This window comes from Tritonibacter multivorans, from assembly GCF_001458415.1.
Taxonomy (GTDB): domain Bacteria; phylum Pseudomonadota; class Alphaproteobacteria; order Rhodobacterales; family Rhodobacteraceae; genus Epibacterium; species Epibacterium multivorans.
On sequence record NZ_CYSD01000042.1, the window covers coordinates 219,334 to 276,183 of the forward strand.

Consider the following 56,850-nt stretch of genomic DNA (forward strand, 5'->3'; position numbering starts at 1 on the left):
CGGGCCGTTCGCTGGACAGATCGGCAAAGCTCCAGACGCCGGTTTTAAACGGGTCATCCGGCGTCACGGACCGGCCCCGCACCCGGCACCAGAACAATTGCGCATCCGCACGTCGCATGATCCGTTCATCATGATAGAGCCCGTCCGGCGCTTCGCTGAGTTTCAGAACCTCGCCAATCCGGTTGTAGTCTTCGCTGCTGGGGTAGAAATCGGCAATCGGCCGGTTCAGCAGATCAGCCACCTCGGCGCCAAAGGTGGCGGCAAACTGGCGGTTGCAGCGGCGAATGATCCGGTGATCCAGAACGGCAAGTCCCAGCGGCGCATGGTCAAAGGCGAGATCGGCAATTGTGTCAGCGTCAGAAGTCATGGTGTCAGATAACCGCGAAGCATGGCCGGAGAAAAGAGAAAGTGAAAAGAAAAAACCGGCCACCCCATGTGTTCAGTGGGGGACCGGTCAGGCGGCCGAAAATTGGCCAAGGCGTCGACCTTGGGGCATTCTCCGGCGGGGAGAGTTCGGATCAGATCGCCAGATATTCGGCGCGCAGCTCTTCGTTTTCCAGAACCTCGGCGGCGGTGCCGTCAAAGACAATGCCACCGGTGTCGAGGATCACCGCTCGGTCAGCAAGCTCCAGCGCGCGCACGGCATTCTGTTCGACCAGAATGGTGGTCATGCCCTGTTCCTTGATGTGGATGAGGGTCTTTTCGATCTCGTCCACGATCACCGGCGCGAGGCCCTCGTAAGGTTCGTCCAGAAGCAGCACTTTGATGTCCCGCGCCAACGCCCGCGCAATCGCCAGCATCTGCTGTTCCCCGCCCGACAGGGTGACGCCTTCCTGTTTGCGGCGTTCGCCCAGACGCGGGAACAGATCATAAAGGCGGTCAATTGACCAGCCAATGGGCGGCGCGATTTGCGCCAGTTGCAGGTTCTCCTCGACCGTGAGGCCGGGGATAATGCGGCGGTCTTCGGGGACCAGGCCAAGGCCCGCAGCGGCGGCCTCGTGGGATTCCATCAGGTGAAGCGGCTGGTGATCCAGCCAAATTTCACCCTGTGTCACCATGGGCGAGCCGGTGCGCGCAATCGACCGCAGGGTCGAGGTTTTGCCAGCCCCATTGCGGCCCAGAAGGGCGAGGATCTCGCCTTCGTGGACGTTAAAGTTGATGCCCTGCACGATATAGCTTTCGCCGTAATAGGCGTGCATGTCCCAGACCGACAGAAAGGCTGGCGCCGTGGTAGCCTGATTGGCGTTCTTGGAGAAATCCGGTTTGACGTTCATGATTTTTTCCTTTCTCACTCAACTGGTCCGAAAACCGGTGTCCACTTTTCGGTCCGGTTTCGGGTTGAGTGACGTGCCTCCTTACGCCGTTTCGCCCAGATACGCTTCGCGCACCTTCGGGTTGCCACGGATGTTTTCGGGATCGTCTTCGACCAGCGGTGTGCCCTGCGCCAGAACGGTGATCCGATTGGCAAGGGAGAACACCACATGCATGTCGTGTTCGATGATCGCGATGGTGATATCGCGCTGGTCCGAGATTTCCTTCAGCAGGTCGATGGTGTTGTTGGTATCGGCCCGCGCCATGCCGGCGGTGGGTTCATCCAGCAGCAGAAGACGCGGTTCCTGCGACAGGCACATGCCAATTTCAAGGCGGCGTTTATCCCCGCGCGACATCGCAGCTGCATGCATGTGCCGCTTGTCGGCCATGTTCATCTCTTCCAGCATATGCTCGGCTTTCTCCAGAACGTCCTTTTGGGACATCACATCGGAAAACGCATTCATTTCAAACGCGCCATCGCGTTTGGCAAAGCAGGGGATCATCATGTTTTCCAGAACGCTCAGATCGCCAAAGATTTCAGGCGTTTGAAACACGCGGGAAATGCCCATTTGGTTGATCTCGTAAGGCGCGCGGCCCAGCACGGATTGGCCGTCAAACATGACAGAGCCCGTGTCCGGGATCAGCTTGCCCACCAGACAGTTCAGGAGGGTGGATTTACCGGCCCCATTTGGGCCGATAATGGCGTGAACCGAGTTCTCTTTCACCGAGAGGTTCACATCACCAAGCGCCTGCAGACCGCCAAAGCGTTTGCCGACGTTTTTGACTTCGAGAATACCCATCGTAAGCGCTCCTTATTCTGCGGGGGTTGTCTTGGTGGTGGATTTTTTGGCGCCACGGTTGCGGAACCAGCCGTTCACACGTTGTCCGCCTTCGACCAGACCACCGGGCAGGTAGATCACCACCAGCATGAACAGGATGCCCAGCGTCAGGTGCCAGCCCTTACCGATGAACGGGTAGAGCACATTGACCAGAAGATCTTCGAGCCCATCCGGCAGGAAGGCGAACCATTCGTGCAGGATGGTGGAGTTGATCTTGGAGAAGATGTTCTCGAAGTATTTGATGAAGCCTGCGCCCAGAACTGGACCAATCAGGGTGCCAACACCGCCAAGGATGGTCATCAGAACAACCTCACCCGAAGCCGTCCACTGCATCCGCTCCGCACCGGCAAGCGGGTCCATGGAGGCCATCAGGCCACCGGCAAGACCTGCATACATGCCAGAGATCACAAAGGCCGCCAGCGTATAGGGTTTGGAGTTCAGCCCGGTGTAGTTCATCCGCTGCTGGTTGGATTTCACCGCGCGCAGCATCATCCCGAACGGGGACCGGAAGATGCGGATCGCAACATAGAAAGACACCAGCATGATCAGCGCACAGAAGTAGTAGCCGACATTGAAGGTAAAGGACCATGCGCCCAGGGCCAGCTCTGCGCTGCTGCGCATCTCAAGTCCAAAAATGCTCGGCACCGGAATATTGCCGCCTGCGGTCTGGGAGACGCCCAGAATACGCGGATCATCCAGCGCCAGCTGCAGGCCGGTCTCGCCCCCGGTGATCGGGGTCAGAACCGAATAGGCCAGCGCGAACATCATCTGCGCAAAGGCCAGCGTCAGGATCGAGAAGTAGATGCCCGAGCGCCGCAGGCTGACAAAGCCAATAACCAGCGAGAACAGGCCCGCAACGATGACCGACAGGATGATCGCCGGCACCACATTCATGCTCAGCAGTTTGAACATCCAGACCGCCGCATAAGATCCCACACCAAGGAAGGCCGCGTGACCAAAGGACAGGTAGCCGGTGAGGCCGAACAGGATGTTAAATCCAATGGCAAAGACGCCAAAGATCACAAATCGCTGCATCAGGTCCGGATAGCCCGCATTGAACTGCGCCATGGCGCTGTCGGCAGGGAAAGGGTTCAGGATGAAGGGGGCGAACATCGTCAGCACGGCCACAATCACAAGCAGGCTGAGATCGGTTTTTTCGAGTTTGAACATTGTCTTAGTCCTCCATCACGCCTTTGCGACCCATCAGGCCACGGGGACGGGTGAGAAGAATTACGATCGCCACCAGATAGATGATGACCTGGTTGATGCCGGGGATGATGTCGATCACCTCGCGCATGGAGGCAAAGCTTTCGAGGATACCAAGCAGGAAGCCTGCCAGCACCGCGCCCGGAAGCGACCCCATGCCGCCGACGACCACCACAACAAAGGACAAGACAAGGAAATCCATACCCATGTGGTAATTCGGCGAGTTGATCGGCGTGTACATCACACCCGCAAGGCCCGCGACCGCAGCGGCGACCCCAAACATAATGGTGAAGCGGCGGTCGATGTTGATGCCCAGAAGCCCCACGGTCTCGCGGTCCGCCATGCCGGCGCGAACCACCATGCCAAAGGTGGTGAACTGCAGGAAGGCAAAGACGCCACCAATGATCACAGCTGCAAAGCCGAAGTAGATGATCCGCCAGTAGGGGTAGATGATCAGGTTCGGGTCAAAGCCAAGCGCTGCGCCGAAATCAAAAGACCCCTTGAACGCATCGGGCGCGGGGGTCGGGATCGGGTTTGCACCATAGAAATACTTGATCACTTCCTGCAGCACGATCGCCAGACCAAAGGTCACAAGGATCTGATCCGCATGCGGGCGCTTGTAGAAGTGTTTGATCAGGCCACGCTCCATAATGACGCCAACAGCGATCATGATCGGAATGGCAAACAGCAGCGACAGCGGCACCGCCCAGTCGATGATGGCATCGCCTGTGGCCACGCCAAAGATGTCATGCACGTAAGGCACCTCGACCTTCAGCGGATTGCCAAGGAAATCTTTCTGCGTGTCGTCGATGATCGTATGGCTCAGCGTCAGAATGCGGCTGAGGGTGACGGCACAGAAGGCGCCGATCATGAACAATGCGCCGTGGGCAAAGTTCACGACGCCCAGCGTGCCGAAGATGAGTGTCAGACCCAGCGCAATCAGCGCATAGGCCGAGCCCTTGTCGAGCCCGTTCAGGATTTGAAGAATTATTGCGTCCATGGTCCCACCCTTTGGAAGTCCGAGTGCAAGTGCGTGTACGCAAACAACAAAGCACCAAGCCCGTCGCGAGCAGGGCCGCGGGCGTCATGGCATTTTTGCTGTGTTGCGGGTGCAGGGACGGCGGACCTTTGGGAGTTGCTCCGCCGCCGAAAGGACCGGTCGCGAACGACCGGTCACACGCGCTTAGGCCCCGTTGTTGCAGGTGCCGAGAGCACCGCCGGAGAATTGCGGGTGATCCGGTGCATAGGTCACCTGATCCGCCGGCGTTACTTCGACGATTTCCAGAAGGTCGAACTCGGACGTCGGGTTCTCTTTCCCCTTCACGACCAGCACGTCTTTGAAGCACTGGTGGTCGTCGGCGCGATACAGCGTCTTGCCATTGCCCAGGCCGTCGAACTCGAACCCTTCGAGCGCTTCGGCAACCGCGCAAGGCGCAAACGAACCTGCGCGCTGAACGGCATCCGCATAAAGCAGGGTCTGCACATAGCAGGTGTGCGCGGCCTGAGACGGCGGGAAGCCGTATTTGGTTCCGAACGAACGGACAAACGCCTTGGAGCCTTCGTCCTGCAGCGACCAGTGCCAGTTGGTGGAGCCAAAGATGCCCTTCACGTTTGCACCCGCACCTTTCGCCATCAGGCGAGAGTAAAGCGGAACAATGATCTGGAAGTCTTTGCCGTTCACCTGCTTGTCGCGCAGGCCGAACTGAACCGCATTGGTCAGCGAGTTCACCATGTTGCCGCCGTAGTGGTTCAGAACCAGCGTATCGGCGCCGGACTGCAGAACCGGAGCGATGTAAGACGAGAAGTCCGTTTGAGTGAGTGGGGTCTTCACCGCTGCAACTGTTTCCCAACCCATGGCCTCGGTCGAGGATTTCACCGCTTCTTCCGTGGTGTAGCCCCAGTTGTAGTCCGCGGTCAGGTGATAGGCTTTGCGGTCGGTGCCATAGGCATTGGCCAGAACCGGCGCCAGCGCCGCACCGGACATGTAAGAGTTAAAGAAGTGGCGGAAGCCATTGGCCCGCTTATCTTTACCGGTGGTGTCATTAGAGTGGGTCAGACCCGCCATAAAGATCACACCAGCTTCTTGGCAGAGCGCCTGAACGGCCACAGCCACACCAGAGGACGAACCACCGGTGATCATGATCGCGCCGTCTTTTTCGATCATCGATTTTGCAGAGGCGCGCGCCGCGTCAGATTTGGTCTGGGTGTCGCCGGTCACATATTCGACCTTCTTGCCCAGGATGCCGTTGCCCTGAAGCTCTTTGGAGCTGAAGGTGGGCATCATACCGCCGTCGCCGCCACCGTTCAGGTGCTCGACCGCCAGCTGATAGGCGCGCAGTTCGTCCGCACCCTCGTCCGCATAGGGACCAGTTTGCGGCACGTTGAAGCCCAGCGTTACCGTGCCGCCCGTGGGCTCATTGGTAAACGCATGGGCGCTTTGTGCTGTAAAAATCGTCGGCACCGCAAGACCGGCACCTGCAACAGCACCTGTCTTGAGCATACCACGACGGGTCACGTCAGTCTTAGACATGTAGTTCCTCCCTAGAATGTAAGATGACGCGTGGCTCCTCACTTCCACGCTACATCTGCAACTATGTGCAAAACTACTATGGGAGGCACTGGTAAAGTCGCGCAATAAATCCCTTGTTTTAAATCGTTTTCCAGTAAAGAAATGAACAGGGAGGCCCGTTTTCTGTAAATTTACTTATGCTGCAACGCGGAAAGTGATTGAATTAACGGGCAGGGAGGACGCGCACTGGGAGGGTGCCAATGCCAGCACAGGGGCTAGCCAAAGGCGCAACCGCGGCCGGATCGAAGTCCGGGGCGCAGGATGTGGGCCAAAGTTTGACCGGAAGCCGCATCCGCGAGCGCCGTTTGATGGCCGGCCTGCGCCAGGCTGACCTTGCACAGCAGGTAGGCATTTCTGCGTCCTATCTCAACCTTATTGAACACAATCGCCGCAGAATTGGCGGCAAACTGCTGGTAAATTTGGCACAGGCGCTTGGCGTCGAACCTTCGCTTTTGACCGAAGGGGCCGAAGCCACGCTTTTGGCGGCCCTGCGGGAGGCGGCGGCGGATGCCAACAGCTCCTCTGCGGAAATCGACAAGCTCGAGGAATTTGCGGGCCGCTTTCCGGGCTGGGCCGAGGTCGTGTCAGCAGCCCATCGCCGGATTGCCACGTTGGAGCAGACCGTGCGGACCTTGTCGGACCGTCTGACCCATGACGCCCACCTTGCGGCGTCCCTGCACGAGGTGCTGTCCACGGCCGCCTCGATCCGCTCAACTGCGTCGATCCTTGCGGAAACCGGCGAACTGGAGGCCGAATGGCGCGACCGGTTTCACCAAAACCTGAACGAGGACTCCCTGCGGCTGGCTGAAAGCAGCCGCGCTTTGGTGAGCTTTCTGGACGAAGGCGACACCAGTGCGGAACGGCGTGGCGTGCCGCAGGAAGAAGTCGAAGCGTTCTTTGCCGAACATGATTTCCATTTTGCTGAACTCGAGGCCGGGCGCGCCCACGCCGAAGAACTGATTGGGGAAAGCCCTCAGCTGGAAAGCGATGCGGCGCGGAAAATGGCATTGCGGGCGCTTGATCAATATCTGGAAGACGCGCGTCTGCTGCCCATGACCGCCATGGACGTGGCGCTGGCAGGACAGGCAGAGCTGAACCCGGCGGCCCTGGCGCAGGAGTTTAATGTGGCCCTGCCGGTCATGCTGCGCCGTTTGGGGGTCCTGTCCGAAGAGGTGCTGGGGCGGCCCTCGGGTCTGGTGATCTGTGATGCGTCGGGCTCGATCCTGTTTCGCAAACCCGTGCGCGGGTTCAATTTGCCACGTTTTGGGGCATCTTGTCCGCTTTGGCCGCTGTTTACGGCGCTTACGCGCCCGCATCGCCCGATCCGCCGTCGTGTTATGCAGCAAAGTGGTTCGGCCCGGCCGTGTAATACCTTTGCCGTCAGCTGGGCAGAGGGCCCGGTGGATTTTCAGACGGATCCAATGCTGCAGGCGGTGATGCTGATCCTGCCCGAACAGGATCAGGAAGGCAGTGCCCCGGCGACAGAGGTGCCGCAAAGCCTGGGGTCCAGCTGTCGGATCTGCGCGCGACCTGCTTGTCCTGCGCGACGGGAGCCCTCGATCCTGCGGGATGCGCCTGAAACATTTTGACACGGGCGCATCGGCCCCGGTCACGGGTTTGGATAATTTTATGTCGTCCGGGTGACAGCTTGGGTGACATTTCCAATTTCCTGGTGCATGATCGCGCCCTGCACCGGGAGGAGCTCTGCGGCTGTTTTGCAGGAACAAAACGCAGCCATAGGGCCGGTGCAAGGAGAGGAAGGGAGAATGGCAGGAATGTCTGCGGCTATGGGCCACGTTCTGCTGGTGGAAGACGAGATCAATATTGCTGAGGCAATTCGCTTCCTGCTGACCCGCGAGGGCTGGCAGGTGGATGTGCATGCCAATGGCAGTGATGCAGTGGCAAAAATCACCGAATGCGCCCCCGATCTGGTCATTCTGGATCTGATGCTGCCCGGAAAAAGCGGGCTAGAGATCATCAAGGAGCTGCGCCAGCAAGACAGCTTTTCGGATTTGCCAGTGCTGATGCTGACCGCGCGCGGGGCGATCAAGGATCGTGAAATGGCTGAGAAGGCCGGGGTCACACGGTTTATGACCAAACCTTTTGCCAATTCCGAAGTTCTGACCGCAGTGCGTGATCTGCGGGCGCAAGCGTTGCAGCGGCAGGGCGCATCGGACGCAGAAGCAGGCAGCGTTGCCGCTGTGGCTGCCAAGCAGGGCTGACCCCGGTGCCGATCCGCAATGACGGGGCAGGGCAGCGCGACGAACGTCTGGCCCTTTTTGTTGAAAAAGCCACCTATCGCCGTCGGCGGTTGATGGATATCGCCCGTCTGGCCCCCATTATGGGGGCGCTTCTTTTTGCGGTACCGCTGCTGTGGCCAGCCGACACCTCCGAACCCGGAGAGGCCGTGCGCACCTCGGCAGCGATGATTTATGTGTTTTGCGTGTGGACCGTCTTGGTCGGCTTCGGGGCGGCTTTTTCGCTCGCGGTGCGGCTCTGGGCGGTGCATTGGACCCATCGCTCTGATGCTGAGGCGCTGGTCGGTCCGGTCGGACAGACCTCGCCCCTGATGGGGGCTGAGCAGAGGCCAAAGCAGTCTCCAGAGCAGACCACGTCCGGAGGCCCTCTGGAATGACGTTGCTGAACCTTCTTGGGCTGGTGTGCCTGAGCTATGTGGCGCTTTTGTTTCTTGTTGCCTTCTGGGCGGATCGTCTGGCCGAACGGGGGCGCGGCAAACGCTTTATGTCCTCGGCGATGATCTACACGCTGTCGCTGTCCATCTATTGCACCGCCTGGACCTTTTATGGCGCAGTTGGATATGCGGCGCGGTCGGGGCTGGAATATGTCACGATCTACCTTGGGCCGACGCTGGTCATGATCGCCTGGTGGTGGGGGCTGCGCAAACTGGTCCGGGTTGGTCGCAGCCAGCGGATTTCCTCTATCGCGGACCTTTTGTCTTCGCGCTATGGCAAGTCCAATACGTTGGCAATCTGCGTCACGCTGCTCGCGGTGATTGGTGTGACACCTTATATTGCCCTGCAACTTCAGTCGATCACCCTATCGTTGTCCGTCTTTGCCGAGGCCGATGGCCTGCAGGGCTATGATCAGTCCGGCACCGTGTTCTGGATTGCGGCGGGTCTTGCCGCTTTTGCCATCCTGTTCGGCACCCGCAACCTCAACGCCAATGAACGCCACCACGGGGTGGTGATGGCGGTTGCGCTGGAGGCGGTGGTCAAGATCGTTGCGCTGATCGCGGTGGGGATCTTTGTCGTCTGGGGACTGGCGGGCGGCGTGTCGGATGTCTTGGATCGTATTGACGCCTCGGACCTTGGCCGCTGGCAGGTGGACGGGTCGCGTTGGGCGACGATCACCTTTCTGTCGGCGGCGGCCTTTGTCTGCCTGCCGCGCATGTTTCAGGTCATGGTGGTCGAAAACGAAGACGAACGCCACCTTCAGGTCGCGGCCTGGGCCTTCCCACTGTATTTGCTGCTGATTTCGGTCTTTGTTGTGCCAATCGCGGCGCTCGGGCTCGAGATGCTGCCGGAAGGCACCAACCCCGACCTCTTTGTCCTCAGCCTGCCGATGGCCGCGGGGCAAGAGGGGCTGGCGGTGTTGTCGTTCCTCGGTGGCTTCTCCTCGGCCACTTCTATGGTGATTGTTGCGGCCATGTCGCTGTCGACCATGGTGTCGAACCATATTGTGATGCCGATTTGGCTGTCGGCGCAGACCGGGGAAGAAGGCGCATCCGTTTCAGGCGATGTGCGCAATATTGTCCTGATGTCCCGGCGTCTGGCCATCGCTGCGATCATGGCGTTGGGATATGCCTATTATCAGGCCTCGGGCGGGGGGGATGCGCTGGCGGCGATCGGGATTATTTCCTTTTCCGGCATTGCCCAGATCCTGCCCGCGCTGGTTGGCGGCCTGTTCTGGCGCGGGGCCACGCGTCTGGGCGCTTTGGCCGGGTTGCTGACCGGGTTTGGCATCTGGATTTACACGCTGTTTCTGCCCGAACTCGGCGGGGCCTTTTTGCCGCCCAACTGGCTGGAGGTCGGGCCCTTTGGGCTGGCGTGGCTGCATCCGCAGGCCTTGTTTGGCATCACCGGGCTGGATCCGATTGTCCATTCGGTCCTGTGGTCGCTGAGCCTGAACACAGCGGCGTTCTGCTTTGTGTCAACGCTGACCTTTCCGACGCCGCTCGAACGGTTGCAAGGGGCGCAGTTTGTTGATGTCTTTGACCATTCCGCCGGTCCCGGTGGCTGGCTGGGGTCCGTTGCACAGGCCGAAGACCTGATGATCATGTCCCAGCGGATCCTTGGCCCCGAAGAGGCGCAGGCGTTTTTTCAGCGGGAATTGGCGCGACAGGGCGGGCCTGGCCCCTTGCCAGAACCCACGCCCCGATTCCTTGAGGCGCTGGAGAAGGAACTTTCGGCCTCGATCGGCTCTGCGGCGGCCCATGCGATGATCGGCCAGATTGTGGGGGGCGCCTCGGTGTCGGTGGATGACCTGCTGGCGGTGGCGGATGAATCCGCACAGATGCTGGAATACTCCGCTCGACTTGAGGCACAATCACAGGAGCTGCAGCTCACCGCGCGCAAACTGCGCGAAACCAATGAACAATTGACCCAGCTGAGCCGTCAGAAGGATGAATTCCTGAGCCAGGTCAGCCACGAGCTGCGCACGCCGATGACCTCGGTGCGGGCGTTTTCCGAAATCCTGCGCGACACACCCGATCTGGCCACCGCAGACCAGCAGCGGTACGCCACCGTCATTCACGACGAGGCCCAGCGGCTGACACGGCTGCTGAATGATCTCTTGGATCTGAGTGTGCTTGAAAACGGTCAGGTGTCCCTGAACCTGTCCGAAGGAAAGTTGGGCGAGGTACTGGATCATTCGGTGACTGCGGCGCTGGCAGGGGCGGACACGCAGGTGGAAATTCGTCGCGAACACAGCCGGGAAGCGCTGGTGCTCCACACCGATCTGGATCGTTTGGCGCAGGTGTTCATAAACCTCATCGCAAACGCGCAAAAATACTGCGTCGCCGACCACCCGGTTCTCAGAATTGTGGTTGAAGAGCTGGGGGATCTGGTTTGTATCGATTTCGTGGACAATGGCGAAGGCGTGCCCAGTGACAAGCGAAAAGTAATTTTCGAGAAATTCTCGAGGGTTACGCCCGAACGCGCCGGCGGTGCAGGGTTGGGGCTGGCCATCTGTCGCGAGATCATGTTGCGCCTTGGCGGCGATGTTACCTATGTTCCGGGAAACACTGGCGCGCGGTTTCGCGTGACTTTGCCGCTGCAAAACTCCTGAAGACTTAAATTAGCTGCAATGCGGCTAAATCCGTAAAGGTCTTGGTAACCGTCACTGAGATAAAACCGGTGCAAACGGGTGTGGAAGGCTCAGGTTCATAATCTATGACTGACAAGGATCAATCGCAGCAAGACATGAAGCCAGTCGGAGGACTGGCCCGTAAGCTTGCGGCGACAAAAGAAGACAAAGGTAGGGTCGGCGGGTCCCTTACATTGAAGGCGCTGCGCCGCGCGGTCGCGCGCGCGGCAGAAGACCTGTGCGAATTGCCGATGGCGGTCATTGCCGCCCGTCAGAACAACCGTAAACCCGAAGATTTGACAGCGCTTCTGTCTGACAAACACCTGCTGGTTTTGCTTGACTGCCCAAAGGGGCGCATTGGCGCCGCGACGCTGGATGCGGCCGCCGTGACGGCGTTGATCCAGAAGCAGACCATGGGAGCCGTGATGGGCATGGCGGGCGACGAACGCGCCTATACCCCGACCGATGCTGCGATGGTGGCAGAGTTTCTGGAAAAGCTCTTTGGCAAAGTTGTTGAGATCCTCGAGGAACAGCGCGACCGCGACATGTTCGAAGGCTACCGTTTTGGTGCGCAGATCGAAGATGTTCGGACCCTTGTTCTGGGGATGGAGGCGGATGACTACCGGGTTATCAACCTCAATATCGACCTCGACTGCGGCAAGATGCAGGGTGAGGTTCGGATCCTTCTGCCGGAACCTTCGGCCGAAGAAAATGCCGAAAGCCAGCAAATCCGCGGCCCCCGTATTGGCGCAGGCGTTGGCAGCATGCGCGCCGAACTCAGCGCGGTGCTGTGCAAGGCGAAATTGCCGCTGCGCGAGTTTACGTCGCTGAGGGTTGGCGATCTGATGCCATTGGACCAGGCTTACCTGTATGAAACCGATCTGCTCGCCATTAATGGCACTGTGGTTGCCAAGGGGCGCATGGGGCAGATGAACGGTTCCAAGGCCGTTCGGATCAACGTTGGCTCCGTTAAACTGCCGGGGCAGGGCGATGGCACGTTCTCTGATCAGGTTGGCGGCGGTGCTGCGCCTTCGGAGGCCGGAATGGGGCTGTCTATTGCGGCGCAAGGTTTGCAAGAGCCTGGCGGTCTGGGCGGTGATCTTGGCGGCGGCTTAGGCGGTGATTTTGGCGGCGGCTTGGGGGGCGACTTGGGCGGAGGTCTCGGTGGCGATCTGGGTGGCGATCTGGGTGGTGGCCTTGGCGGTGATCTAGGCGGCGATTTGGGCGGTGGCCTGCCAGATGACCTGCCGCTCACTCTGGATGAACCCGGCGGCCTGCCAATGGGCGATCTTGGGGGCGATCTTGGTGGTGACCTTGGCGGCGACTTCAATGCGGAAAACACCGCCGTTGAAATCTCGGATCTTGCAGGGCTTGGCGGCGATCTGCCGGATCTGCCTGAAACGGGCACCTAACCCGCTGAAATACAAACAGCCTTAAACAGAAAAAGCGCCCCATAGGGCGCTTTACTTGGTCGATGTGTCATGCCCGAAATCACAGGGCCTTAGGACGCGGCGATCGCGTCCAACGTGGGGCGCAGACCGCTCAGGTCATAGCCTGCCTCTGTGGTTGCCGTCATAATCGTGTCGACATCCAGATCGCTGGCCTGACCCAGCGCCCAGACAACCGAACAGCGCGTGCCCGAGGCACAATAAGCCAGCACCGGCCCCTCGCAGCCCTCGTATAGCTCGCGCTGGAGGGCGACGTTTTCTGCGTTCATGGTCTGATGCGTCAGTGGCAGCACCTTAAACGTCAGCCCCGCAGCTGTGACCGCAGCCCCGATTGCATCGGCCTGATGGCTCGGCGGCACTTCGGCGTCCGGGCGATTACAGATGACGGTTTTGAAACCAGCCGCAGCAATAGCGGCAACATCCTCGGCAGAGATCTGCGGCGAGACCGAATAGCGGGGGGTGATCGTGCGAATGTCCATGCAAGTTCCTTACGACTTTGCCGGGCCCCGGTCCAGATCGAAGCGCATCTGTGACACGGCTTCCCTGGCGATTCCCAATCCGCTCTCAGAATCACCGAAACCCGTGCGAGCATACAATCGTCCGGCCTCGTTGAGACGCGCTTGCACTGTGTCTGCTTAAAAAACGATCTCTGGGTTTCGGGCCGCCGACCTGCTGCAGTGCCGCGAAGACGTGAAGCCCCCTTTCAAGACGTCGCTCGCGCAGGCGGCCATGGGGGCTCAGGTCCCAATTTGGGGGTGCGGCTTTCCTTGGGTTTGTCAGGTCGGTAATGATGAGATCCCATCAAAAACGGTGGCCTTGTCTTATCTTATTGCATTGACAGTACTTCTTGCAGTGGGATCTGGCGCGCGGCGCCAGTTGGCATGTCACACTGGCCGGAAAGGCACGGAAGACGGCTTTGGAAGGGCGGCGCGTAGGGGGCGGGTGTCTTCACGCAAGAGTTGCGGGATGCGCGCGTAAGGTTACAAGGGGAGACAACCTATAATAGAATTGATACGCTGCTGCGCAGAATTTGACGGGGTTTCTTCGCTGCGATGCGAGATCAGATTATGGTTAAAGATTATTCAAAAATATAACTTTTTTGCGACAAAGCGCCTCAAAATTGAGGTGTCGCTTGATGCAACTCCGGATTGCGGTATTCTTCAATTGTGCCGGGGTGCGCGCCAACTGTTTTCGAGCGATCGGCACTTTTGGGAGGAGATTAACGATGACTATGGACGAATTGATGTCGCGGGCCACCGCACTGGAAGAAAGCATTCGAGCAGCCAATCCGGCGCACCGGCTCGAGCTGCTGCCAGAGTTCAGTGGTTTGCTTGCGGGCATTCGCAAAGCCGGTGGATCCATCCCCGGCAGCTTGCGCGGGCTCGAACATGTTTTGAATGAAGAATTGGCGGAAAGTCGTTTCGACAATATGCCGGTCTGATCCCCATTCGAACATTGGATCACCCAGACAGGATCGCAGGACGTCGAGCAGGGGCCTCCTGCAATCCGATCTGAACAAAAAACGCCCGGGCCAGCGCCGGGCGTTTTTGCGTCTTCCGAAGGGAACGTGCGATCAGGCCAGAACCAGGCCAACCATGACCAGCATCAATCCCAGCACCGACAGCGCCAGCGCGCCCAGGTTCATGGGCAACACCCCTTGCAACACCGCGCGCAGGGCCTCGTCATCCAGGTTCTGGCGTTTTGCACGCACCACGCGCAGGACACAGAACACAAGCCCCACCATACCGGCCAAGGTCAGGGCGCCACCGGCCCAGATCAGATACTCCATCGTGCTCTTACCTTCTCAGTCGCAAAATCTCACATGCGGGTAGCGCAACATCTGTGCCCACGCAACTGCTGTTGGTGGGGCGAAATTGCCGCTTTGCTGCCGATCACGGCCATCACCGCTTGCGGGACGGCGCGCGCGCTTGTATTTCCCTCGTGATCGAACAGGGCCAATCCGGGCACACACCGGAGCCTTGAGGCCACTAGCGGATGGAGCCGACCCATGGACATGACCGAAGAAGAAAAGATTGAAAACTACCGCGTCACCGCGGGTGAACTGCGCCAGTTCATTGAACGTTTCGAGCGTCTGGACGAGGAAAAGAAAAACCTCGCTGAACAGCAAAAAGAAGTCATGGCCGAAGCTAAGGCACGTGGTTACGACACCAAAGTGATGCGCAAAGTGGTCGCGTTGCGCAAGCGCGACGCCAATGACATCGCCGAAGAAGAAGCGGTTCTGGAGATGTACAAGGAAGCGCTTGGCATGCAGTAAATCTGCTGTGGCCTTTGGGCTGCCAAGGATAAGAATTTCGACGGGGCAGGACAGCACAGTCCGGCCCCGTTTTCTTTTGCGTTCGGTTTGGAATCACTGAATTCCCGACGGATTGGCGCTGGTTTGGGGGGGATTGCGCGGTGAATGGCCGAAGCCCGAGGATCCGCTTATGATTTCAGCAACTGTCTTTAGTCTTGGGTTTTCAGCACATTACCGTTGTTTCTGCGGGGGCAGTTTCAAATTTTTCCGAAAGGCCAAAATTTTACCAGTTGATAAAAAATAGAGCTGTGGCAGCATAGAGGAAAGACAAGACCCAAAAATCTATCCAATCAGGGAGATACCCAATGGCGACCAGCCACCAGGCATCCGGGATCAAGTCGGGGCGTTTGTCCTCTGTCGACATCGCTGAAAACTTCGGGGATCTGCATGCGCCCTATGACGCCCACGAGGCGGCGGTTGCGGCGGATCGGTGTTATTTCTGTTTTGACGCGCCGTGCATGACGGCATGCCCGACATCTATTGATATTCCGCAATTCATCCGCGAAATTCAGGCCGGCCACGCGGAAAGCGCCGCTAAGACAATTTTGGATCAGAACATTCTGGGCGGCATGTGCGCGCGCGTTTGTCCGACCGAGACCCTGTGCGAAGAGGCCTGTGTGCGCGAAGCCGCCGAAGGCAAGCCGGTTGAAATTGGCCGTCTTCAGCGCTTTGCCACCGACACCGTGATGGAGAAGGGTATCCACCCGTTCACCCGCGCAGAGGCCACCGGTAAGACGGTCGCGGTTGTGGGCGCGGGGCCCGCAGGTCTGGCCGCCGCCCATCGCCTTGCGATGAAGGGCCACGATGTGGTGGTGTTTGAATATAAGTCCAAAGCGGGCGGGCTGAACGAATTTGGCATTGCCGCTTATAAATCCACCAACGATTTTGCCGGGCGTGAAGTCGAATGGTTGATGCAGATCGGCGGCATCACTGTCGAATACGACAAAGGTTTTGGCAAAGGTCTGACCCTTGATGGCCTGAAGGCCGAGTATGACGCGGTCTTCTTGTCCATCGGTCTGGCAGGCGTCAATGCGCTGCGCGCAGCGGGCGAAGACAAAGACGGCGTGCGCGATGCGGTCGATTTCATCGAAGATGTGCGACAGGCAGATGACCTGAGCGCGCTGCCCGTGGGGCGCAATGTGGTGGTGATCGGCGGTGGCATGACCGCTGTGGATGCCGCGGTGCAGTCGAAACTGCTGGGCGCGGAAAACGTCACCATTGCCTACCGCCGCGACCGTGATGCGATGGGGGCCAGCCGCTTTGAACAGGATCTTGCGGCCTCCAAGGGCGTGAAGCTGATGTTCAATGTGATGCCCAAGGAAATCATCGGCAATGGCGCCGCAGCTGAGATTGAACTGGAATACACCGATATCGTGGAGGGCCGCGTCACGGGAACGGGCGAGACCACGCGTCTGGCGGCCGATCAGGTGTTCAAGGCCATTGGCCAGACGCTGGAAGGCGCGCCGCAGGAGCTCGCGATCGAAGGTGGGAAGATCCAAGTGAACGACGCTGGCCGCACGTCGATTGCAGGCGTCTGGGCCGGGGGCGACTGTGCCTCGGGCGGCGAAGATCTGACCGTGACCGCCGTGGCCGAAGGCCGCGACGCCGCTGAAGACATCCACAAGAGCCTTATGGCCTGAGCCAGTTGGGACCGTATCCCGGTCACCGACAAGCAGAATAGGGAGAGATCAAATGGCTGATCTGACGACAGAATTCCTCGGTATTAAGTCTCCGAACCCCTTCTGGCTGGCCTCTGCGCCGCCAACCGACAAAGAATACAATGTCCGTCGCGCCTTTGAAGCGGGCTGGGGCGGTGTGGTCTGGAAGACGCTGGGCGCAGAAGGCCCGCCCGTGGTCAATGTAAACGGCCCGCGCTATGGCGCGATCTGGGGCGCGGATCGTCGCCTTCTGGGGCTGAACAATATCGAACTGATCACCGATCGCCCGCTCGAGGTGAACCTCGAGGAAATGACCCGCGTGAAAAAGGACTATCCCGACCGCGCGCTGATTGCTTCGATCATGGTGCCCTGCGAAGAAGAGGCGTGGAAAAAGATCCTGCCGCGCGTGGCGGAAACCAATGCCGACGGGATCGAGCTGAACTTTGGCTGCCCGCATGGGATGGCCGAACGCGGCATGGGATCGGCTGTGGGGCAGGTGCCAGACTACATCCAGATGGTGACCGAATGGTGCAAGCAGTATTATGACCGCCCGGTGATCGTGAAGCTGACGCCAAACATCACCGACATCCGCCACCCGGCGCGCGCGGCGCAGGCGGGCAATGCCGATGCGGTGTCGCTGATCAATACGATCAACTCCATCACCTCGGTCGATCTGGACAATATGGCGCCGGAGCCGACGATTGGTGGCAAGGGGTCGCACGGCGGCTATTGTGGTCCGGCGGTGAAACCGATTGCGTTGAATATGGTGGCAGAGATTGCCCGCGATCCGGCCACAGCCGGCCTGCCGATTTCCGCCATTGGCGGTGTAACCACCTGGAAAGACGCGGCTGAGTTTATCGCGCTTGGGGCTGGCAATGTGCAGGTCTGCACGGCGGCGATGACCTATGGGTTTAAAGTGGTCGAGGAAATGATCTCGGGCCTCAGCCATTGGATGGATGAAAAAGGCTATACCTCGATCGAGGACTTCCGCGGCATGGCGACCCCCAATGTCACCGATTGGCAGTATCTGGACCTGAACTATGTGGCCAAGGCGAAGATCAATCAGGACGATTGCATCAAATGCGGCCGCTGTTTTGCCGCCTGCGAGGACACCTCGCATCAGGCGATTGCCATGTCCGAGGACCGCACCTTTACCGTGAAGGATGACGAATGCGTGGCCTGTAACCTCTGCGTGAATGTCTGCCCGGTTGAAGGCTGTATCACCATGGAGGAGGTGCCCGCAGGCCAGTTGGATCAGCGCACCGGCGAGGTTGTTTCCGACGAATACGCCAACTGGACGACCCATCCCAACAACCCATCCGCGGTTGCGGGCGAATAAAATTTCATCGGGCGGGGCGGGGTCTCGCCCGATAATCAGGCGGTGCAAAATGCCTGAACCTCCACACCTTCCTCCGCTGACCTGTGAAAACTGAAACGCCGCGCATTTTGCGCGGCGCTTTTTGTCTGTTTCCAGCCGGGGTATGTCGCAATTCGAGTGCCTATTTTTGCAGCACGCCACCGCGGTCAATTGGCAGGGGTCAGCATTTTCCGATAGAGATTTTCAAGAAATTCTTCAGCGCCATCCATTGGGCCGTCCGGCGCCATAAGGGTGCGCACCTGCACGTCGAAATCCGCGTAGTGCTGGGTCAGCGACCAGATTGAAAACAGCAGGTGGCGGGGGTGCACGCGGGCCAGCTTTCCCTCGGTCATCCAAGTTTCAAAGATCATCACCGTGTCATCCACCAACACCCGCAGATCAGTGGACAGTTGGTCGATCATCCGCGGCGCGCCCTGGACCAGCTCATTGGCAAACAGGCGGCTTTCGCGCGGCATTTCACGGCTCATCTCGAGCTTGCGACGGGTATATTGTAGAATTTCTTCAAGGGGTTCGCCGTCAGCGTTCAAGTCGCGCAAAGGGGCAAGCCAGCTGTCCAGAAGCTGCGACAGAAGGGCGGTGAAAATCTCTTCCTTTGATGGGAAGTAGTAAAGTAGATTGGGTTTGGACAGCCCTGCAGCTTTGGCGATCTGGTCGACGGTCGCGCCCCGAAACCCATTTTGCGAAAACACGTCCAACGCGGCTTCGAGGATCGCGGCACGGTTTCGTTTCTGAATACGCGTCAGGCTTCTTTCAGAGGTTGTCACGGCAATGCTTCTTTCTATTCCCGGCCCCGAATTGCAGTAAGCTGAGAGAGGTTTCGGGGCGATAAAATAATTTCGCCTGTTTTTCGCTCACTTGTCCAGCCGAAGGGCAAGTTTGCTGTTTTCGCAATACGCAATTTCTTGACTGATGTCACGCCGGTGTTACCGTGAGTTTGACCAGTTGGTCAAATGTTCCTCCGACGTACATGTTTTAGATGATCGTCAAAGGGCAATTGGCCAACGTCAGACCACAGCCACGGAGCGGCGCGCAGGCGCATGGCTCATGGTCCGCCACCAACCCCGAGGGCAGAGCCCCGGACGGCAGGGCCGCAGGGAAGGAAGTACTGGATGACAGCACTCGGTAAAAATCTGAAGATCGACGGCGACCGTTTGTGGGACAGCCTTATGGACATGGCCAAAATCGGCCCCGGTGTCGCAGGCGGCAACAATCGCCAGACCCTGACGGATGAGGATGCGGAAGGCCGCGCGCTGTTCCAATCCTGGTGCGAGGCCGCAGGCTGCACCATGGGGGTCGACACGATGGGCAATATGTTTGCCACCCGCGCAGGTGAAGACCCGGATGCGCTGCCGGTCTATATGGGCAGCCATCTGGACACCCAGCCCACCGGCGGCAAATACGACGGTATTTTGGGTGTTCTGGGCGGGCTGGAGGTGATCCGTTCGCTGAATGACATGGAAATCAAGACCAAACACCCAATCGTGGTGACCAACTGGACCAATGAAGAGGGCACGCGTTTTGCGCCTGCAATGCTGTCTTCTGGGGTGTTTGCGGGCAAGCACAGTCAGGACTGGGCCTATGGCCGCGAGGACGCGGAGGGCAAAACCTTTGGCGATGAGCTGAAGCGCATTGGCTGGGTTGGCGATGAAGAGGTCGGCGCGCGTAAAATGCACGCGATGTTTGAACTCCACATTGAACAGGGTCCCATTCTGGAAGCCGAGAAGAAAGACATTGGCGTTGTCACCCACGGGCAGGGCCTGTGGTGGCTGCAGTGCACGGTGACCGGCAAAGATGCGCACACGGGCTCGACCCCGATGAATATGCGGGTGAACGCGGGTCTGGGCATGGCGCGCATGACCGAAGCGGCGCATCAGATTGCCATGGCGCATCAGCCCCATGCGGTGGGGGCTGTCGGGCATTGCGATGTTTATCCGAATTCGCGCAATGTGATCCCGGGCAAAGTGGTGTTCACGGTTGATTTCCGCTCTCCGGATCTGGGCAAGCTGACCTCCATGCGCGAACAATATGAGGTGAAGGCCAAAGAGATCGCCGCAGAGCTGGGGCTGGGTCTGGAGATCGAACCGGTCGGTCATTTTGATCCTGTCACTTTTGATGAAGGCTGTGTCGGCGCAGTGCGCGGCGCGGCGGAGCGTTTGGGCTACAGCCACATGGATATCATTTCCGGCGCCGGCCACGATGCCTGCTGGATCAATGATGTGGCGCCCACCGCAATGATCATGTGCCCCTGCGTTGATGGTCTGAGCCACAATGAGGCGGAAGAGATTTCCAAGGACTGGGCGGCAGCGGGCACGGATGTGTTGCTGCATGCGGTGCTGGAGACGGCCGAGATCGTGGCGTGAAATCTGGGGGCACTTGATATCTGAGGACTCTTGGGGGCTCTGCCCCCAAACCCCCGGGATATTTGTAAAAAGATGAAAAAGGGGCGGTGGCGCCCTGTGACGGAACAAGCTGAAACAAAAGCGGCGGCAGATCGCAGTTTCAACGGGAGATATGAAAATGACCAAAGTCATCAAGAACGGCACCATTGTGACCGCTGACCTGACCTATAAGGCCGATGTTCTGATCGAGGGGGGCGTGATCACCCAGATTGGTCCGGACCTGAAAGGCGATGAGGTTCTGGACGCCACTGGCTGCTATGTCATGCCGGGCGGGATCGATCCGCACACCCATCTTGAGATGCCTTTTATGGGCACCTATTCCTCGGATGATTTCGAGAGCGGCACCCGCGCAGGTCTTGCGGGCGGCAGCACAATGGTTGTCGATTTTGCCTTGCCGAACCCGGGCGAGAGCCTCTTGGATGCGCTGAAGCGGTGGGACAATAAATCGACCCGCGCCAATTGCGACTATTCCTTCCACATGGCGGTGACCTGGTGGGGCGAGCAGGTCTTTGAAGACATGCAGACCGTCATTCAGCAGCGTGGCATCAATACATTCAAGCATTTCATGGCCTATAAGGGCGCGCTGATGGTCAATGATGACGAAATGTATGCCTCCTTCCAGCGCCTCGCGGAGCTGGGCGGCATTGCCATGGTGCATGCTGAGAACGGCGATGTGGTGGCGGAACTGTCTGCAAAACTGCTGGCTGAAGGCAACACTGGCCCCGAGGCGCATGCCTATTCCCGTCCGCCGCAGGTGGAAGGTGAGGCGACAAACCGCGCGATCATGATTGCCGATATGGCGGGCGTGCCGCTTTATGTGGTGCATACGTCGTGTGAGGAGTCCCATGAGGCGATCCGCCGCGCGCGGATGCAGGGCAAGCGGGTCTGGGGCGAGCCGTTGATCCAGCATCTGACGTTGGACGACAGCGAATATATGCACCCCGATTGGGACCATGCCGCGCGGCGCGTGATGTCGCCGCCGTTCCGCAATAAGCAGCATCAGAATTCGCTGTGGAATGGTCTGCAATCGGGTTCGCTGTCGGTTGTGGCGACGGACCACTGTGCCTTTACATCCGAGCAGAAGCGCTTTGGCGTGGGGGATTTCACCAAGATCCCCAATGGCACCGGTGGTCTGGAAGACCGGATGCCGATGCTGTGGACCCATGGGGTCAACACCGGCCGTCTGACGCCGAATGAGTTTGTGGCCGTGACCTCGACCAATATCGCCAAGATCCTGAACTGCTATCCCAAGAAGGGCGCGGTCCTGGTGGGCGCAGATGCGGATCTTGTGGTTTGGGACCCGGAAAAATCCAAGACCATCACCGCGGACAGCCAGCAGTCTGCGATCGACTACAATGTGTTTGAGGGGCAGGACGTCAAGGGCCTGCCGCGCTATACGCTGACCCGGGGTCAGGTGGCTGTGATGGACGGGGAGATCAAAACTCAGGAAGGTCACGGTAAATTCGTGGAACGCGAACCCAACACCGTGGTCAACAAAGCGCTGTCTACCTGGAAAGAGCTGACAGCGCCGCGTCCGGTTGAGCGTACCGGCATTCCTGCGACGGGGGTCTAAGACATATGCTGAGCCAGGCGGAAATCGAAGGGTTCGGCGATGCCCAACCCGTTCCCAGCCAAACTGTGATTGAGGCCCGCGACCTGAACCTCGTGTTCGGGTCCGGGGAGACCGCAGTGCAGGCGCTGAAGGATGTGAACCTCACCATCAATAAGGGTGATTTTGTCTCCTTCATTGGCCCATCGGGCTGCGGTAAAACCACGTTCCTGCGCTGTATTGCAGCGCTGGAACAGCCCACCGGCGGCAGTCTGACAGTGAATGGCATGTCCCCGGAAGAGGCGCGAAAAGCGCGCGCCTATGGCTATGTGTTCCAGCATGCGGGGCTGTACCCGTGGCGCACGATTGCCAAGAACATCAAGCTACCTCTTGAGATTATGGGATACTCCAAAGCGGAGCAGGAGAGCCGCGTTGAGGAGGTGCTGAAGCTGGTGGAGCTGGAGGGCTTTGGCGGCAAATTCCCCTGGCAGCTATCGGGCGGTATGCAGCAGCGGGCGTCGATTGCGCGCGCGCTGGGGTTTGATGCCGATATTCTGCTGATGGATGAACCCTTTGGAGCGCTGGATGAAATTGTGCGCGACCATCTGAACGAGCAGCTTTTGCAGCTTTGGGCGCGGACCGATAAGACCATTGGCTTTGTCACCCACTCGATCCCCGAGGCGGTGTATCTGTCGACCAAGATTGTGGTCATGTCGCCGCGTCCGGGCCGCATTCACGAGATCATCGACAGCCCGCTGCCAAAAGAGCGCCCCCTGGATATTCGCGACAGTGCAGAGTTCATTGAGGTCTCGCATCGCGTGCGCGAAGGGCTGCGGGCGGGGCATGCAGAATGAAGAAGCAAGGGCCTAAAAACTGGGGGGTGATATGCGTGCACCCCCTGTACCCCCCCTGTGCACCTGTCGTGTGCCATGATGAGGGGGCGAAGACATGAAAACTTTCTTCGCTGTTCTCACTGTCGTCGCGGGGATCATTGGTGTTTGGTACCTCGCTTGTGTGCCGATGAACATTAAGGGCGTTTTGGATGCTGCGGAACGGGAAGGCGAGCAGGTGACGCCTGCCACCGCCAAGGAACGCCGCGATGCCTCGGCCCTTGGGCTGGTTGCGAACAATAGATTTGCGATGACCCGCGTGTGGTCCGTGGACCGCCCGCGCTTGCCCGCGCCGCATCAGGTGGCGGTGGAGCTGTGGCAGACCACGGTTGAGAAGAAGGTCACCTCCAAACGCAGCCTGATCTATCACGGCAAGGTGACACTGACTGCGACGCTTCTGGGCTTTGGCATCGGCACGCTGGCGGGGATCCTGCTGGCGGTTGGGATCGTGCATTCCAAGGTGATGGATATGTCTGTCATGCCCTGGGCCATTGTCAGCCAGACCATCCCGATCATTGCGCTCGCGCCGATGATTATTGTGGTGCTCTATTCCATTGGCGTGCAGGGCTTGCTGCCCAAGGCGATTATTGCGGCTTATCTGAGTTTCTTCCCGGTGGTTGTTGGTATGGTGAAAGGGTTGCGCAGTCCGGATCACATGCAGCTGGACCTGTTGAAGACCTATAACGCCTCCACGAACCATGGGTTCTGGAAGCTGCGGTTGCCATCGTCGCTGCCGTATCTGTTTGCATCGCTCAAGATCGGCATTGCTGCATCTCTGGTGGGGGCGATTGTTGGTGAGCTGCCTACGGGTGCTGTGGCTGGCCTTGGGGCGCGTCTGTTGGCGGGCAGCTATTATGGGCAGACCGTTCAGATCTGGTCGGCGCTGTTTGCGGCGGCGATTTTGGCGGCGGCACTGGTGGCGCTGTTGGGACTGATGGAGCGGGCGCTGCTGGCCCGGATGGGGGTGCGGTCATGACCCGTTTCAAAAAGGCGGGCGCTGCCCACGTGATGGGATTAGGGGGCGCTGCCCGCAAGACGGGATTAGGGGGCTCTGCCCCCGGCGCTGCGCGCCTCCCCCGGGATATTTGTAAAAAGATGAAAGGGGCCCTGTGATGCTTTTGGTTGTTCTGGCGCTTTTGGTCTGGATCGCGGCCTGGTGGTTGAATGCGCGGCTTGCCAATGGGGCGCAGGCCGGGACGCGGGCGGTGCAGCTTTTGGTGCCTGCGATCTTTGGTGGGACGCTGCTGATTGTCTGGGAGCTTTTGGTGCGTGGTCTTGGGGTGCCGTTGGTGATCCTTCCGGCGCCCAGCGTGATCGCAGAGCGTTTCGCCGGGTCGATCCCGATTCTTTGGGCGGATTTCTCGCAGACGATCCTGAAGGGAGCGCTGGGGGGCTATATTATCGGCTGTGGTGCGGCGTTTGTGATGGCCATTTTGGTTGATCGCAGCGATTTCCTGCGCCGGGGTCTGTTGCCGGTCGGGAATTTTGTGGCGGCCCTGCCGATTGTCGGCACCGCGCCCATTCTGGTGATGTGGTTTGGCTTTGACTGGCAGTCCAAAGCAGCTGTGGTTGTCGTGATGGTGTTTTTCCCGATGCTGGTGAACACCGTTGCGGGCCTGCGCGAAACCGATCAGATGCAGCGTGACCTGATGGCCACCTATGCCGCCAGCTACTGGCAGTCGCTTTTCAAGCTGCGCCTGCCTGCGGCCCTGCCGTTTATCTTTAACGGTCTGAAAATTTCCACCACGCTGGCGCTGATCGGTGCCATTGTCGCAGAGTTCTTTGGCTCTCCCACGGTGGGGATGGGCTTTCGGATTTCGACCTCGGTTGGGCAGCTTGCGCTGGATATGGTCTGGGCCGAGATCGTGGTTGCGGCCCTTGCCGGGTCAGCCTTCTACGGGCTGATGGCGGGGCTGGAGAAGGTTTTGACCTTCTGGCACCCCTCACAAAGGTAGCCCCATAAGATAACCCCTTCCGCCCATGCGGGAGGGGTTTTGTTTTGGCGTCTATGATACTGAAAAGAGGGTAAAAATACCCCGTGAATAAATGCCCAAAACTTTCGCACAGCGGCTGAAATCGTCTTGGCTTATTGTGAAATAACTTTGCCTTGGCCGTTCTGTCGCGCAAAATTTGACCATAAGGACAATAGGGAGTCTGATATGAAACACGTGCTCACAGCCGCCGCCATGGCACTGATGGGAACTTCTGCCGCATATGCCGCGGATGAGGTCAAACTGCAGCTGAAATGGGTCACTCAGGCCCAGTTCGCGGGCTACTATGTGGCGCTCGACAAGGGGTTTTACAGCGAGGAAGATCTGGATGTGACCATCCTGCCGGGTGGCCCCGACATCGCGCCGACCCAGGTGATCGCAGGTGGTGGTGCTGACGTCACCGTGGAATGGATGCCTGCCGCGCTGGCCGCCCGTGAAAAGGGTCTGCCGCTGGTGAACATTGCGCAGCCATTCAAATCCTCTGGCATGATGCTGACCTGCTGGAAAGACACCGGCATTGCGGCACCCGCGGATCTGGCCGACCGTACGCTGGGCGTTTGGTTCTTTGGTAATGAGTTCCCCTTCATGAGCTGGATGAGCCAGCTGGGCATTTCCACCGAGGGAAAATCCGCCTCTGGTGTTGAGGTTCTGAAGCAGGGCTTTAATGTCGATCCGCTGTTGCAGCGTCAGGCCGATTGTATTTCGACCATGACCTACAATGAGTACTGGCAGGTGATTGACGCGGGCGTTGGTGCGGACGAACTGGTGACCTTCAAATATGAGGATCAGGGCGTCGCGACGCTGGAAGATGGTCTTTATGTGCTGGAAGACAAACTGTCGGACCCCGAATTCGCTGGTAAGATGGAGCGTTTTGTGCGCGCCTCTATGAAGGGTTGGAAATACGCTGAAGAGAACCCGGATGAAGCGGCTGAGATCGTTCTGGACAATGATGCCTCTGGTGCGCAGACCGAAGTGCACCAGAAGCGCATGATGGGTGAAATCGCAAAACTGACTGCGGGTTCGAACGGCGCGCTGGATGTTGCCGATTACGAACGCACGGTCGCAACCCTGATGGGGGGCGGCTCTGATCCTGTGATCACCAAAGCACCCGAAGGCGCCTGGACCCACGCGATCACCGATGCGGCGCTGAAGTAAGGCGTCATACCGGTCGTTGGCAGAAAGTCAGCGCGAAAGTTTCGAAAAAACGAAAGAACCCCGCCGAATTTTCGGCGGGGTTCGTGTATTCTGGCGGCCGGGGTAAGAGTTCTTTAAGTCCATTGGGGTGTCATGAGGTTGCGGCAGATAGGGTGTGATCTGCCTGTAGTGAGTAGGGGTTCCGGTGCTTAAACCAACGGAACAGTTATGCTTTTGCGCTCTTTCCCGTGACGCTGGCGGCGGTGGGAGGGGGCGTAAACGCATTGGCGCATCCGTGATGTCCATCCAATCTGTGCCGGAGGAAGACGGGGCTGATGATGTGCGCGTTGCCGTAAAAGATGACGACGACAGCGGGCAAAGTTCACGGTTTTCTAAGCAGGATAAAGGCCGGGCGTCCCCTTTGGATCCGCTGTGCCTCAGGGCGCGTTTGCAGCGGGATCTGAGCGCAGAAGAGCAGGTTCTGGTGTTGCTGGATCAGGGCGCAAGTGACGGGTCCTTGATGCCGGCTGAGGCGGGGCAGATGCCAGTGGGGATCACGTGGGTCACAGTGTGTCAGGCGGACTGCCTGACCGCAGAGGATCTGTGTGTGGCGCTGAAATCGGGGTTTGACCGGGTTTATCTTCAGCTCAGCGCGGATGTGACGCGGTTGGCCGGGCAATTGCAACGGGTGGAGGCGGCGGCCCTGCGGCTGGGACCGGGGCAGGTGGTGTCCTTGTTCCATTCGGTCGAAGGGCTGCTTGCGGGCTGGGCGGAACACGGCACGCGTGGTCCTGTGGTAGATGCCGCGCCGGTGCCTGCCAAGGCCATGCGCCCGGCTGAACTTGCGATTTCTGGCGCGGACTGCACGTATTGCGGCCAATGCGCCTGGGTCTGTCCAACCGGGGCGCTGTTCCATGGGGATGGCCTTCTGAGTGTGGAAGACGCTGCCTGCATTGCTTGCGGCGTCTGTGTTGCCACATGCCCGTCGCGCGCGCTGTCTCTCGTCCGCAGGGACAGCGAAGGCGCTCCTGAAAATACCGAATAGTCACGCAGGCTCAGCGGGGTTTTCGCCCCACCCCAAGCACGGCCAGCGCCACCAGCGCCGCCACAGAGGCGATGCGGACCACAGCCTGAAAATCAAAGGCCTGCGCGACGCTGCCCACCACAGGTCCGGCCAGCACGCCGCTGACCATTATTGCATTCCAATACAGCGCGGTGGCGCGGGCGGGGCGATCCTCAGAAAAGGATTGCACATAGCTGATCCCGAGGCTGGCGTAGAACCCATAGTAGAGCCCCTCTAGCGCCGCCCCAAAGAGCATCTGTGGAAAGTTCTGCACCTGGGCCAGAATCTGAATGGTGATCACGGCCAGCAGCGTGGTGGCCAGAAGCGCCCGGCGAATGCCAAAGCGGGCAATGATCCACGGGGTTGAGAAGATGGCGATCACCTCCACAAAGGTTTTCATGCTGAAAGCCAGACCCGGCGCGTAACCCGGCAGCCCGACCTCCTGCACATAAAACAGCGGCAGCGCAGAGAAGGTGATGGAATGGGCAAAGGACAGGCAGAACACAAAGGCCGCCGCGCGCCACAGATCGTGATTGAGCGCGGCGCCACCCTGATCGCGGGGCGCTGTGGATTTCGGCACGGCGGCAATGTCGCGCGGCAGGGTCATCCACCACAGCGCAGCCCAGAGCGTTGCAATAAGCAGGGCCACCAGAAACACCGCCTGCAGGCTGATCTGATCAGCGATCAGGAAGGTCACCGCCGGGCCAACCATCCATGCGGTCGACGTGGTGGCGCGCATATGCGCGTTGAAACGGCTGCGCGCGATGTCCAGCCGCTCTGCCAGAATGCCGCCAAGGCTGAACATGGTCGAGGTGGCGCTGGAGCCCAGACCAAAGCCAACCACGCCGACGCTCAGCGCGGTCCAGAGTGCTGGCGACAGCCACAGACAGGCAACCGCACATAAGAACCCTACAATCGCACAGCCAACCAGGGGAAAGGCCACAGCCCCTGCATCAATGCGGGTGGCAAACTGGCGGTTGACCAAGAGGGTCAGCCCGACCGCCAGCAGAGAATACACGCTGATGATCCAAGGCGCATAGCCCAGCCCCTCGACCAGAAAGAACGCCATGAAGGGGACAATCATGGCGCTGCACAGCGTGCCGCAGAACAGCAGCAGAAGGAAGGAAAACCGATTGAAGGGCATGGTTTGAAAGGGGCTTTAAGATATTGATGAAAAAAGAAAAGGCCCGCCGGGTGGCGGGCCTTGGAGGGGGGTGGAGGCTTAGCCCTTGGTGGCGCGGTTGGCGATCAGGTCGTCCACCACGCTGGGATCTGCAAGCGTTGAGGTGTCGCCAAGGCTGCCATAGTCGTTCTCGGCGATCTTGCGCAGAATGCGGCGCATGATTTTGCCAGACCGGGTTTTGGGAAGGCCGGGGGCCCATTGGATCACATCGGGGCTGGCAATCGGGCCGATTTCAGTACGGACCCAGGTGCGCAGCTCTTTCAGAAGCTCGTCCGAGGGTTCGCGGTCGTTCATCAGCGTGACATAGCAATAGATGCCCTGACCCTTGATCTCGTGCGGGTAGCCGACCACGGCGGCTTCGGCCACGGCGGCATGGGCGACCAGCGCGCTTTCAACTTCGGCGGTGCCCATGCGGTGACCGGAGACGTTGATCACGTCGTCGACGCGGCCCGTGATCCAGTAATCACCATCTGCGTCGCGGCGGCAGCCGTCCCCGGTGAAGTAATAGCCTTTGTAGTCCGAGAAATAGGTCTTCTCGAAGCGTTCGTGATCGCCCCAGACGGTGCGCATCTGGCCGGGCCAGCTGCTTTTGATACACAGGACACCTTCGACGCCATTGCCGGTGATCTCTTCGCCCGATTGCGGGTCCAGAACCACAGGCTCCACCCCGAAGAAGGGTTTCATCGCAGCACCCGGTTTGGTGGCATGCGCGCCCGGCAGCGGGGTCATCAGATGGCCGCCGGTTTCGGTCTGCCACCAGGTGTCGATGATCGGGCAGCGACCTTTGCCGACCACATCATTGTACCAGTTCCAGGCCTCGGGGTTGATGGGTTCACCCACGGTGCCCAGCAGGCGCAGGTCCGACAGGTCGTATTTTTCGACAAATTCGGTGCCCTGACCCATCAGCGCGCGGATCGCGGTCGGCGCGGTGTAGAACTGGTTCACCTTGTGCTTTTCGCAGACCGCCCAGAACCGCCCCGCATCGGGGTAGGTGGGGGTGCCCTCAAACATCAGCGTGGTCGCACCATTGGCCAGCGGCCCATAGACGATATAGCTGTGGCCCGTAACCCAGCCCACATCCGCCGTACACCAGTAGATGTCGCCTTCGTGGTAATCAAAGCTGATCTCATGGGTCAGCGCCGCATAGGTCAGGTAACCGCCGGTGGAATGCACGACGCCTTTGGGCTGACCCGTCGAGCCCGAGGTATAGAGGATAAACAGCGGATCCTCGGCGTTCATCTCGGCCGGTTTGCAGTAGTCGTTGGCTTCCAGCACCATCTCATTGTAGTCGAAGTCGCGGTCCTCGATCCAAGAGATCTGGCCCTTGGTGCGGCGCACCACCAGACATTTCACCGTGTCCTTGCAGTGCAGCAGGGCGGCATCCGCATTGGATTTCAGCGGGGTTACACGACCGCCACGCGGCGCCTCATCAGCGGTGATCAGCACCTTGGCGTCACAGCCGTTCACACGGGCTGCCAGCGCGTCGGGGGAAAAGCCCGCAAACACGATAGAGTGGATCGCACCAATGCGCGCGCAGGCCAGCATGGCATAAGCCGCTTCGGGGATCATCGGCAGATAGATCACCACCCGGTCGCCTTTGCGCACGCCCAGCGTTTCCAGCACGTTCGCCATACGGCAAGTGCGGCGGTGCAGCTCGCTATAGGTGATGTGCTGCGCAGGCTCGTCGGGGTTGTCGGGTTCCCAGATGATCGCGGTCTGGTCACCGCGGGTTTCCAGATGTCGGTCAATACAGTTCGACGAGACGTTCAAAACACCGTCTTCAAACCATTTGATTGACACCTGACCAAAGCTGAAATCGCTGTTTTTGACCTTGGTGAAGGGTTTGATCCAATCGAGCCGTTCCCCCGCGCGGGCCCAGAAGCCCTCCGGGTCATTGATCGACTCTGCGTACATGCTGTCATATTTCGCCGCGTTCACATGGGCGTTGGCAACCATTTCCTCGGACGGCGGGTAGACCTTGCTCGTTGGCTCGGACATGGGGCTCCTCCTCTTATGTCTCTCCTTGCGTCAATCCCCGCATGGCAAGGGGCGGATGTCAAACGGTTTTCGCCTGAAAATCAGCGGTAAAACCAGTTTGGCACGAGATGGCAGAAGACTGGCATTAGAGGCGATTGATCGGCAGTTTTAGAACCGGCGCGCCACTGTCGTCGCGGGGCAGTTCGCCTGCACGCATATTGACCTGCAGCGCAGGCAGGATCAGCCGTGGCATGGCCAGCTGGGCATCGCGTTCGGTGCGGAATTTCACGAAATCGTCCCGCGTCTTGCCGCCGCCCACGTGGATATTGTTCGCCCTTTCTTCTGCCACGGTGGTTTCCCACTGAATGTCGCGGCCACCGGGGGCATAATCGTGGCACATGAACAGCCGCATGGCGTCGGGCAGGGCGAGGATCTTTTGGATCGAGTCATAAAGTTCACCCGCATCGCCCCCAGGAAAATCTGCCCGCGCCGAGCCCCCATCGGGCATGAACAGCGTATCCCCCACAAAGGCCGCATTGCCCATGACATGAACCATGCAGGCAGGTGTATGACCGGGGGTGGCCATGGCAAAACAGGTCATCTCACCGACCAGATAGGTGTCGCCATCTTCAAACAGCGCGTCAAACTGGCTGCCGTCGCGCTGGAATTCGGTGCCTTCATTGAAGATTTTGCCAAAGGTGTGCTGCACCTCCATGATCTTTGCGCCAATGCCAATTCGGCCACCGAGCTGGTCCTGAAGATAGGGCGCCGCACTCAGATGGTCGGCGTGCACATGGCTTTCGATAATCCATTCAAGCCGCAGTCCACGGTCTGTGATGCGCTGAATGATCTGATCCGCATGGGTGTGGGTGATCCGCCCCGCCGCGAGATCAATATCCATGACACTGTCCAGCACCGCACAGGCCTCCGAGGCGGGGTCTTTGATCAGATAGGTGATTGTATTGCTGTCGCCATCAAAGAAGCCCTCCACCTCGGGCGTGCAGTCAAGAGAGACAGGATAGTCAGACATCTGCGGCTCCTCATGCGGAACGGGGATTTGCGGCGCAGTCTGCGGTGCTGGTTCCGTTTGCGCAAGAGGGTGGGGGAGGTTGTTCTGAAAATTAGCGATTACTCGGAACGTTGTTTCCTTGTCCCTCGAGCGGATAAAAACAATCGAACTGCGGCGACAGTTTTAGGAAGTTCGTGACAGGTCGGCCAAGCAGGGATTGTTTGCGCCCAATCAGCGCCAAAGGCCCGGTGGTCGCGGCCCGCAAGGCGCGCTGGGCGGGCAGGCCAACCTGATCGATCAGAACGTGCACGGCGCGCAGCATATCCAGATCGGCCCCAGCTAAGGTGCCGTCCTCCAGGGTCAGGCGCCCATCGCCGCGCAGCACCTTGCGGCCATTGAGCATAAACTCCCCGGCATCAGAACCAGCAACGGCCATGGCATCACTGACCAGAAAAACCTCGCCCTCAGCACGGCCCTTGGCGGCAAAGGCCAGCTGCATCATCTGGGGGTGCACATGCACCCCATCTGCGATCAGCCCAGCCCACAGCCCGTCAATCCCAAGGGCTGCGCCCACCACACCGGGTTCGCGCCCCCTCATCTGGCTTTGGGCATTGAACAAATGGGTCACACAGCGCGCGCCAGCCTGCTGATAGGCCTGACAGGTGGCAAAATCGGTGTCTGTATGGCCAAGGCTCACCAGAACACCCGCCTGCGCCAGAACGCGCACCTGTTCGGGGGTGACATTTTCGGGCGCGATGGTGACCTTCAGCAGCGGCAGATTGCGCGCGGCCTGCAGCAGAAGCTGAAGATCGCGGTCTTCCATAGGGCGGATAAAGTCGCCTTTATGAGCCCCCTTGCGGGCAAGCGACAGATGCGGGCCTTCCAGATGCAGGCCAATCACACCGGGCGCGCCTGCGGCAATGGCGGCTTTGACCGCTTGGATGGCGGCCTGTGTGACCTCAAAGGTGTCGGTGATCAGCGTCGGCAGAAGCGCGCGGGTGCCAAGGCGCCAATGGGCCGTGGCGATCCGCGCAACGGTTTCAGATGTTGGGGCATCGTTCAGCAGCACGCCGCCGCCGCCATTGACCTGCAGATCGGTAAAGCCGGGGCACAGGATCACATCCCCGCAGTCCTCGACAGTCTGACCGTTCGCTATGTCTGACGCGGGCAGGATGGCGTCCAGCCCCTCCGTGCCAAAGATCAAGGCGTGGTCTGTCAGCAGCTCTGTCCCGTCAAAGACTTTGGCGGCGCGGAATATACCGGTCATGGACACAGCTCCTCGGCCCAGCGGCGCGCCAGCAGGATCGCGCCCTCAAGCGGGGCGGCTTTGGCGGGCCGTAGTGCGGCCTGCATGGGCGTTGGCAGGAAAGCCCCCAGATGCGAGGCAAGACCACCGGTGGGGCAGATCGCCTCTCCCTGCCAACCCAGCGTGGTTAGCGTGTCGGCAAAATAGCTGGCGGCGCGGGTCAGGATGTCCTGCGTCTGCGGATCTGCGCTGTGCTCCAGCAGCAAAGGCGCAAGCGCGGCAATGTCACCCGGCGTGGCCTCCGAAGCAAACGTGATCGCCCCGGACGCGCCCCCGAACCGGTCCAGAACAGACTGCCCCAACGTGGAGGCGGGCCAGAGCCCATCAGACAGCGCCAGCCCTGCCCGCAGAATTTCGCGGCCCACCCAATGAGCAGAACCCTCATCGCCCAGTTTCGGACCCCAGCCACCCACACAGTGCAATGCGTTGCCCCGGCGCAGCGCCACAAAAGAGCCGGTGCCTGCGTGCATCACCGCCCCATCGTCCAGACCCAGCGCGCCGGTTACAGCGGCGGCGCGGTCTTCCTCGACGCGGGCATGGTCCAAAGGCAAGGCGGCGGCAAAGCGCTGGGCCTGATCTGCGTCGCAAATCCCAGCAAGCCCGAAATAGGCGGGCAGGGGGCGCAGATCTTCCTGTGGCATCCCGGCCTGAGAGGCCAGCTGCGCCAGTCCCTCGCGGCAGGTCGCAAGCGCGCCGTCAAAATCCGACGTCGCATTGGCCGCGCCCAGTTCGACCCGCAGATCCAGACCCTCGCCCACCAGGGCCATACGACAGCGACTTCCACCGCCGTCTACGGCGATCACTTTGGTCTTGCCAACCGGTTTGATGTTTTCTTCCATACCCCTAGCGATGCACCAGAACCCGGCCCCGTGCAATGGGATTTGGGCCAGGCCTGAAAGCGTTTTTTGCACGTTCCGCGCAAGAAGAGGCTGGCGGTTCGTCGGTGTATCTGGGACATGCAGAGGCAGCGCTTCACATAGGGGGCGCAGGATGAACAACAACGAAGCAGTGTCATGTCTCAGGCCCAGGAAACCATCGCCCCGTTCTTAGAGGCGCATGTCAAACGCTGTCAGCAGGTGCTGCTGGGGGACCTCAGCCTTGCCTCGGTGGTCCGTGATCTACGGCAGGCCGTGGCCGGGCAAGACGACGCCCGTGCGCGCACGGATCTGCTGCGGGCGCTTGCCAGCAAAGAACGCAAGCCCTTCAAACGGGCCGCGATGCGCGCCATTGACCGTATCCTGCCCGCAGGTGGCGACGGGACGCCGGCCGCGCAACTGGCCACCAATGCCTCGTTGCGGAATTTTGTCTCTGTTGTCACCCCAAACATTCGCCTGCGCGCCCGTGCCGGGGCGGGGAAGTCGACGGCGATCGTGATCAAATGTGATTTCCTGATCCGTGAACTGGGGATCGCACCAGAGAGCATTCAGGTTCTGACCTTCAATAAGAAAGCCGCCGAAGACCTGTCGGCCAAGATGGTCGACGCGCTGGGCCCCGATCTTGGCAAACGTGTGGGGGTCAATACCTTTCACAGTCTCGCCTTTCACGTGCTGCGCCGCGCGCCTGAAACCGCGCAGGCCACCCTGAACTTCAAAGCGGACGATGCCGAACTCAGCGCCGATGGCCATGCAGAGGCTTCATTGATGTTTCGTGCGCAGAAGGCTGCGACCCGCGACCATGATATCCGCATGTACAAACAGCGTTTTGAAGGGACACGCCATGCCTATATGGCCGAACGCGATGATTTTGAGGACAGCCTGCGCAGTCTGACGCTGAATGCTGCATCGCTGCTGCGGGCGCGCCGGGGCACGCCCGGTGGTCTGCGCCGCACCCCTGTCACCGCGCATCTGGCCCGAGTGGTCGATGACTACGAGGCGCGTCTGGAAAAGGCCCGCAGTCTTGATGGCCAAACAGGTCTGCGCAAAGCAGCCGAGATCCTGTCGGGGGACCAGCCACTGGACGGGTTCCGGCGGCTCAGCGGCACGCTGCGCTATCTGTTTGTGGATGAATATCAGGATTTCTCGGCTGCGTTCGAGGCTTTGGTGCAAGGCGTGATGGCCCGCAATCCCAACTGCGTGCTGAATGCGGTCGGGGATGACTGGCAGTCGATCAATGGTTTCATGGGGGCCGCGCCGGTGTTTTTCGAAACCTTCCGCAAACGCTACCCGGCCTCTCTGCATCTGCCGCTGCAGGTGAACTGGCGCTGCGGCAAGCGCATTGTCGCGCTGGGCAATGCGGTGATGGAGGCCACCGCGGCGGAAGAAGCCGTGGCCGGGCTGCCGCATGAGGGCAAGATCCGGGTCAAGGTGGGCCGGATTGTCGTGCACAAATACAACAAAGCGGCCTGGCACGAGGACGCGCGTGATTTTCTCGAGGCGCAGCTTGTCAGAATGGCCGGGCTTGCCTGGGACGACGACGCACGCGCTGGGCGCGAAGCCGGGTCGATGGTTCTCTTGGCGGGCAAACGCAAACCCTTCGGGCGCGATCTTCTGGCCTATGCCGCCCATATTGAAGACGCGCATGGTATTCGGGTCGCCACCAGCACCTGCCACAGCGCCAAGGGGCTGCAATGGGATCATGTCATCCTGCTGGATGGGATCACCACCGAATACCCGGCCGCTCATCCTGCGGACCCCATTCAACGGGACCTGATCAGCAAAGCCGAAAAAGAAGCCGAAAGTCACCGGCTGTTGTATGTGGCAGTGACACGGGCAAAGCAGTCGCTGACCCTTTTGGCACCGACAGAGCTGCACGCGCGGCTGACGCCTGCGGTTGCGCTGGCCAAGGTCTGAAACCAAGCCGATACTTGCGGATTTTTCCGCCGCCGTTAACCAAATGAAATCCTTCGGTGTGCACAGTCTCTGCCACCGATTGCGCCGCTATTTTGCGCCACGGTCGGTGGTCTGTTTTTGCGTGCGATTTTTTTTAAAACACTCTGACCCTGTGCTGCGGGTTTGGGCAGGATTAAGACGACTAAGGAACGATTTGATGCGCACAGTTTTCCCCACATTGCTTGCGATTTTGGCCCTGGCTCCGACCCTCCTCTGGGCGGACAGCGGTGTGCGGCGTCCCTCCCTTGCGGGGATAGCGCTGGGCATGTCCTACGAGGAGGCCCGTACCGTTCTGATCGCCCGCGACATGAAACCCGCCCGTTCGTCCGCAGGGGGATTTGAGGATCGTGTCAAAGGCCTGCGGGCAAAGACCCATTCGGCCCGCGCCAAGGGGGTGCAGGGGGATCTGATCCCCGTGGCCGTGACCTTTCCTTTTACGTCCAAAGCTTCCGGCGCGCTTGAGGTCACCTTTGTCACCGATGACAGTGGCTGGTTCGTCGGCGCGGTCACCACGCGCCGCCGTTATGGCACATCCTACCCCGAAGCCTTTGAAACCATCCAAAACCTGAAAGAGGCTTTCGGGTTTCGCAAATCCAGTTGCACCAGCCGGGGGCAGTTTGGGTTTCACAGCAATGTCTGGAACCGCAAGGTGGTGAGAATGCGCAACACCAAAACCTGCCTGAAGGGGCTGGATTTTGACCAGATGTCAGACTGGAAGACCTTCTTTCAAGAAGTCGGCGGGGCCTACAATATGGATCATGGGGTGACGTTGAAACTGTCCAACAGCGGCGCGGCGCCGCTGGGGTACGTTGACAGGATCGAGACTCGTCTGGTCGACTACACCCGCAGCATAAAAGCCATTGAGACCAAACTTGAAATCGGTGCGGGCACCTAGGCCAACTGCGACATTGCTCGCAGTCAAGGGTGTGATGTGTGCTGCGTCGGAACAGACGCGCAGCCGCCGATGGATATGCGCCCCTTTGCCCGCTTGGTACGGAGCTTGCGTCAAAAACCCTTGAATGTCTCTTGAAATACAGGGAAAACGCCGCAAATCCCGAAACTGCGCTGTCTGGTCGATATGGAGCTCCCGCGTTGAATAGTTTTGTAGAAAAAGCGGCGCGGCTGTCTGTGGCTCCGATGATGGACTGGACCGACCGTCATTGTCGGATGTTCCATCGTCTGCTGAGCCGCGAAACGCTGCTTTATACGGAAATGGTCACGGCCCCCGCTTTGGTGCGGGGCGGTGCGTTGCATCTGCTGGAGTTTTCCGCGCCTGAACACCCGATTGCGCTGCAGCTGGGCGGCTCTGACCCCGTGGAACTGGCAGCGGCGGCCAAGCTGGGGGCCGCGGCGGGCTATGATGAGATCAACCTCAACTGCGGCTGCCCCAGCGACCGGGTGCAATCTGGCGCCTTTGGCGCGGTCCTGATGCAAAGCCCCGACGTTGTTGCCGACTGTATGGCCGCAATGGCAGAGGCCGTAGAGGTTGAGGTCACTGTGAAATGCCGCATTGGTGTGGACGATCAGGACCCTGAAACGGTGTTGCCGGACTTTCTTGAAAAAATCCGTGCAGCTGGCGTCAAACGCGTGACCATTCACGCGCGCAAAGCCTGGCTGCAGGGGCTCAGCCCGAAAGAGAACCGCGATATCCCGCCGCTGGACTATGATCTGGTCCACCGCATGAAAGCGGCGTTTCCGGACATGCATGTGTCGATCAATGGCGGCATTGCCACCCTGGCCGAAGCCAAAGCGCAGCTGGACGCGGGGTTGGACGGGGTGATGGTTGGGCGCGCCGCCTATCACCAACCCAGCGATATCCTCTGTGCCGCCGACCCCGTGATCTTTGGCTCGGGCGCGGTAACGGACCCGTTTGACGCGGTGCGGGCGATGCTGCCTTATATCGAAGATGAAATGACCAAAGGCGCGCGTCTGCATCAGATCACCCGCCATATGCTGGGTGCATTCGCGGGCCGTCCGGGCGCGCGGCACTGGCGACGTCACCTCTCCGAAGGCGCGCCCCGCGCAGGTGTCGGCCCCGAACTGGTGGAAGAGGCGCTGGCCTTGGTCGAAGCGCGTGCAGCCTGAGACCCTGCTGCAGACGCGCGGCTGGGTGCGGTTCGATCACGACGCGGCGACCCATGCATGGGCCGATCATGCGCGCTGCGCCGGGCGGCTGGCGCTTAATGATCCGGCACATGCCGAATGGCACCAATGCGAAGGCACCTGGTTTGTCGGTGTCGATGCTTTGGCTACAAATGCCGCCGGACAACTGTCAGACGGCCCTGCGCTCGCCGGGCCCGCGATTGACTTTCTGCGTCAGGTCTATGGTCCGATCCCGCCTCTGCATCCCGCGCAGCTTTCGGTGATGTTCCCGGGCTACCCACGTCCCAAAGGGGACGAAAGCGATGTGGCCTTTGGCTACCGCCTGCGCCGGGACGCGGCGCATGTGGATGGGGTCAAGATGTTCGGCGAAAACCGTCGCCGCCGGGTCGAAGAACCCCACGCCTGGGTTCTGGGGCTGCCGCTGAACGTCTCCTCGCCCGACGCCAGCCCGCTGGTGATCTGGGAGGGCAGCCACAAAATCATGCGCCGCGCCTTTCTGGACGCCTTCAAAGGTACAGCGCAGGCCCAATGGCATAAGGTTGATGTCACCGACATCTATTCCGCCGCCCGCCGCGAGGTGTTTGAAACCTGTCCACGCATCACCGTGCACGCCCAGCCGGGGGAGGCCTATGTGATGCACCGCCTGTGTCTGCACGGGGTTGCACCTTGGGCCGAAGGGGCCACCGCGCCCGACGGGGAAGGGCGCATGATCGCCTACTTCCGGCCTGAAGTCGCGGATTGGACGCAAAACTGGTTGCGCGATATCTGACAAAATCGGCACACGCGCGACACGCTGCAAGTCTTTACAGGCTCTTGCGCCGGGAACGATGTGCCATCAGTCAATCTATGGCTTGGGCCATTTGCGCGGTTCCCGGTTTCTTTTGGCCCCAAATACTCCCGCCGGAGGCTGCGGGCGCAAGCCCGCTTCAGCTGCGCTTCAACCGGGCAGACCGTCCGCCACGACGCCCTTTCGGGGCAGCGGAGCGGTTGGGCAGCTCTTCCATGATTGCGCGGCGTTCGTCGTGGCTCATCCGCGACCAGCTGCCGATTTCATCAATGGAACGCGCGCAGCCGGTGCACAGGCGTGTCTCTGGATGGATCACGCAGATCTTGATGCAGGGGCTTTCGATCTCTGCCCGTTTCCAGACCTCATCCGTCATGGTCTCAGCCCTCTCGCATATGGCGCAGCCGGTCCAGCGCACCTTGCAGGATATAAGAGGCCGCCACATGGTCAATCAATTCCGCACGTTTGGCGCGGGATGTATCGGCCTCCAGCAGCGCACGTTCGGCGGCCACGGTGGACAGGCGTTCATCCCAGAACCCAATCGGCAGGTCGGTCACGCGCGACAGGTTGCGGGCAAAGGCGCGGGTGGATTGGCAGCGCGGTCCTTCAGACCCATCCATATTGCGCGGCAGGCCCAGCACCAATCCGCCGACCTCGCGGGCTGTACAGATCTCAAGCAGGCGGGCGGAATCCAGGCCGAACTTCTTGCGGCGGATGGTCTCCTGCGGCGTCGCCACAGACAGCAGGCTGTCCGAGAGCGCCACACCAATGGTCTTTTCCCCAAAGTCGAGCCCGACCAGCGCCCGCATGGGCGGCAGGCTTGCGGCGTAGTCATCAAAGTCGTCGTGTATCATTCTGAAAGCCCTGCGGATTTTGCCGCTGCCGACAGCAGTGCCATAGCCTGTGTATCCTCGGCGAATTGGCCCTGCGCTTCTGTCAGGATTGCGGCAGCGCGGTCCTTTTCGCCTAGAACGCCCAAAGACGCAATGAGGCGCGCCCAGTCTTGCGCGGTGCCCCCTTCGGTCGCAAGGCGATCAGACAGCTGTTGCACCATGCCCTGGATCATGGCCATGCGGTCTTCGGGCGCCATGTCGGCGGCGGCTGCGACGTCCTCCTGAGAGGGGCCGGAGTTTGCAAAAGGGGCCGCGGCCGGCGCAGGCGGCGTGATCGGCGTGTAGTTCACCCCGGCAAGCGCTGCCATCTCGGGCATCTGCGCTTCAATCCGGCGGATCCACGGCGCACCGGCGGGGCCGTGTTTCAGGGTGTCAGCCCAGATGTTGAACCCCTGATCGGGGCGGCCGATCTGGCCCATCAGCAGCCCAAAGTAATAGCGCGCCATGCCATTGCTGCTTTCGGCAAACAGCACACGCCGGATCAGATCTTCAGCTTCGGGCGACACATAGCCACCAGCAGCGAGCACCATCAGCTCTGCCATCTGCATAAAGTCCTGCCCGTCCACATCGCCACCCTGCAGGTCAATATAGCGCTGCTTGGCTTCATAAGCGTCTTTGAAATTGCCAAGGTTCGCCTCGTGTTCGGACAGCAGCTGAAATCCGCGCGGATCTTCCGGGCGTTTTTCCATCGTCGTGCGCAGCTGCGCCACAAGGTTGAGGTAATCGGGATTGACCTGCGGCGTTGGCATTGGCGGCATGTCGGCTTCGGCCTCTTGCTGGCTGGGGCGGTCTGTTGCCCGCTCTTCTGCGGCGGCAATGCGCGCCTGCAGGGGCAGGTCGCCATATCCGGCTGATCCAAGATGGGCGTAAAGCGCAACAGAGCCTGCAACAATCGCCGCCGACATAATCACAACCGCCCCCCGGCTAAAGCTGCGGGGCTGGGCGTCACCGGTCGCCGCCGCCTTCATCTGTGCGTCGGCCGCCAAAATGCGACGGGCGATTTCGGTGCGCAGCCGTTCGCCATCCTCGGCACTGACCACACCGCGCGCCTGATCGCGGTCCACTTCGTCCAGCTGCGCGCGATAGACCCTCAGATCATAGGCTGCTGCCGGTTCAGCGTCAAATTGGCGATGGCGCAGCAGGGCCAGCCCCAGAAGGGCAGCAACGGCAAGGGCAACAAGGGCGGCCAAAATCCAGAAGGTCATAGGTTCTCCGATCGTTGCTTTCCATCTATAGGGCAGGGGGCGCGGAAAAAAGGGGCAAGTGGCCGCACCATTTCTAATCGCGTCCGGTGCAAGTGGTGTATTTTTTTAACACCAGATTCACCGCGTGTCGCAAAAGCCGTCAAAGAGGGCGAATTGCGGCATGAGGCTGTCATGCGGTCGTTGCATACCAGATTTCGAAAACCCTAGTTCGGATTCGTAAGATGAAACGCTATTCAGCCTTTGCTGTCGCGCGGGAGGCCCTGCGCTACCACATGGGGTGGGAACGTGCCTGGACCTCTCCTGCGCCCAAACGTCACTATGATGTGATTATTGTTGGCGCCGGTGGTCACGGTCTCGCTACCGCCTATTACCTCGGCAAGAATTACGGCATTACCAATGTCGCAATTCTGGAAAAAGGCTGGTTGGGGGGCGGCAATACGGGCCGCAACACCACGATCATCCGGTCCAACTACCTGCAAGATCCCTCTGCGGCGATCTACGAGAAGGCGCGCTCCCTCTATGAGGACATGAGCCAGGACCTCAACTACAACGTGATGTTCTCCCCCCGTGGCGTCATCATGCTGGCCCAGACCGAGCACGAAGTGCGCGGCTACAAGCGCACCGCACATGCCAACGCGCTGCAGGGCGTGCCGACCGAATGGATCGACCCCAAGCGCGTCAAAGAGCTGGTGCCGATCATCAACCTCGAAGGTCCGCGCTACCCGGTTCTGGGTGGCCTGTGGCAGGAACGCGGCGGCACCGCCCGTCACGATGCTGTGGCCTGGGGCTATGCGCGTGCCTGTTCCGCAATGGGTATGGATATTATCCAGCAGTGCGAAGTCACTGGCGTGCGCAGCGAGAATGGCCGCGTTGTGGGGGTGAACACCACCAAAGGGTCGATCGACTGCGACAAGCTGGGCATGGTGGTTGCGGGCAATTGTTCGCATCTGTCGGACATGGCAGGCTTCCGTCTGCCGGTTGAATCAGTTGCCCTGCAAGCGCTGGTCTCCGAGCCGATCAAACCCTGCATGGATGTGGTTGTGATGGCCAACACCGTGCACGGCTATATGTCGCAGTCCGACAAGGGCGAGATGGTGATTGGCGGCGGTACAGACGCCTTCAACAACTACACCCAGCGTGGCTCCTTCCACCACATCGAGGAAACCGTTCGCGCGCTGAACGAAACCTTCCCGATGGTCTCCCGTCTGAAGATGCTGCGCCAGTGGGGCGGTATTGTGGATGTCACCGGTGACCGTTCGCCGCTGATCTCCAAGACGCCGGTGAACAATATCTTCGTGAACGCAGGCTGGGGCACCGGCGGCTTTAAAGCGATCCCGGGCTCTGGCTGGGCGATGGCGGAACTGATGGCAACCGGGCATTCCCCGCTGGCCGAAGAGTTCTCCATGAACCGCTTCAAAGAAGGCAAGTTCATCGATGAATCCGTTGCTGCAGGGGTGGCGCACTAATGGGCGCGCTCTTCACCTGTTCTGACATGCTGGCGCGGCTGGTCACAGCCCGCGCCCCCGAAGAAGGCCAAAGCCAATGCTGATGCTTCATTGCCCTTTTTGTGATGAATACGTCGAAGAAACCGAACTGCAGGCGGGTGGCGAAGCGCACCTGAAGCGTTTCGGTCCCGGCTCCTCGGACGACGAATTCCACGACTACCTGTTCACCCGCGAAAACCCCAAAGGGGTCCATTTCGAGCTGTGGCGCCACATAAATGGCTGCGGCAAATGGTTCATCGCGGCGCGCTGCACCGTCACACTCGAGGTGTTCGGCACATATCCGGCCAACTGCACCGAGCCGCCACAGTGGATCAAGGACAAAATCTCTGAAAAACGCCCAGGCTGGACCTGGCGCGAATTTGCAGGGTGAGCGTCCCATGTTTCATCTTTTCTCAAATATCCCCGCCGGAGGCTCCCAGACCTCCACTGCCGAAAGGTCCGTTTAAATGAGCACGCGCCTTGCAAAACAGGGTCGTCTGATCGACCGCTCCAAACAAGTTGAGTTCACCTTCAACGGCACCACGCTCAAGGGCTATGAAGGCGACACGCTTGCCTCTGCCCTGCTGGCAAACGACCAGATGCTGGTGGGCCGCTCGTTCAAATACCACCGTCCGCGCGGCATCGTTGCCTCCGGCGCGGAAGAGCCGAACGCGCTGGTGGGCCTTGGGTCCAACCGCCGCTACGAGCCGAACCAGCGCGCCACCACCACCGAGCTGTTCGCCGGTCTGGAAGCGAAATCGCAAAACCACTGGCCGAGCCTCGAGTTCGACGTGGGCGAGATCAACTCCAAACTTTTCGCGCGCTTCCTGCCCGCGGGCTTCTATTACAAGATGTTCATCCATCCGAAGCCCTTCTGGAAGCACGTCTATGAACCCTTCATCCGCAAATCCGCGGGTCTGGGTGCGGCACCGGACAAAGAGCTGGTGGACGCCGACACCTATGAACACTTCTATTTCTTCACCGATGTTCTGGTGATTGGTGGCGGTGTTGCTGGTCTGCAGGCGGCAAAAACTGCTGCAGCAACGGGTGCTAAGGTTCTGGTTCTGGAAGAAAAATCCTTCTGGGGTGGTCGCGCACCTGTGGATGGCGGCGAAATCGAAGGCCTGGCCGCCGAGGACTGGATTGCCAAGACCCTCGAAGAGCTGGGCGCGATGGACAATGTCACCCTGCGCGACCGTTGCATGGGCGCGGGCGTCTATGACCACGGCTATGTGCTGGGATATGAGCGTCTGACCGACCACGCCCCCGAAGCCGGTGGCCCCCGTCATCGCCTGTGGCGCATCCGCGCAACCCAAGTTGTCACCGCAACCGGCGCCATTGAACGCCCGCTGTCCTTTGCTGGCAACGATGTGCCCGGTGTCATGCTGGCAGCCTCCATGCGCGACTATATCGTTAACTGGGGTGTGATGCCCGGCCAGAAGGTCGTGATCGCCACCAACAACGACGACGCATACCGTACCGCGCTGGCTGTTCACGCTGCCGGTGGTGAGGTTGTCCGTGTGGTTGACGCCCGTGAAAACGGTGGCGGCAAGCTGGCCGATGAGGTCCGTGCGCTGGGGATCCGTGTTGAAAACGGCCGTGCGATCGCCAAGGTCAAAGACGGCAAACGCGTCACCAAAGTTGCGCTCTGTGCCCAAAACGGTGAGGGCGGTGCCCGCGAAGAGATCGAGGCAGACGCCGTGGCCATGTCCGGCGGCTGGTCCCCGGTTGTCCACCTGTGGTCCCACTGTGGCGGCAAGCTGAACTGGGACGCTGCAAACGCCCATTTCGCACCTGATCCGGACCGCGCGCCGACCTCGCATGACGGCAAGCCCTTTGTGGTCACCGCCGGTTCTGCCTCTGGCCCCTTGGGTCTGGGCGCTGTGATGGCGGATGCCGCCGCAGCCGGTGCAAAGGCCGCCGAGGCCGCAGGCCGTCCGGCGCAGGCCGTGGCTGAGATCGCGACCAACGACGTGGCTGAGGCCCAGATGGAAGCCGTCTGGTTCATGCCCGCCAAGGCTGATATCCAACTGCGGATGAAGTCCTGGCTGGACTATCAGAACGACGTCAAAGTGTCGGATGTGCAGCTGGCGGCCCGTGAAGGCTACGAGAGCGTTGAGCACACCAAGCGTTACACCACGCTGGGTATGGCGACCGATCAGGGCAAACTGTCCAACATCAACGGCCTCGCGGTTCTGGCAGACAGCCTGAATTCCGAGATCCCGCAGGTTGGCACCACCACCTTCCGCCCGCCGTATCACCCGATTTCCATGGGTGCCATCGGGGGCGAAGCCCGCGGTGAGGTGTTCCAGCCGCTGCGTCGCACGCCGATGCACGACTGGCACGAAGCCAATGGTGCGGACTTTGAACCGGTTGGTCACTGGCGCCGTCCCTACGCCTTTGTGCGCGGTGGCGAAAGCGTGCATGACGCGGTCAACCGCGAAGTGCGCAACACCCGTGAAAACCTTGGCCTGCTGGACGCATCCACCCTTGGTAAGCTCGTGGTCAAAGGCCCCGATGCTGGCAAGTTCCTCGACATGATGTACACCAACATGATGTCGAACCTGAAGATCGGCAAATGCCGCTATGGTCTGATGTGTTCCGAGAACGGCTTCCTGATGGACGATGGCGTGGTTGCACGTATCGATGAGGACACCTGGCTCTGTCACACCACCACCGGTGGCGCGGAACGCATCCATGGTCACATGGAAGAGTGGCTGCAGACCGAATGGTATGACTGGAAAGTCTATGTCACCAACGTGACCGAGCAGCTGGCGCAGGTTGCTGTGGTTGGCCCCAACGCCCGCAAGGTGCTGGAGAAGCTGAACGCACAAGCGGGCGGCGGTATGGATGTCTCCAAAGAGGCGCTGCCCTTCATGGAATGGCGCGACGGTGAGATCGGCGGCTTCAAAGCACGGGCCTATCGCATCTCCTTCTCGGGCGAGCTGTCCTACGAGATCGCGGTTTCCGCATCCGAGGGTCAGGCCTTCTGGAACGCGCTGTATGAGGCGGGCAAAGAGTTCGGCGTGATGCCTTACGGCACCGAAGCGCTGCACATTCTGCGGGCCGAGAAGGGCTTCATCATGATTGGTGATGAAACCGACGGCACCGTGATCCCGCAGGACCTCAACCTGCAGTGGGCGCTGTCGAAGAAGAAAGAGGACTTCCTCGGCAAACGCGCACACACGCGGTCCCATATGGCGGATCCGGATCGCTGGAAACTGGTGGGTCTGGAAACCGTGGATGGCTCTGTCCTGCCGGATGGCGCTTATGCGGTGGGCAATGGCGTCAATGCCAATGGCCAGAAGAACACCATCGGTCGCGTGACCTCGACCTATTACTCGGCGAACCTGGGTCGTGGCATTGCCATGGGTCTGGTGAAGCACGGGCCCAAACGTATGGGCGAGATCATCGAGTTCCCGGGCACCGACGGCACCATCTACAAGGCCAAGATCGTCGATCCGGTCTTCTACGACAAAGAAGGGGAAAAGCAGAATGTCTGATCCTGTAAGCGCACTCAAAGGCGCCCGTCACGCAGGTCTGGTCGAGGTCCGGGAAACCGGCCTCGGCGGCATGATCACCCTGCGCGGGGACCTCGACTCAGATGCGATCAAATCCGCAGTGAAGTCTGTCACTGGCGCGGATGTTCCAGCGCTGCGCAAAATCGCCCTGGGCGATGCGGGCGCAGCCGCCTGGATGAGCCCGGACGAGCTGCTTCTGTTGGTGGATTACGCCGAAGCCGACGCAGTGGTTGCCAAGCTGGATGAGGCCCTCGTGGGCACGCATTACATGGCGACAAACGTCTCGGACGCGCGCGCGTGTTTCTCCGTCTCTGGCGAAGCAGCCCGCGAAGTCATGGGCAAACTGGCCCCGGTTGATTTCTCGGCCGCCAAATTTGGCGCAGGTGATTTCCGCCGGTCGCGTCTGGCACAGGTCGCAGCCGCCTTCTGGATGGATGATGCTGGCGCGTTCCACATCGTCTGCTTCCGGTCCGTGGGTCAGTACATGTTCGACCTCCTGAAGGTTGCAAGCCACCCGCAATCTGCGGTGGGTGTGTACTAAGGTCACTATGACGCAAAGAAACAAAACGGCTCTCCTTGCGGAGGGCCGTTTTGTGTTTAGGGTTGTGTTTCGATAATACCACGTAGCTGAATTTTGGATTTTCCATGAAGACATTTACAAAAGCCGCCGGATCGCTCCTGCTGATAGGATCCCTTGGGCTCGCTTCCGCAGCACAGGCTGGACAGACCCTGACCTGTGATTTTTCGGATCCCGGACGTAACCACGTGATTCCGGCCAAGGTTGTTGTGACCTTTGCCGATGACGGCACCACCGCAATGGTCGAAGATCGCATGATCCTGCGTGAAAAACGCAAACCGATTGAGGCGAAGTTTGTGAAGCTGACCTCCAAGCTGTACCGCGTGCGCTGGGAGCTTCTGGACGTGGAAGGCAGCGGCGGTGCCTTGGCGGATCTGGAGTATCGTCTGTACTACAAACCCAAGAAGGGCAAAGCGCATCTGGATTTCAGCGCGCGTGGCTATCCGAATACCGACCGTGGCAACGGCACCTGCGACCTGAAATAAAGCGGATCCATTTGGGGCGGGTTTTCCGTCGGTGCAGAGCGCGAATTTAACCAATCGCGCTCTTGACCTAGAGCTTTCATCGCCTCATTTATCCCTCAGGAAACGCAAACTTAAATGACAGGGGGCCACCATGGCTTTTGAACTTCCCGATCTTCCCTATGCCCACGATGCACTGGCAGCCAAAGGCATGTCCGCAGAGACCATGGAATTCCACCATGACCTGCACCACAAAGCCTATGTCGACAACGGCAACAAGCTGATCGCCGGCACCGAGTGGGAAGGCAAATCCCTGGAAGAGATCATTGTCGGCACCTACGACAAAGCCGCTGTTGCGCAAAACGGCATCTTCAACAACATCTCCCAGCTGTGGAACCACAACCAGTTCTGGGAAATGATGGGCCCGAACGGCGACGTCATGCCGACCGAGCTGGAAAAAGCGCTGGTTGAATCCTTTGGCTCCGTTGAAGAGTTCAAATCCCAGTTCTCCGCCGCTGGCGCAGGTCAGTTCGGCTCTGGCTGGGCCTGGCTGGTGAAAGACACCGACGGTGGCCTGAAAGTGACCAAAACCGAGAACGGCGTGAACCCGCTGTGCTTTGGTCAGACCGCGCTCTTGGGCTGCGACGTGTGGGAGCATTCCTACTACATCGATTTCCGCAACAAGCGTCCGGCCTACCTGTCGAACTTCCTCGACAACCTGGTCAACTGGGAAAACGTGGCGTCTCGCCTGTGAGCCTAGCGGTCCAAGGACCGGCTTATGATTGATCGCCGCTCGGTGATCAAAGGCCTGTTGGGAGTGATCCTGACAGGCCTTTTTGCTGCAACATATGGGTTTTTCATTGAACCGGCGCTGCGCCTTCGGGTGAAACGCTGGCGGATCAAACGGGAAGGTTGGGCGGCGGTGCCGCTGCGGATAGCCGTCATCAGCGATCTGCACGCAGGCGCGCCGACTGTCCCGCTGTCGCGGGTTCAGCAGGTGGTGCGCCGCACCAATGCCTTGCAGGCTGATGTGATCGTCCTGTTAGGGGATTTCACGGCGTCGCATCCATTTGTGGGGGCAAGGTTCCGTTTGACCAGATTGCCGATACCTTCACCCAACTGAGGGCGCGGGACGGCGTCCATGCGGTTCTGGGCAACCATGATTGGTGGGATGACGTCGCGGCACAGAAACGCGGGGCAGGGCCGAATATCTATGCCCAAGCTTTGGAAGCGCGCGGCATCCCTGTGCTGCCCAATCAGGCGGTCTGGTTGCCCGGCGCGGGCGTCTGGCTTGCGGGTCTTGAGGATCAACTGGCGTTGCGACGGGCAGGGCGGGGCTTTGTCGGTCTAGATGATCTGGGGCGTACACTGGGGCAGGTGCCCGATGATGGGCATCCCTGTGTTCTGCTGGCCCATGAACCAGATGTGTTTCCCACGGTCCCGGATCGGGTTGATCTCACACTGTCGGGCCATACCCACGGCGGGCAGATCCGCCTGTTTGGCTGGTCGCCTCGGGTGCCGTCCCGATTTGGCAACCGTTACGCCTATGGTCACGTGCGCGAAGGCGGGCGGGATCTGGTGGTGTCAGGTGGGATCGGCTGTTCTATTCTTCCTGTACGGTTTGGTGTGGTTCCTGAAATCACCCTTGTTGAAATCAGCGCCGTTTGAGCGGTCCTGCGCAGGCCAAGAGAGCGCCAGGCGCGATTTGCGGTTCAATTGGCACGACATGCGACTGAAGTTCCCAAGCGCAGCCCCTATCTTGATAGGATCCGAGTTGAACCCCAAAGAGGTGCCCCCATGGCCCGTCACATTCTTCATTGCGATACGGAGACCCTGTCCAAGGATCTCTCTGCTAAGACCTATATTGTCACCGGTGCGAACTCGGGCGTGGGGCTGGAAACCACACGTCAGCTCGTCAAACAGGGCGCACATGTGGTTATGGCCTGCCGCCGCGTGGCCGCAGGCGAGGCCGAAGCCCAGTCTTTTGCCGGGCTCGCGGGCACCTATGAGGTCTCTGAATGTGATCTTGCGGACCTCGCTAGTGTGCGTGGCTTTGTGAACCGCTTTCTGGCCAGCCACAGCCGCTTGGATGGGCTGATGTGCAATGCCGGCATGGTCGCCATGGGCAACGCCGCAGCCTACACAAAGGACGGGTTTGAGAGCACAATTGGTGTCAGCTATTTTGGCCACTTCCTGATGATCGAGATGCTGCTCGATACCCTCAAGGCGTCGGCGCCGTCGCGGATTGGCCTGCTGTCGTCCGTGGTCCACGCGGGCAATCCGAAGAACCGCTATCAGGTCAATCTGGAGGATCTGAACTGGAAAACCCGAAAATACAATGCCTTCACCGCCTATGGTGAGGCCAAGGTTGCCAATGTCCTCTATGCCATGGAACTGGCGGATCGTCTGCAGGGCACTGGGGTCACCACGGCGTCGATTCACCCCGGCTGGGCGCGGTCCAACTTTGGCGGCAATGGGCTGTTGATGCGGGTGATGCGCGTCTTGATGAAACCGTTCCAGTCGCGGTTCACCGATAGCAATGAAACCTCGGCGCAGACCTCTTTGCATGTGCTGCTGTCCGATGATGCGCCCAATCACAATGGCGCCTATTTCAGCCAGTCGAGCGTTCTGTACCGCGATCCGGGCTGCAAGGATGGCGGCTGGCCGCTGGCCTCGCCCAACCCCCATGCCACCGATATGACCGCAGCCAAAGCACTGGTGGCAAAATCTTATGGGCTGGTTGGCCTGACCGCAGGCTAGGGGCCTTAGGCCGACAAACCCATCTGTCTGGAGGCCCGTCGCAGGGTTTCGGCCATAAGCGACAGGCCGTCACCGGGCCGGTCGCTGCGGCGCGCAAGAAGCGCCACATCCCGGTCCGCGTTCACGGCCTCCAGCGGCCGCACCACCACCTCGCTGCGGTGCATGGCATGGCGGCGGGCAAACAGCTCTGGCAGAACGGCAACGCCGGCCCCGGTCGCTGCCATCAGCAGCAGGGAATCCATCGACGTCCCTTCGTAATCATCCGACACCTCGCCGCCGCATTCCGCTGCCAGCGCATAGACGATCCGCGACAGACGGTGGCTCTGATCCAGCGTCAATAGCCGCCGCCGATCCAGATCTACAGCCCGCGCAGGCCCGTCTTGTGTCGCCAAAGGATCGTCAATTGCGACCGCTATCCACAGGCTTTCATTAAACAATCTTTCCTGCTGGGTGTTGGGGTGATCCTCGGGAGTTGAGATGATCAGATCAAACCGCCCCGATGTCAGGCCGTCTTCCAGATCGCGGGTGTTCTCCTCGCGCACCAACACCCGCAGGCCCGGTTGGGCCGCGTGGATGTCGCGCACCGCCTGCGGCAGAAGATAAGGTCCGATTGAGGGCAGAACCCCCAATCGCAGTCGCCCTGCAAAGGGCAGGTCTGACGCCATCGCGGCCCGCAGATCCTCCACCTCGCGCAGAATGATCTGGGCACGGCGGACAAAATCCTCGCCTTTGGCAGTGGTCTGAACGCCCCCCCGGCTGCGGTCAAACAAGCGCACGCCCAAATCGTCTTCGACGGCGGCAATCTGCGCCGACAGGCTGGGCTGGCTGACGTTCAGAACATCTGCGGCAAGGCCAAAGCGACCCAGTCGCTGCACCGCGACGATGTATTCGAGCTGACGGAGCGTAGGGCGCATTGCATAGTCTCAGGCTATGAAAACTTCACAAATATAATATTGGGATTATACCCAAGCACAAGGCATCAGTCGCGGCGAATTGACCCTTTGGGACGCCACGAGAGAAAAATGCCCGGAATTCTTGACACTTTGGCCAGCAACCTGCTGGTGCCAACCATCCTGTTCTTCGCCCTTGGCCTGATGGCGGCCTTTTTGCGCAGTGATCTGTCGATCCCCGAGGGGGCGGCGAAGTTCATGTCGCTCTATCTGCTTTTGGCCATCGGGTTTAAAGGTGGCGCGAGCCTGGCTGAACACGGGCTTGATATCTCGATCCTCAAAGCCATGCTGGGCGGGATTGCCCTGTCCTTCCTCATTCCTTTTGCCGCCTTTGCGCTGCTGCGGGTGATGACACGGCTGAACCCGCTGAATGCGGCGGCGGTGGCGGGGCACTATGGGTCGATCTCGATTGTGACCTTTGTGACGGCGATCAGCCTTCTGGACCTGACCGGCATGACCCATGACGGCTATATGGTGGCAGTGGCTGCCGCGATGGAAGTCCCCGCGATCCTGTCGGCGCTTTGGCTGGCGCATAAAAAGGGCGGCGAAGGGGCGGTCAAAGGCGAAGGCAAACTGTGGCGCGACCTGCTGGCGAACGGTTCTATCGTGCTGCTGACGGGGGCCTTTGCCATTGGCGCGGTCACCGGCGGCAAGGGGATGCAAATGATCGCGCCCTTCATTGTCACGCCGTTCACCGGCATTCTCTGCCTGTTTCTCCTGGACATGGGGCTGTCGGCTGGGCGCAGCCTGCTCAAGAACCGCCACATGCTGAGCCTTGGCCTCTTTGCCTTTGGCCTGCTGATGCCAATGGTTGGTGCCAGCATGGCTTGGGGAATGGGCACTGTGATTGGCTTGCAGGGCGGCAGTCTGTTCCTGCTTATGGTGCTGGCGGCCTCGGCCTCCTATATTGCGGTGCCCGCCGCGATGAAAATCGCGCTGCCGCAAGCAGAAAGCGGGATTTACCTCACCCTCTCGCTGGGTGTCTCCTTCCCGTTCAATATCACCGTAGGTCTGCCGCTCTATCTTTGGCTCGCAACCCTTGGGTAATAAAGGCGCGCTATAGGGTCGCCGCGCGCCTTGTGTTTCTTTTGGCCCAAAATACTCCGGGGTGCGGGGCAGCGCCCCGCAGCTGTCACCGCAGCGCAGAGATTGCCTCTGCTGCGGTGTCGACCCAGATCAAAGACCGGGCCACATCTGCGCCGGCGAATTCCTCGGCAATGATGTGGTCGATCAGGGCGCGCAACGGGGTCCAGTACCCATTGATGTTCAGGATCACAATGGGTTTGTCATGCAGCCCCAGCTGGCGCCAGGTGATGGCCTCGAACAGCTCATCCAGCGACCCCATGCCACCGGGCAGAACAACAACCGCATCGCTGTTATACAGCATGACCTTTTTGCGCTCGTGCATGGTTTCTGTCACAACAAAGGTCGCCAGATCCCGCTTTGCCACTTCGCGTTTCACCAGATGCTGGGGGATGACACCAAAGGTTTCTCCGCCTGCGTCCTGACAGGCACGGGCAACAGTGCCCATAAGGCCGACATCCCCTGCGCCATAGACCAGACGCACGCCAGCCGCTGCGAGCCCCTGACCCAGCGCGGTGGCAGCTTGCGAATAGGCGGGATCCGCCCCAGTGCGGGCACCGCAGTAGACACAGACCGAGGCAATTGCGGTTTCAGTAGGGGGGGCTGCTGACATGGCGTGCCTTTTTCTCTTTGAGACCAATGGGAAAAAACTGAAAGCTTTGACCCGTGATAGCCCTATTGCTAGGTTTGCTCAACCGAGCACGGGACAACATCGTGTCGGAAGGGACGGGACGAAGAAAGATCGGAATAGACCATGACGAAGGTTTCGACGCCAGGCTGGGCCTGGATGATCGGTGGTGCCGCAGCGGCCGGAGTGAGTGCACTGGCGCTCGGGGTCGGGTATGTGTGGTGGCAGCAGCAGAGCCCCCCAGTGCCGCTGCCGCAAGTGGAGACGGCTGGAACCACAGCGTCTGTACAGCCGCAACCAGAGGCCCCTCTGGCCGAGGCTGAACCTGTGTCGACGACGGCCACACCGGATGTGGGGGCGTCCTTGGCTGAGGGCGGGACCGAAGAACAGACGGACCACCAGGAGGCCGCCGCTGCGGCTGTCGCAAGCGGCGCTTCGGCGGAGACGCCTGCGGCAACGGCGCTTTCTGCGCCGGTCTTGGATGTTGTGCGTGTGGATCCCGAGGGCTCTGCGGTGGTGGCGGGATCTGGTCAGGACGGCAGCGTCGTGATTGTGCTGCTGGATGACACAGAAGCCAGTCGGGCCGAAATTGGACCTGATGGGGAGTTTGTGATCTTCCTGCCCGTGCCGCCGGGAGAGAAGGCGCAGGTTCTGAGCCTGCGCGCGGAGCTGGACGGGCAGGCGCGCGCGTCCGAGGACAGTTTCATTCTGGCACCTGTCCCGCAGCCGGCGGTTGAGGTGACGGCCATCGCCGAGACTGCGCAGGGCGGGCAAGAGACAACCCAGCCTGCATTGGCGCCGACCGTGACACCGCAACCGCAAGCCGCAATCCAGCAGGCCGCGGAAGAAACAGGCCAGTCGCAGGGCGCAGAGATTGCGCACTCTGAAGCCGCGACTGGCGAAAGCGCCCCGGTGGAGACTGTTGCCGAAACAGCCGTGGAAACGGCGCTGGCCCCTGTTGTGGACACAGAGGTGCCACAGGAACCGGTACCCTCCACCCAGGCGGCAGAGCGTGCTGCGGTGCAGGTGGTGCAGGATGTGGCCACAGGTGAAAGCAAAACAGAAGCCAAACCCGTCGAACCTTCAGGGCCGACAGAATTAACCAGCGCACCAGCAGCTGAAGGCACGGAGGCTCCGGTCACCGTCAACGCAGCGCTGGTCGCCTCCGCAGATGCAGAACCCACCGTTCAACTGTCAGAAGCCACGGAGCCAGAGGAGGCTGTGACCCGCGCGCCCGCGGCCCCGCAGGTTGCCGTGCTCAAAGCGGATGAAACGGGCATTTCGGTCGTGCAGCCAGCGACGCCAGCGGTGCCCGAACTGGTGGGGAAAGTGGTGCTGGATACCATCAGTTACACGCCCGCAGGTGAAGTCCTGCTCAAGGGGCGTTCGCGTCCGGATGCCTTGGTGCGGGTCTATCTGGACAATGCCCCAGTGGCCGAGATTTCCAGCGCAGGTGATGGCAGCTGGGATGCCGAACTGTCCGATGTGGTGCCGGGGATCTATACACTGCGTCTGGATGAAATCGAACCAACAGTGGGGCGTGTGCTGAGCCGGATTGAGACCCCGTTCAAGCGTGAAACCCCTGAAGTTCTGGCCCAAAGCGGTGCAGGGGACGCAACTCCGGATCGGCCGCGATTGCAGGCGGTGACCGTGCAGCAGGGGGATACGCTCTGGGCGATTTCGGACACGATCTATGGCGATGGTTTGCTGTTTGTGCGTGTCTTTGAGGCCAATCGGGATCAGATCCGCAATCCGGACCTGATCTATCCCGGGCAGATCTTTAATCTGCCCGAATAATGCGCCAGCAGCGGCGCGCGCAATGACAAGCCTGCGCCTCTGCGCTACATAAGATAAAAGCCAGTTTCAGGGACGCGCCCGCTGCAGGGCGCGTCTTTTTTGCGCAGATTTTTGCACTGGGATTTGGCCCGGTGCCTGCTGAACAGCCGCCGAATAGCTAAGGAATTCCAGATGACTGCACCCGCTGAACCAACGCAAGCCGCCACGCCGGAACCCACGGCCCGCCAAGAGCGGGCATCGGGGCTGCGCGTGTTGCGCCGGGTCTGGCCCTATGTCTGGCCACAATCGCTGCCCTGGATCAAGGCACGGGTTGTTCTTGCGCTGGGGATGCTGGTTCTGGCCAAGCTGATCGCGCTTTATACGCCGTTCCTTTACAAAGGCGCGGTTGACGCGCTGGCGAAGGAACCCGGCGCCAATATGCTGATGCTGGGCGCGGTGGGGCTGACGGTGGCCTATGGCGGGGCGCGGGTGCTGAACATTGGCTTTCAGCAGCTGCGCGATGTGATTTTTGCCCCTGTCACGCAACGGGCGCTGCGGCGGCTGGCGCTGGAGACCTTTGAACACATCCACCGCATGTCGATGCGCTATCACATCACCCGCAAGACCGGGGGGCTAAGCCGGATCGTTGAGCGCGGCGTGAAGGGTGTGGAATTTCTGCTGCGGTTTCTTGTGTTGTCGATTGGCCCGCTGGTCTTGGAACTGACCATGGTGGCGATCCTGCTCGCGGTGATTTTTGACATCTGGTATCTGGTCGCGGTGGTGGTCACGGTCCTTTTGTATGTCTGGTTCACCTTTGCGGTGACCGAGTGGCGGGTGAAGCTGCGGCGCGAAATGAACACCCAGGACACGGATGCCAATCAGAAAGCCATCGACAGTCTGCTGAACTATGAAACGGTGAAATACTTCGGCGCGGAAGGGCGCGAGGCGGCGCGTTATGACAGCGCGATGAAGGGCTATGCACGGGCGGCGTTGAAGACGGCCTATTCGCTGGGGGCGCTGAACTTTGGCCAGAGCCTGATTATCACCGGCGGGTTGATCGCCGTTATGGTCATGGCGGCGCGCGGGGTTGAGGCGGGCACCATGACGGTCGGCGATTTTGTTATGGTCAACGCCTATATGATCCAGATCACGGTGCCGCTGAATTTCCTTGGCACGGTTTACCGCGAAATCCGTCAGAGCCTTGTGGACATGGGGGAAATGTTCGATCTGCTGGGCCAGCCCGCCGATGTGCAGGACAAGGCCGGAGCGGGTGCACTGCAGGTGACGGGCGGGGAAATCCGTCTGGAGGACGTGCGTTTCGCCTATGAACCCGAACGCGAAATCCTTAAGGGTGTGTCGTTGCAGGCAGGTGCCGGGCAGACGGTGGCGATTGTCGGCTCTACCGGGTCGGGAAAGTCCACCATCGGGCGGTTGTTGTTCCGCTTTTATGATGTCACCGGGGGGCGGCTGACCATTGATGGGCAGGATGTGCGGGATGTGACGCAGGACAGCCTGCATGCCGCCATTGGTGTGGTGCCGCAGGACACCGTGCTGTTCAATGACACCATCCGCTACAATATTGCCTATGGCCGTGCCGGTGCAACCGAGGCCGAGATTGAGCAGGCCGCGCGGGATGCGCAGATCCATGACTTCATCCTCAGCCTGCCCGAGGGTTATGACACCACTGTCGGCGAGCGCGGTGTGAAACTGTCGGGGGGCGAAAAACAGCGGGTGGGGATCGCGCGCACGCTGTTGAAGAACCCGCCCATCCTGCTGCTGGACGAGGCGACCTCGGCGCTGGATACGGACACCGAACAGGAGATCAAGGAAGCGCTGTCGCGTGCCGCGCAGGGGCGGACGGTGATCACCATTGCGCACCGCCTGTCGACCATTGCGGAGGCGGATCAGATCGTGGTTCTGGAGCAGGGCGAGATTGCCGAAGTGGGCAACCACGACGCGCTGGTCGCGCGCGACGGACGTTATGCGCATCTGTGGCAGCGTCAGCAATCAGATCTTGAGGCGGGGTAAAAGGCGGTCCGTTGGAACGAGGCTCTGCCTCGTGCTCCGGAGTATTTTGGGCCAAAAGAAGATTGGCCAAACGGAAACGGCCCGGCTGCGGAAGCCGGGCCGTTTCTTTTTAAGTGGTGTGTCGTTGTTGATATTCCGCGCGGTTATTCTGCGGCGCGCAGTTTCGGGTCGTGCTTGGCCGGGTGGGCGTCGCCTTCGGGGCCGTGCGGATGATCTGCCGGTGGGGTTTCCGCATCCAGACCGGTCCAGTCGATTTCCGTCGAAGGCAGCTGGCGGGCCTTGCGGCGCAGTTGCATATCGCGGGCAATCCGGCTGGAGGCGCCGCGGGTGGCGCGGGCCATGCCACGGCCCATGGCGAACCAATAGGTCGAGGCCCAGACCCGGATCGCCAGCAGCGAGGGTGTCACCACCAGTGTCAGCACGGTGGCAATGCCAAGACCAAAGACCACGGCGGTGGCCAGCTGTTTCCACCACAGCGCGGTGGGGCTGTCGATGGTGTAGCCACCGCCAAAGAAGTCGAGGCTGATGCCGAACATCATTGGCGCAAGACCGGCCATTGTGGTGATGGTGGTCAGCAGAACCGGGCGGATACGCGCCTGGGCGGTGCGAATGATCGCTTCGATCCGCGGCATATGCTGCGAAAACTCCTGATAGGTGTCGATCAGAACAATATTGTTGTTCACCACAATCCCCGCCAGCGCCACGATGCCGGTGCCGGTCATAATGATCGAGAAGGGCTGCTGCATGACCATCATGCCGATCAGCACGCCGGTGGTGGACAGAACCACCGCCAGCAAAACCAGCACAGCATTGTAGAAGCTGTTGAACTGCGCCAGCAGGATCACGAACATCAGCGCAAGTGCACCGGCAAAGGCCTTGGACAGGAAGGCCCCGGATTCGGCCTGTTCTTCCTGATCCCCGGTCCATTCCCAGGTGATATTGGCGCCAAAGGGGGTGGTGTCGAGCCATGTGGTCAGCGTGGCAATGCGTTCATTGGCATTGATCGGCACCAACTGGCTGCTGTCGCTTTCCAGAGCCGTGGACAGGGCCTCCGGCGTTTCCGCGCCTGTCAGGGCAAAGACTTCGGTCACAGAGCCATTGGGTAGGGTAAAGGTCTGTCCCTTGGGGACGGTGCCTTCTGGCACGTCCTTCAGGATGGCCAGCGACTGCGGGGTCTCGCCAGATGTGTCCATCACTTGCGTCAGGCCGGGTTCAATGTC

The 56,850-nt window shown here is 60.3% G+C and carries 52 protein-coding genes (2 of these 52 cut by a window edge); 32 read left to right on the plus strand and 20 right to left on the minus strand.

Going from position 1 to position 56,850, the window contains the following annotated elements:
- From TRM7557_RS16815 to TRM7557_RS16840, 6 genes are all read right to left on the minus strand, one after another.
- Positions 1-346: the 5' portion of a PAS and helix-turn-helix domain-containing protein gene (locus TRM7557_RS16815; protein ID WP_058291628.1), read on the minus strand. 191 nt of this gene lie to the left of the window's left edge; 346 of the gene's 537 nt are visible here — the first part of the coding sequence; the start codon lies at positions 344-346; its stop codon lies off the left edge, out of view.
- Between the two features lie 172 nt (positions 347-518).
- Positions 519-1,274 (minus strand): ABC transporter ATP-binding protein, encoded by a 756-nt coding sequence (locus TRM7557_RS16820; RefSeq protein ID WP_058291375.1) that lies wholly within the window; start codon positions 1,272-1,274, stop codon positions 519-521.
- Between the two features lie 81 nt (positions 1,275-1,355).
- Positions 1,356-2,111 carry an ABC transporter ATP-binding protein gene (locus TRM7557_RS16825; protein WP_058291376.1) on the minus strand — a complete coding sequence of 252 codons (756 nt, stop codon included), beginning with the start codon at positions 2,109-2,111 and terminating at the stop codon, positions 1,356-1,358.
- Positions 2,112-2,123: 12 nt separating this feature from the next.
- Complete coding sequence (locus TRM7557_RS16830) at positions 2,124-3,320, minus strand: branched-chain amino acid ABC transporter permease (protein ID WP_058291377.1); 1,197 nt, start codon at positions 3,318-3,320, stop codon at positions 2,124-2,126.
- A 4-nt stretch (positions 3,321-3,324) separates the two neighbouring features.
- Entirely contained in the window at positions 3,325-4,356 is a 1,032-nt protein-coding gene (locus TRM7557_RS16835; protein WP_058291378.1) for a branched-chain amino acid ABC transporter permease, read from the minus strand.
- A 183-nt stretch (positions 4,357-4,539) separates the two neighbouring features.
- Positions 4,540-5,886 carry a substrate-binding protein gene (locus TRM7557_RS16840; RefSeq protein WP_058291379.1) on the minus strand — a complete coding sequence of 449 codons (1,347 nt, stop codon included), beginning with the start codon at positions 5,884-5,886 and terminating at the stop codon, positions 4,540-4,542.
- Positions 5,887-6,125: 239 nt separating this feature from the next.
- Between TRM7557_RS16840 and TRM7557_RS16845 the strand changes: the two genes are divergently transcribed.
- The 5 genes from TRM7557_RS16845 (at position 6,126) to TRM7557_RS16865 (ending at position 12,662) form a co-directional block, all read left to right on the plus strand.
- Positions 6,126-7,514 (plus strand): helix-turn-helix transcriptional regulator, encoded by a 1,389-nt coding sequence (locus TRM7557_RS16845; protein ID WP_082626642.1) that lies wholly within the window; start codon positions 6,126-6,128, stop codon positions 7,512-7,514.
- 177 nt (positions 7,515-7,691) lie between these two features.
- Positions 7,692-8,147 (plus strand): response regulator transcription factor, encoded by a 456-nt coding sequence (locus TRM7557_RS16850; RefSeq protein WP_413081166.1) that lies wholly within the window; start codon positions 7,692-7,694, stop codon positions 8,145-8,147.
- 5 nt (positions 8,148-8,152) lie between these two features.
- Complete coding sequence (locus tag TRM7557_RS16855; RefSeq protein ID WP_074941815.1) at positions 8,153-8,560, plus strand: hypothetical protein; 408 nt, start codon at positions 8,153-8,155, stop codon at positions 8,558-8,560.
- Positions 8,557-11,232 (plus strand): ATP-binding protein, encoded by a 2,676-nt coding sequence (locus TRM7557_RS16860; RefSeq protein ID WP_058291381.1) that lies wholly within the window; start codon positions 8,557-8,559, stop codon positions 11,230-11,232. Before TRM7557_RS16855 ends, TRM7557_RS16860 begins: the two co-directional genes overlap by 4 nt.
- A gap of 104 nt (positions 11,233-11,336) precedes the next feature.
- A complete protein-coding gene (locus tag TRM7557_RS16865; RefSeq protein ID WP_058291382.1) occupies positions 11,337-12,662 on the plus strand; it encodes a FliM/FliN family flagellar motor switch protein in 1,326 nt (441 codons plus the stop codon).
- Between the two features lie 89 nt (positions 12,663-12,751).
- On the opposite strand, the gene TRM7557_RS16870 is transcribed toward TRM7557_RS16865, so the two are convergent.
- Positions 12,752-13,177, minus strand: a complete 426-nt coding sequence (locus TRM7557_RS16870) for a protein tyrosine phosphatase family protein (RefSeq protein ID WP_058291383.1) — start codon at positions 13,175-13,177, stop codon at positions 12,752-12,754.
- A gap of 746 nt (positions 13,178-13,923) precedes the next feature.
- On the opposite strand from TRM7557_RS16870, the gene TRM7557_RS16875 reads away from it, so the two are divergent.
- Complete coding sequence (locus TRM7557_RS16875; protein ID WP_058291384.1) at positions 13,924-14,139, plus strand: hypothetical protein; 216 nt, start codon at positions 13,924-13,926, stop codon at positions 14,137-14,139.
- 132 nt (positions 14,140-14,271) lie between these two features.
- Here the strand turns inward: TRM7557_RS16875 and TRM7557_RS16880 are convergent, their stop codons facing one another.
- Positions 14,272-14,487, minus strand: a complete 216-nt coding sequence (locus TRM7557_RS16880; RefSeq protein WP_058291385.1) for a hypothetical protein — start codon at positions 14,485-14,487, stop codon at positions 14,272-14,274.
- A gap of 219 nt (positions 14,488-14,706) precedes the next feature.
- On the opposite strand from TRM7557_RS16880, the gene TRM7557_RS16885 reads away from it, so the two are divergent.
- From TRM7557_RS16885 to preA, 3 genes are all read left to right on the plus strand, one after another.
- On the plus strand, positions 14,707-14,973 hold the full coding sequence (locus TRM7557_RS16885) for a DUF2312 domain-containing protein (RefSeq protein ID WP_058291386.1): 267 nt from the start codon (positions 14,707-14,709) through the stop codon (positions 14,971-14,973).
- 344 nt (positions 14,974-15,317) lie between these two features.
- On the plus strand, positions 15,318-16,652 hold the full coding sequence (locus TRM7557_RS16890) for an NAD(P)-dependent oxidoreductase (protein WP_058291387.1): 1,335 nt from the start codon (positions 15,318-15,320) through the stop codon (positions 16,650-16,652).
- Between the two features lie 52 nt (positions 16,653-16,704).
- A complete protein-coding gene (gene preA / locus TRM7557_RS16895) occupies positions 16,705-18,009 on the plus strand; it encodes an NAD-dependent dihydropyrimidine dehydrogenase subunit PreA (RefSeq protein ID WP_058291388.1) in 1,305 nt (434 codons plus the stop codon).
- A 185-nt stretch (positions 18,010-18,194) separates the two neighbouring features.
- Here preA and TRM7557_RS16900 read toward each other — a convergent pair whose 3' ends face one another.
- Positions 18,195-18,812: a TetR family transcriptional regulator C-terminal domain-containing protein gene (locus tag TRM7557_RS16900; RefSeq protein WP_058291389.1), complete on the minus strand. Its 618-nt coding sequence runs from the start codon at positions 18,810-18,812 to the stop codon at positions 18,195-18,197.
- A 345-nt stretch (positions 18,813-19,157) separates the two neighbouring features.
- On the opposite strand from TRM7557_RS16900, the gene TRM7557_RS16905 reads away from it, so the two are divergent.
- The 7 genes from TRM7557_RS16905 (at position 19,158) to TRM7557_RS20190 (ending at position 27,056) form a co-directional block, all read left to right on the plus strand.
- Positions 19,158-20,408: a Zn-dependent hydrolase gene (locus tag TRM7557_RS16905; protein WP_058291390.1), complete on the plus strand. Its 1,251-nt coding sequence runs from the start codon at positions 19,158-19,160 to the stop codon at positions 20,406-20,408.
- A 157-nt stretch (positions 20,409-20,565) separates the two neighbouring features.
- Entirely contained in the window at positions 20,566-22,020 is a 1,455-nt protein-coding gene (hydA, locus tag TRM7557_RS16910; RefSeq protein ID WP_058291630.1) for a dihydropyrimidinase, read from the plus strand.
- Positions 22,021-22,025: 5 nt separating this feature from the next.
- A complete protein-coding gene (locus tag TRM7557_RS16915; RefSeq protein WP_058291391.1) occupies positions 22,026-22,850 on the plus strand; it encodes an ABC transporter ATP-binding protein in 825 nt (274 codons plus the stop codon).
- Positions 22,851-22,944: 94 nt separating this feature from the next.
- Positions 22,945-23,862 carry an ABC transporter permease gene (locus tag TRM7557_RS16920; RefSeq protein ID WP_058291392.1) on the plus strand — a complete coding sequence of 306 codons (918 nt, stop codon included), beginning with the start codon at positions 22,945-22,947 and terminating at the stop codon, positions 23,860-23,862.
- A 136-nt stretch (positions 23,863-23,998) separates the two neighbouring features.
- Positions 23,999-24,841 (plus strand): ABC transporter permease, encoded by an 843-nt coding sequence (locus TRM7557_RS16925; protein ID WP_058291393.1) that lies wholly within the window; start codon positions 23,999-24,001, stop codon positions 24,839-24,841.
- A 204-nt stretch (positions 24,842-25,045) separates the two neighbouring features.
- A complete protein-coding gene (locus TRM7557_RS16930; protein WP_058291394.1) occupies positions 25,046-26,032 on the plus strand; it encodes an ABC transporter substrate-binding protein in 987 nt (328 codons plus the stop codon).
- A 277-nt stretch (positions 26,033-26,309) separates the two neighbouring features.
- On the plus strand, positions 26,310-27,056 hold the full coding sequence (locus TRM7557_RS20190) for an ATP-binding protein (RefSeq protein WP_207382671.1): 747 nt from the start codon (positions 26,310-26,312) through the stop codon (positions 27,054-27,056).
- Between the two features lie 10 nt (positions 27,057-27,066).
- On the opposite strand, the gene TRM7557_RS16940 is transcribed toward TRM7557_RS20190, so the two are convergent.
- The 5 genes from TRM7557_RS16940 to TRM7557_RS16960 form a co-directional block, all read right to left on the minus strand.
- Positions 27,067-28,218, minus strand: coding sequence for an MFS transporter (locus tag TRM7557_RS16940; protein WP_058291395.1), 1,152 nt, complete (start codon positions 28,216-28,218; stop codon positions 27,067-27,069).
- Positions 28,219-28,296: 78 nt separating this feature from the next.
- Positions 28,297-30,255, minus strand: coding sequence for an acetate--CoA ligase (acs, locus tag TRM7557_RS16945; protein WP_058291396.1), 1,959 nt, complete (start codon positions 30,253-30,255; stop codon positions 28,297-28,299).
- 124 nt (positions 30,256-30,379) lie between these two features.
- The gene (locus TRM7557_RS16950; protein WP_058291397.1) at positions 30,380-31,264 is read right to left on the minus strand and encodes an MBL fold metallo-hydrolase; all 885 of its coding nucleotides are present in this window, start codon (positions 31,262-31,264) and stop codon (positions 30,380-30,382) included.
- 91 nt (positions 31,265-31,355) lie between these two features.
- Positions 31,356-32,510, minus strand: coding sequence for an N-acetylglucosamine-6-phosphate deacetylase (gene nagA, locus TRM7557_RS16955; RefSeq protein ID WP_058291398.1), 1,155 nt, complete (start codon positions 32,508-32,510; stop codon positions 31,356-31,358).
- Positions 32,507-33,388: a glucosamine kinase nucleotide-binding domain-containing protein gene (locus TRM7557_RS16960; protein WP_058291399.1), complete on the minus strand. Its 882-nt coding sequence runs from the start codon at positions 33,386-33,388 to the stop codon at positions 32,507-32,509. Before TRM7557_RS16960 ends, nagA begins: the two co-directional genes overlap by 4 nt.
- A 174-nt stretch (positions 33,389-33,562) precedes the next feature.
- Between TRM7557_RS16960 and TRM7557_RS16965 the strand changes: the two genes are divergently transcribed.
- The 4 genes from TRM7557_RS16965 to TRM7557_RS16980 all read left to right on the plus strand — a co-directional run bounded on the left by TRM7557_RS16965 (position 33,563) and on the right by TRM7557_RS16980 (position 38,249).
- Positions 33,563-35,338, plus strand: a complete 1,776-nt coding sequence (locus TRM7557_RS16965) for a DEAD/DEAH box helicase (RefSeq protein WP_058291400.1) — start codon at positions 33,563-33,565, stop codon at positions 35,336-35,338.
- Positions 35,339-35,534: 196 nt separating this feature from the next.
- The gene (locus TRM7557_RS16970; protein ID WP_058291401.1) at positions 35,535-36,272 is read left to right on the plus strand and encodes a hypothetical protein; all 738 of its coding nucleotides are present in this window, start codon (positions 35,535-35,537) and stop codon (positions 36,270-36,272) included.
- 197 nt (positions 36,273-36,469) lie between these two features.
- On the plus strand, positions 36,470-37,462 hold the full coding sequence (gene dusA, locus TRM7557_RS16975) for a tRNA dihydrouridine(20/20a) synthase DusA (protein WP_074941816.1): 993 nt from the start codon (positions 36,470-36,472) through the stop codon (positions 37,460-37,462).
- Positions 37,452-38,249 carry a hypothetical protein gene (locus TRM7557_RS16980; protein WP_235811504.1) on the plus strand — a complete coding sequence of 266 codons (798 nt, stop codon included), beginning with the start codon at positions 37,452-37,454 and terminating at the stop codon, positions 38,247-38,249. The genes dusA and TRM7557_RS16980 overlap by 11 nt, the downstream gene beginning before the upstream one ends.
- A gap of 157 nt (positions 38,250-38,406) precedes the next feature.
- Here TRM7557_RS16980 and TRM7557_RS16985 read toward each other — a convergent pair whose 3' ends face one another.
- Genes TRM7557_RS16985 through ccmI form a run of 3 tightly spaced genes read right to left on the minus strand, consistent with a single transcriptional unit; the run spans position 38,407 to position 40,362 of the window.
- Positions 38,407-38,640, minus strand: coding sequence for a DUF1289 domain-containing protein (locus tag TRM7557_RS16985; protein ID WP_058291403.1), 234 nt, complete (start codon positions 38,638-38,640; stop codon positions 38,407-38,409).
- Positions 38,641-38,644: 4 nt separating this feature from the next.
- The gene (gene ruvX, locus TRM7557_RS16990; RefSeq protein WP_058291404.1) at positions 38,645-39,118 is read right to left on the minus strand and encodes a Holliday junction resolvase RuvX; all 474 of its coding nucleotides are present in this window, start codon (positions 39,116-39,118) and stop codon (positions 38,645-38,647) included.
- Positions 39,115-40,362: a c-type cytochrome biogenesis protein CcmI gene (ccmI, locus tag TRM7557_RS16995; RefSeq protein WP_058291405.1), complete on the minus strand. Its 1,248-nt coding sequence runs from the start codon at positions 40,360-40,362 to the stop codon at positions 39,115-39,117. Before ccmI ends, ruvX begins: the two co-directional genes overlap by 4 nt.
- Before the next feature lie 221 nt (positions 40,363-40,583).
- On the opposite strand from ccmI, the gene TRM7557_RS17000 reads away from it, so the two are divergent.
- The 9 genes from TRM7557_RS17000 (at position 40,584) to TRM7557_RS17035 (ending at position 49,165) form a co-directional block, all read left to right on the plus strand.
- Positions 40,584-41,828 (plus strand): sarcosine oxidase subunit beta family protein, encoded by a 1,245-nt coding sequence (locus TRM7557_RS17000; RefSeq protein WP_058291406.1) that lies wholly within the window; start codon positions 40,584-40,586, stop codon positions 41,826-41,828.
- Positions 41,829-41,904: 76 nt separating this feature from the next.
- The gene (locus tag TRM7557_RS17005; RefSeq protein WP_058291407.1) at positions 41,905-42,237 is read left to right on the plus strand and encodes a sarcosine oxidase subunit delta; all 333 of its coding nucleotides are present in this window, start codon (positions 41,905-41,907) and stop codon (positions 42,235-42,237) included.
- A gap of 76 nt (positions 42,238-42,313) precedes the next feature.
- Positions 42,314-45,349 carry a sarcosine oxidase subunit alpha family protein gene (locus TRM7557_RS17010; protein ID WP_058291408.1) on the plus strand — a complete coding sequence of 1,012 codons (3,036 nt, stop codon included), beginning with the start codon at positions 42,314-42,316 and terminating at the stop codon, positions 45,347-45,349.
- Entirely contained in the window at positions 45,342-45,908 is a 567-nt protein-coding gene (locus TRM7557_RS17015; RefSeq protein WP_058291409.1) for a sarcosine oxidase subunit gamma, read from the plus strand. The genes TRM7557_RS17010 and TRM7557_RS17015 overlap by 8 nt, the downstream gene beginning before the upstream one ends.
- Positions 45,909-46,012: 104 nt before the next feature.
- A complete protein-coding gene (locus tag TRM7557_RS17020; RefSeq protein WP_074941818.1) occupies positions 46,013-46,429 on the plus strand; it encodes a hypothetical protein in 417 nt (138 codons plus the stop codon).
- Between the two features lie 130 nt (positions 46,430-46,559).
- The gene (locus TRM7557_RS17025) at positions 46,560-47,159 is read left to right on the plus strand and encodes a superoxide dismutase (protein WP_058291411.1); all 600 of its coding nucleotides are present in this window, start codon (positions 46,560-46,562) and stop codon (positions 47,157-47,159) included.
- 24 nt (positions 47,160-47,183) lie between these two features.
- Complete coding sequence (locus TRM7557_RS20195; RefSeq protein WP_207382672.1) at positions 47,184-47,528, plus strand: metallophosphoesterase family protein; 345 nt, start codon at positions 47,184-47,186, stop codon at positions 47,526-47,528.
- A 101-nt stretch (positions 47,529-47,629) separates the two neighbouring features.
- Positions 47,630-48,073, plus strand: coding sequence for a metallophosphoesterase (locus TRM7557_RS20200; protein ID WP_207382673.1), 444 nt, complete (start codon positions 47,630-47,632; stop codon positions 48,071-48,073).
- Between the two features lie 129 nt (positions 48,074-48,202).
- Entirely contained in the window at positions 48,203-49,165 is a 963-nt protein-coding gene (locus TRM7557_RS17035; RefSeq protein ID WP_082626643.1) for an SDR family NAD(P)-dependent oxidoreductase, read from the plus strand.
- Between the two features lie 5 nt (positions 49,166-49,170).
- On the opposite strand, the gene TRM7557_RS17040 is transcribed toward TRM7557_RS17035, so the two are convergent.
- On the minus strand, positions 49,171-50,079 hold the full coding sequence (locus tag TRM7557_RS17040) for a hydrogen peroxide-inducible genes activator (RefSeq protein WP_058291412.1): 909 nt from the start codon (positions 50,077-50,079) through the stop codon (positions 49,171-49,173).
- A gap of 108 nt (positions 50,080-50,187) precedes the next feature.
- On the opposite strand from TRM7557_RS17040, the gene TRM7557_RS17045 reads away from it, so the two are divergent.
- Positions 50,188-51,162 (plus strand): sodium-dependent bicarbonate transport family permease, encoded by a 975-nt coding sequence (locus TRM7557_RS17045; RefSeq protein WP_058291413.1) that lies wholly within the window; start codon positions 50,188-50,190, stop codon positions 51,160-51,162.
- Between the two features lie 85 nt (positions 51,163-51,247).
- On the opposite strand, the gene TRM7557_RS17050 is transcribed toward TRM7557_RS17045, so the two are convergent.
- Positions 51,248-51,811 carry an LOG family protein gene (locus TRM7557_RS17050; RefSeq protein WP_058291414.1) on the minus strand — a complete coding sequence of 188 codons (564 nt, stop codon included), beginning with the start codon at positions 51,809-51,811 and terminating at the stop codon, positions 51,248-51,250.
- A 141-nt stretch (positions 51,812-51,952) separates the two neighbouring features.
- Here TRM7557_RS17050 and TRM7557_RS17055 point away from each other — a divergent pair, with 141 nt between their 5' ends.
- Together TRM7557_RS17055 and TRM7557_RS17060 are read left to right on the plus strand one after the other, a co-directional pair.
- Positions 51,953-53,623 (plus strand): LysM peptidoglycan-binding domain-containing protein, encoded by a 1,671-nt coding sequence (locus TRM7557_RS17055; protein WP_058291415.1) that lies wholly within the window; start codon positions 51,953-51,955, stop codon positions 53,621-53,623.
- A gap of 171 nt (positions 53,624-53,794) precedes the next feature.
- Positions 53,795-55,630, plus strand: a complete 1,836-nt coding sequence (locus TRM7557_RS17060; RefSeq protein WP_058291416.1) for an ABCB family ABC transporter ATP-binding protein/permease — start codon at positions 53,795-53,797, stop codon at positions 55,628-55,630.
- 143 nt (positions 55,631-55,773) lie between these two features.
- Here TRM7557_RS17060 and TRM7557_RS17065 read toward each other — a convergent pair whose 3' ends face one another.
- Positions 55,774-56,850 carry the 3' end of an efflux RND transporter permease subunit gene (locus TRM7557_RS17065; RefSeq protein ID WP_058291417.1) on the minus strand. 2,721 nt of this gene lie beyond the right edge of the window, so only the last 1,077 of its 3,798 coding nucleotides appear in the window; its start codon lies beyond the right edge, outside the window; the stop codon is at positions 55,774-55,776.

What these genes read in the sequence shown, in the direction of transcription:
- TRM7557_RS16820 (WP_058291375.1), bottom strand. Translation starts at nt 1,274, where the DNA reads ATGAACGTCAAACCGGATTTCTCCAAGAACGCCAATCAGGCTACCACG.
- TRM7557_RS16825 (WP_058291376.1), bottom strand. Translation starts at nt 2,111, where the DNA reads ATGGGTATTCTCGAAGTCAAAAACGTCGGCAAACGCTTTGGCGGTCTG.
- TRM7557_RS16830 (WP_058291377.1), bottom strand. Translation starts at nt 3,320, where the DNA reads ATGTTCAAACTCGAAAAAACCGATCTCAGCCTGCTTGTGATTGTGGCC.
- TRM7557_RS16835 (WP_058291378.1), bottom strand. Translation starts at nt 4,356, where the DNA reads ATGGACGCAATAATTCTTCAAATCCTGAACGGGCTCGACAAGGGCTCG.
- TRM7557_RS16840 (WP_058291379.1), bottom strand. Translation starts at nt 5,886, where the DNA reads ATGTCTAAGACTGACGTGACCCGTCGTGGTATGCTCAAGACAGGTGCT.
- TRM7557_RS16845 (WP_082626642.1), top strand. Translation starts at nt 6,126, where the DNA reads ATGCCAGCACAGGGGCTAGCCAAAGGCGCAACCGCGGCCGGATCGAAG.
- TRM7557_RS16850 (WP_413081166.1), top strand. Translation starts at nt 7,692, where the DNA reads ATGGCAGGAATGTCTGCGGCTATGGGCCACGTTCTGCTGGTGGAAGAC.
- TRM7557_RS16860 (WP_058291381.1), top strand. Translation starts at nt 8,557, where the DNA reads ATGACGTTGCTGAACCTTCTTGGGCTGGTGTGCCTGAGCTATGTGGCG.
- TRM7557_RS16865 (WP_058291382.1), top strand. Translation starts at nt 11,337, where the DNA reads ATGACTGACAAGGATCAATCGCAGCAAGACATGAAGCCAGTCGGAGGA.
- TRM7557_RS16870 (WP_058291383.1), bottom strand. Translation starts at nt 13,177, where the DNA reads ATGGACATTCGCACGATCACCCCCCGCTATTCGGTCTCGCCGCAGATC.
- TRM7557_RS16875 (WP_058291384.1), top strand. Translation starts at nt 13,924, where the DNA reads ATGACTATGGACGAATTGATGTCGCGGGCCACCGCACTGGAAGAAAGC.
- TRM7557_RS16880 (WP_058291385.1), bottom strand. Translation starts at nt 14,487, where the DNA reads ATGGAGTATCTGATCTGGGCCGGTGGCGCCCTGACCTTGGCCGGTATG.
- TRM7557_RS16885 (WP_058291386.1), top strand. Translation starts at nt 14,707, where the DNA reads ATGGACATGACCGAAGAAGAAAAGATTGAAAACTACCGCGTCACCGCG.
- TRM7557_RS16890 (WP_058291387.1), top strand. Translation starts at nt 15,318, where the DNA reads ATGGCGACCAGCCACCAGGCATCCGGGATCAAGTCGGGGCGTTTGTCC.
- preA (WP_058291388.1), top strand. Translation starts at nt 16,705, where the DNA reads ATGGCTGATCTGACGACAGAATTCCTCGGTATTAAGTCTCCGAACCCC.
- TRM7557_RS16905 (WP_058291390.1), top strand. Translation starts at nt 19,158, where the DNA reads ATGACAGCACTCGGTAAAAATCTGAAGATCGACGGCGACCGTTTGTGG.
- hydA (WP_058291630.1), top strand. Translation starts at nt 20,566, where the DNA reads ATGACCAAAGTCATCAAGAACGGCACCATTGTGACCGCTGACCTGACC.
- TRM7557_RS16915 (WP_058291391.1), top strand. Translation starts at nt 22,026, where the DNA reads ATGCTGAGCCAGGCGGAAATCGAAGGGTTCGGCGATGCCCAACCCGTT.
- TRM7557_RS16920 (WP_058291392.1), top strand. Translation starts at nt 22,945, where the DNA reads ATGAAAACTTTCTTCGCTGTTCTCACTGTCGTCGCGGGGATCATTGGT.
- TRM7557_RS16925 (WP_058291393.1), top strand. Translation starts at nt 23,999, where the DNA reads ATGCTTTTGGTTGTTCTGGCGCTTTTGGTCTGGATCGCGGCCTGGTGG.
- TRM7557_RS16930 (WP_058291394.1), top strand. Translation starts at nt 25,046, where the DNA reads ATGAAACACGTGCTCACAGCCGCCGCCATGGCACTGATGGGAACTTCT.
- TRM7557_RS20190 (WP_207382671.1), top strand. Translation starts at nt 26,310, where the DNA reads ATGTCCATCCAATCTGTGCCGGAGGAAGACGGGGCTGATGATGTGCGC.
- TRM7557_RS16940 (WP_058291395.1), bottom strand. Translation starts at nt 28,218, where the DNA reads ATGCCCTTCAATCGGTTTTCCTTCCTTCTGCTGCTGTTCTGCGGCACG.
- acs (WP_058291396.1), bottom strand. Translation starts at nt 30,255, where the DNA reads ATGTCCGAGCCAACGAGCAAGGTCTACCCGCCGTCCGAGGAAATGGTT.
- TRM7557_RS16950 (WP_058291397.1), bottom strand. Translation starts at nt 31,264, where the DNA reads ATGTCTGACTATCCTGTCTCTCTTGACTGCACGCCCGAGGTGGAGGGC.
- nagA (WP_058291398.1), bottom strand. Translation starts at nt 32,510, where the DNA reads ATGACCGGTATATTCCGCGCCGCCAAAGTCTTTGACGGGACAGAGCTG.
- TRM7557_RS16960 (WP_058291399.1), bottom strand. Translation starts at nt 33,388, where the DNA reads ATGGAAGAAAACATCAAACCGGTTGGCAAGACCAAAGTGATCGCCGTA.
- TRM7557_RS16965 (WP_058291400.1), top strand. Translation starts at nt 33,563, where the DNA reads ATGTCTCAGGCCCAGGAAACCATCGCCCCGTTCTTAGAGGCGCATGTC.
- TRM7557_RS16970 (WP_058291401.1), top strand. Translation starts at nt 35,535, where the DNA reads ATGCGCACAGTTTTCCCCACATTGCTTGCGATTTTGGCCCTGGCTCCG.
- TRM7557_RS16985 (WP_058291403.1), bottom strand. Translation starts at nt 38,640, where the DNA reads ATGACGGATGAGGTCTGGAAACGGGCAGAGATCGAAAGCCCCTGCATC.
- ruvX (WP_058291404.1), bottom strand. Translation starts at nt 39,118, where the DNA reads ATGATACACGACGACTTTGATGACTACGCCGCAAGCCTGCCGCCCATG.
- ccmI (WP_058291405.1), bottom strand. Translation starts at nt 40,362, where the DNA reads ATGACCTTCTGGATTTTGGCCGCCCTTGTTGCCCTTGCCGTTGCTGCC.
- TRM7557_RS17000 (WP_058291406.1), top strand. Translation starts at nt 40,584, where the DNA reads ATGAAACGCTATTCAGCCTTTGCTGTCGCGCGGGAGGCCCTGCGCTAC.
- TRM7557_RS17005 (WP_058291407.1), top strand. Translation starts at nt 41,905, where the DNA reads ATGCTGATGCTTCATTGCCCTTTTTGTGATGAATACGTCGAAGAAACC.
- TRM7557_RS17010 (WP_058291408.1), top strand. Translation starts at nt 42,314, where the DNA reads ATGAGCACGCGCCTTGCAAAACAGGGTCGTCTGATCGACCGCTCCAAA.
- TRM7557_RS17015 (WP_058291409.1), top strand. Translation starts at nt 45,342, where the DNA reads ATGTCTGATCCTGTAAGCGCACTCAAAGGCGCCCGTCACGCAGGTCTG.
- TRM7557_RS17020 (WP_074941818.1), top strand. Translation starts at nt 46,013, where the DNA reads ATGAAGACATTTACAAAAGCCGCCGGATCGCTCCTGCTGATAGGATCC.
- TRM7557_RS17025 (WP_058291411.1), top strand. Translation starts at nt 46,560, where the DNA reads ATGGCTTTTGAACTTCCCGATCTTCCCTATGCCCACGATGCACTGGCA.
- TRM7557_RS20195 (WP_207382672.1), top strand. Translation starts at nt 47,184, where the DNA reads ATGATTGATCGCCGCTCGGTGATCAAAGGCCTGTTGGGAGTGATCCTG.
- TRM7557_RS17035 (WP_082626643.1), top strand. Translation starts at nt 48,203, where the DNA reads ATGGCCCGTCACATTCTTCATTGCGATACGGAGACCCTGTCCAAGGAT.
- TRM7557_RS17040 (WP_058291412.1), bottom strand. Translation starts at nt 50,079, where the DNA reads ATGCGCCCTACGCTCCGTCAGCTCGAATACATCGTCGCGGTGCAGCGA.
- TRM7557_RS17045 (WP_058291413.1), top strand. Translation starts at nt 50,188, where the DNA reads ATGCCCGGAATTCTTGACACTTTGGCCAGCAACCTGCTGGTGCCAACC.
- TRM7557_RS17050 (WP_058291414.1), bottom strand. Translation starts at nt 51,811, where the DNA reads ATGTCAGCAGCCCCCCCTACTGAAACCGCAATTGCCTCGGTCTGTGTC.
- TRM7557_RS17055 (WP_058291415.1), top strand. Translation starts at nt 51,953, where the DNA reads ATGACGAAGGTTTCGACGCCAGGCTGGGCCTGGATGATCGGTGGTGCC.
- TRM7557_RS17060 (WP_058291416.1), top strand. Translation starts at nt 53,795, where the DNA reads ATGACTGCACCCGCTGAACCAACGCAAGCCGCCACGCCGGAACCCACG.